The following is a 55,935-nucleotide window of genomic DNA, read 5'->3' on the forward strand; positions in this document are numbered from 1 at the left end:
GGCCCATACGGACCGGCGTTCAAGATGGCGGCGACAGAGAGGTGGGAGTGGCTCGGGGTCGGTTCTCGGGCTTCAGATTGTGGCGGTCTGGTGCCCAAGACGGCAGCGACAGAGAGGAAGAAGGAACTAAGGCCCGGGACTGCGGCCGCCTGGCCCGCCTGTCCCGGCGTTAGAGCGGGCGGCGACGATGGACTGCCCTGTTGGTCGGATCGTTCGCTCGGCGAGGCGCCGGAATGGGGAGTGAATCGGGTCCGGACATGCCAAGGGGCCCTTTCCCTTGCGGGATCAGGCTTCGCGAGGTGGTCTACCTGCGCTCCCTCGGCAGTCGCCCGCCGAGGGCCTCCTAAGAAGGGCGGTCCTCCGGGGTCTTCCCGAGACGCCCCGCCTGGATCGCTTGCCGCCCTGGAACTCGCACCGACCAGCGCCGGTTCGGATGAGGCTTCCTCGGTCTTTCGGAAACGCTTCCTGGCTCGTTCGATAGAGCTCTTCATGGTCTGCTGGGCGTACCAGCTCGCGAGGTCGGTGAGTTCCCGCCGGAACTTCGGCGACCACTCTGAGGTGTCGAGCCCATTCGGCAGGTCCTTCTCGGCCTCCCACTCGGCGTCGCTCAACCCGTTGCCGGTGTGCACGATCGTCGCCCGCCCGGGGCCGGTCTTCTCGATCGACCAGGCGTCGGTGTGTATGCGCCCGTGGTGAAAGCGGCACAGCAGGATCAGGTTCTCGGCGACCGTGGGCCCCCCGTTCGCCCAGTGCTCCACGTGGTGCGCCTCGGTCCACGACACCGGCGCCCGGCAGCCGGACCAAGCGCAGCCGGTGGGCTGTTCGAGTTCGAGCTTGTGGCGGAGGGCGGTGTTGGGGAGTCGCTTGGCTCGGCCGAGTTCGAGGGCTTCGCCGGTGGTGTAGTCGAAGATCGAGGGGATGATCCCGGCCTCGCAGGCGAGGTGGCGGGCCTTGGCGAGGGAGATGGGGCGGCCGTCGAGCATGGGGGTCCGGCCGGTCTCCTCGCCGCGAAGGGTGGCGAGGTCGCAGGTGAGGTTCAGGGTCGCGGTGTGGCCGTGGCGCTTGGGCGCGTCAGGGTCGGTGCCGTAGGCGGCGACCATCTGGTGAAGGGCCTCGGCGTTCCGGTTCCCGGCGGGAGGGAGCACCCCGTCGGCGTCGGCGTCCTCCTGGCGGGGAGGGGCCACCGCGGTCCGCAGGGCGTTGCTGAGGAGCTTCCCGGTGTCGGCGGTGAGCCTGCCGTCGAGGTCCCACATGCCGTCGGGGCGCTCGTTCACTTCGAGCCAGGCGAGCGACTGCCTGCTCATCTCGTCGAGGAGGGCCTGCTGGTCGAAGAGTTCGGCGCAGATCCGGTCGAAGTGTTCGGTGAGTTCCGAACGGGCCGAGTGGATGCAGAACTCCCGGATCAGCTCTTCGGGAGTGGCGCAGAGGATGTCGGGATCGAAGGGGGACTCGACCGGGCCTTCGGGGTAGGGGACCCGGGAGTAGACCGAGAGGCCTTCGCGCTCAAGGCGACGCACCGCGTAGGCGATGGCGTCGATGCGGGCGCCGCCGGAGAGGGCCGCCTCGGTGAGGTGTGCGAAGCGGGGGGCGAGCCGGGCGATGGAGGCCATCTGGCCCGCGCACGCGGCGTTGAAATCGAAGCACTCCATGATCCAGTCGCGAATGCCGGAGAAGCCGTCGCAGGCTTTGTGAAGACCGGCCGAAGTGTAGGCGATGACCGCCTTGAGAGTGTCGGCTTCGCGGCTGCGGGATTGCGCTGCAAGGGATTCGATCTGGGAGCGGAGGGCTGCCGCCTGGGTGTTCCGGTTCGATTCGGAGTCGGTCTGCATCCTGCTCACCCCCTTGGGAGTTATACGCTTTTGCGTCCTGTTGTGTTTACTGGTGCGATAAGTCAATGTTGACACGGATATGGGGGAGTGTCATCACCTAAACGGGTGAATGTGTGTCTGTATAGGACTAAAGGGAATTCGATATGCAGAGGTGGACATGAGGATCATTCGCAGGGCGAGCCGAGCGAACCCGGCGGCCCGAGTCCGAGCCCGATTCCCTTCCGCCTCTTCGTCGCTGCCGCTTTGACATTGATCGAATGCGGCCCCGAAGGGCATAGTTCCGTTCTCAGTGGACTCAAGAGAACTCGGGATGACGGGTGTTCGATCCGGCCGTCCTGACATCCCTTTTGGAGCCGGGAAAGTGTCGGGATGCCGACACTTGAATGTCAGAAGAGCTGGTGGGGCCCTTGGTGGAAACTCGGGGGGACCATCGGGGCCGTCGAACCGCTAGCGTGGCAGCATACGGGCCCGAGTGGTGGAATCTGGTAGACACAGTCGGCTTAAAACCGGCCGTCGTGAGACTTGCGGGTTCAAATCCCGTCTCGGGCACGGGTACGGGAAGGTCTTGCCGGCCAACGGGATCGGACGGAGTGGGGCCGTCCGGTCCTCGCGAATCGAACGAGTGATGATTTTTCCGCTTTGCGAAGGCCGTCCCGTGACCTCCCGTACCGGCCTCGACCTGCGATCATGTTGCCCCGCCGGGCTTTCGAGGGCCTCCGGGGCGCGCTTCGCGCCGGTTGACTGCGTCCGGCGGCCATGCTATCCAGTAGCAGAACGCTGATACCATGCTGGCGAACAGAGCGGGGGGAAGACTGCTTTCTGTTCTGCTGCAACGTGTTTGGACCTACCAGGTATCGCGGAAGCCGTTAGACCCGTGTCGTGAGGATGGCGATGCCCGAAACACCTCGGTCAACAACTCAAACCTTTCAGTTCGCAAGACTCGCGCCCCGGGGATCCGCATCGGCAGAGGAGGGCCCCGCGGTCGAGCTCAAATCGCGGCTCGTGCGGCTGGCATTGCTGCCGCTCGGATTGGCGACCCTCGTCGGCGCGGGCGCCTCGGTCTACCTGAGCCGGGTCGACGCCGCCGGTCCGGCTTGGACCACGCCGGTCGTGTTCGGTTCGGCCGCAGCACTACTGGTGCTCGTGGGCATCCTCGCCGTCAGCTCCGCCACGAAGACCGAGGCGGACTTCAGGCGGCGGATCAACTCGGTGCGCCGATCCACTGTGGAGACCCATTACAAGGTGTGGCAGGTCCTCGACGACCTCCAGCGCGCCACCCCGCCCGACCAGCGCTGGTCGGTGCCGCTCCCCAACCCCGGCTCCAGCGCGCGCAACGTGGACGAGACCATCGCGCTCCTCGCCGCCGAGGCCCGCCACCTGCGGGCCGCCGCCGAGGCCATCGCGGCGCGCGGCATCGCCGCCCCTGCCGCGCCGCCGAAGCCCATGGCCCCCGTCCCGCTCGAAGCCCCGGCCCCGGCACCCATCGCGGCCGCCGCGCAGTCGGCCCGCACCGACGACGGCGAGCCGGGCGTGGGCATCTTCGTCAACCGCGCCCGGCGCCTCCAGGTGTTGGCGCACAGGGAGATCGTGGAGCTGGACTTCCTCGAGCGACAGGTCGAGGACCCGGACCTCCTCAAGGGACTGTTCTCGGTCGACCACCTGGCGACACGGGTGCGCCGGCACGCCGAGAACCTCGCGGTCCTCGGCGGCGGGCCCTCGCACCGGCAGTGGTCGCGCCCCGTCAACGTCTACGAGGCGCTGCGCTCCTCGGTGGCCGAGGTCGAGCACTACGCCCGCGTCAAGCTCGTGCGCCCGGTCGACGGCACCCTCAAGGGCCACGCGGTCGCCGACTTCATCCACCTCGTCGCCGAGCTCATCGAGAACGCGACGCTGTTCTCCCCGCCGAGCACCCAGGTGCTCATCCGGGTCGCCCAGGTGCGCACCGGCATGGCCGTCGAGGTCGAGGACCGCGGCCTGGGCATGGCCCAGGAGGACCGCGAGTTCTACAACGGGGTCCTCTCGACTCCCGCCGAGGTCGACCTCGAAGCGCTGCTGGCGGACGGGCGCATCGGCCTCTATGTGGTCTCGCAGCTCGCCCGCCGCCACAAGTTCGTCGTCCAGTTGCAGTCGAACATCTTCGGCGGCACCCAGGCGGTCGTCGTGGTGCCCGAGGAGGTGCTCGGCGGCGGCCGGAGCGTCAACGAGCCCAAGGAGTCCGCACCCAAGCCCCGCAAGCCCGCGGCCGAGACCGGGCCGCAGCTGCCCTCCGTGCAGCTGACCTCGACCGGCCAGCACGCCCGCCCGCAGCCGGTCGCCGGACGCGGCGCCCACCCGCCGCGCCAGGCCGTGGCCGCGATCGAACCGGTGCGCACGGTCGAGCCTCCCCGATCCGAGTCCGACGACCGACCCGCGCTCCCCAAGCGCGCCCGGCAGACCCACCTCGCCCCGCAACTGCGCGACGCCTCCCAGCAGGGCGGCACCGGCTCCGAAGCCGGCCACGACCCGGGCCTCATGAAGGCCTTCCAGCAGGGCCAGCACCGCGCCCAGGACGATCCGATCCCCAATCCGGACAGTTCCACTCCGTACCAAGACGAGGAGGCCTAATGTCGGGCGACGAGGCCAGACCACAGGCATCGGATCTCAACTGGCTCCTGGCGGGCCTGGTCAAGAAGGTCCCGCACGCGCGCAGCGCCCTGCTGCTCTCGGCTGACGGGATCAAGAAGGCCTACTCGGGGCTCGACCCCGACCAGGCCGACCAGCTCTCGGCCATCGCCTCGGGCATGTTCTCCCTCGCGCGCAGCGCCGGCGTCCAGTTCGGCTCCAGCGCGGGCGTGCGCCAGGTCGTGGCCGAACTCGACGACACCATGCTGTTCGTCTCGACCGCCGGCTCCGGCGCGGTGCTCGCGGTCGCGACCGACCGCGACGCCGACGCGGGCCTGGTCGGCTACGAGATGTCGATCCTCGTCCGGAGCGTCCGCCCCGCCCTGGAGACGCCCGTGCGCCGCACCGCCGAGCCCGTCCCCAGCGGTGACCTGGCGGGCTGATGGCCGACTCCGCGGAGCGCCCGCTGCTCGACGACGACGCGGGCCCGCTCGTGCGCCCGTACATGGCCAGCGGCGGGCGCACCGCGCCGACCGCGTCGCTCGACCTGCTCACGCTCGTGTGGGCGACCGGGCGCCTCGGCCCCACCCAGCTCGAAGCGGAGCTGGGCGAGGTGCTGCTGCTGTGCAGGGAGCCGATCTCGGTGGCCGAGGTCGCCGCGCACCTGCGCCTGCCCGCGATGGTCGTCAAGGTCCTCCTCTCCGACCTCCTCGACCTCGGCGCGGTGGGGCTCCTCTCGCCCGACCCCGCCGTGGACACCACCGACCGAACCGTATTGGAGGCACTCCTCAATGGCCTACAACGGCGACTCTGACCCCCGGGGCGACCCGGTGCCCACCGCCGTCAAACTCCTCGTCGCCGGCGGCTTCGGGGCCGGGAAGACGACGTTCGTCGCCTCGGTGTCGGAGATCGAGCCGCTGACGACCGAGGAGACGATCACCACCGCCTCGATCGGCACCGACGACCTGACCGGCGTGGGGGACAAGCAGACGACGACGGTGGCCCTGGACTTCGGGCGCATCACCCTCGACGCGCAGTACATCCTCTACCTGTTCGGCACCCCCGGGCAGGACCGGTTCTGGTTCATGTGGAACGAGCTCTCCGAGGGCGCGTTCGGCGCGGTGGTCCTGGCCGACACGCGGCGACTGGAGGACTGCTTCCCGTCCCTGGACTTCTTCGAGCGGCGCGGCACGCCGTTCATCGTGGCGGTCAACGAGTTCGACGGCGGCCACCGCTACGGGCCCGAGGAGGTCCGGGCCGCGCTCGACCTCGACCCGGGCGTCCCGATCGTCCTGTGCGACGCCCGCGACACCCGCTCGGCGACCTCGGCGCTGGTCACGCTGACGAAGCATCTGATCTCGGTCGCACCGACGACCGTCTAGTTAGGAGACAACCATGACCGATCTGGAGAACGAGTTCCGCCTCACCGTCACCCCCGAGGACCCCGACGGCTCCAAGCGCGCCGCGCGCCAGGCGAGAATCGGCGCGCTGCCCGAGGCCGACCCCGAGTACGACGACGTGGCCGAGCAGATCCTCAAGCTCACCGGCGCCACCTGGGCCGGGGTGAACTTCGTGGGCGAGAACCAGCACCAGTTCTTCCCCGGGATCGCCGGGCCCGGCACGCGGTCGGTCGACGGGGCCGACCCCGAGATCGGCCGCGAGATGCCCGGCGACCACGGCTACTGCGTGTACGTGGTGGCCCGCGAGAAGGCCATGGCGCTCAACAACGTCATGGACTACGCGCGCTTCGCGGGCAACCCGGTGGTCGACGCCCTCGGCATCCGCTCCTACATCGGGGCGCCGCTCCTGGACGACGAGGGCGCCACCATCGGCACCGTCTGGGCCATCGACAACAAGACCCACCAGTGGGGCACCGCCGACGTGGACGCCATGAAGACCGTGGCCGCCGGCGTCGTCGAGCGCATCCGCGCCAAGCACGCGGCCGCCCAGGCCTGACGCTCCGGGGCGTCCCCTCACGCCCTGCGGAAGTCCCCCCGGGGGAGGCGCGACGCGCCTCCCCCGGACTGTTGCCCGTCCTTGGCGAAGCCGTTATGCTGCGTTGATTCGCGCGCAATCGTCCTATGATCTGATCTCATCGACCCCTCGGCGGACCGGCTCCGCACCCCACCCATCCACGCCCAACGGAGAACCATGCTGAACTTCAGGCTCAAGCGCCGCGCGGTCGCCGCCGTCGGCGCGGCCGCGCTCGCGGCGACCACGCTCGCCGTCGGCGCCTGGTCGTCCCACGGCGGCGACCACGGCCACGGCCACGGCCGCCAGGTCGACCTGCAACTGCTGGCCATCAACGACTTCCACGGCAACATCGAGGCCGCCTCCAGCCTCACCTACCCCGGTTTCGACGAGCCCGTGGGCGGCGCCGAGTACCTCGCCACGCACCTCGAACAGGCCCGCGAAGGCGAGAAGTACTCGACCACCGTCGCCGCCGGCGACCTCATCGGCGCCAGCCCCTTCCTGTCGGCCGTCTTCGACGACGAGCCCACCATCGAGTCGCTCAACGCCATGGGCGTCGAGGTCTCCTCGGTCGGCAACCACGAGTTCGACGCCGGCTACGACGAACTCCAGCGCATCATCGAAGGCGACGAGGACTTCGAAGGCGCCGACTTCCCCTACCTCGGCGCGAACGTCGTCGACGAGGCCACCGGCGAGCCCGTCCTCGACCCGTACTGGGTCAAGAAGTTCAAGGGCGGCGTCAAGGTCGGCTTCATCGGCATGACCCTCGAAGGCACCGGCAGCATCGTCTCCCAGGCCGGCATCGAGGGCCTGGAGTTCCAGGACGAGGTCGCGACCGCGAACAAGTACGCCCGCGAGCTCAAGCGCCAGGGCGTCAACGCCATCGTCGTGCTCCTCCACGAAGGCGGCGTGCCCGTCGCCGAGGACACCGGCCACGACTGCGAGTCCCTCGACGGCACCGGCACCGGCATGTCCGGGCCCATCGTGGACATCGCCGAGACCATGACCCCGCTCGTGGACATCCTCGTCACCGGCCACACCCACAACGAGTACGTCTGCTCGGTCCCCGACCCGGCCGGCAACCCGCGCATGGTCACCTCCGCGTCCTCCTACGGCAAGGTCTTCACCGAGATCGACGCGACCTACGACAAGCGCACCAAGGACATCGTGCGCTCCTCGGTCTCCGGCTCCAACACCGTCGTCACCCGCGACGTCGAGGCCGACGGGGACCAGACCGACATCCTCGCCGAGTACGGGCCGCTCGCGGCCGAGGCCGGCAACCGCGTCGTCGGCTACATCGGCGAGGACGTCAAGCGCGGCGCCACCCGCGCCGAGGAGTTCCCGCTCGGCAGCCTCATCGCCGACGCGCAACTGTGGAACACCGCGGCCGAGGACGCCGGCGGCGCCGAGATCGCCTTCATGAACCCCGGCGGCGTCAGAGCCGACCTCCTCTACGACCAGGGCACCCCCGGCGAGGCGACCTACGCCGAAGTGTTCACCGTGCAGCCCTTCGCGAACTACGTCGTCACCGTCGACCTGACCGGCGCGCAGATCCTCGAAGCGCTGCGCCAGCAGCTGCCGAGCGCCGAGCGTTCGACCACACTGGTCCTCCAGGTCTCCGAGGGCTTCACGTACACGTGGGACACCTCCAAGACCGGCACCGACCAGATCGTGGCCGACTCCCTGGCGCTCAACGGGGAGCCGATCGTCGCCGACCAGACCTACCGGGTCACCGTCAACTCGTTCCTCGCCGACGGCGGCGACTCCTTCGCCGCGTTCGCCGAAGGCGAGAACCGTCTCTTCGGTGCGCTCGACGTCGACGCGTTCGAGGCCTACATCGCCGAGTTCGGCACCGCGGACGCGCCGCTCCAGGCCCCCGAACTGGGCCGGATCAACCGCATCTGACCGTTCCTGAACGGATTCACAGCAGCGGAGCAGCGATTGCTCCGCTGCTGTGTCGTCGTCCGGGTACCGACCGGATAGGGTGGAGACACCCTTGAACCTTCAACGGAGGACCGCAGGTCATGGCAATGCAGAGCAGGAACTCATCCCTTCGGAACATGGTGAAGACCCAGTACAACCAGCAGCACATGGGTGCCGCGTACGGGCCTTACGGACAGATGACCCAGGCCCCGCAGGTCCAGACCATGCGGATCGACGACGTCATCGTCCGCACCGTGGCCCTCGTCGGCGCGACCTTCGTCGCGGCGATCCTCACCTACGGCATGGTCGGCAGCGGCGACTCCGCCTCGGTGGGCACCGCCGGCATGCTGATGACCCTCGGCGCCGTCGTCGGCCTCGGCGTCATCATCTTCTCGATGTTCAAGCCGATCACGAACCCCTTCATCTGCTTCGCCTACGCGATCGGGCAGGGGCTTCTCCTCGGCGGCGTCTCCGCGGTGTTCGAGGCCCAGTTCCCCGGCATCGTCGTCAACGCCCTCCTCGGCACCATCCTCGTGTTCGCCGGGATGCTCGCGCTCTACCGCTTCCGCATCCTCAAGAACTCCCCGGTCTTCACCAAGGTCATCATCGGCGCCGGCTTTGGCATCTTCGCCCTGACCATGGTCAACCTCGTCGCGAGCATGTTCGGCGCGAACCTCGGCCTCTTCGCCTCCCCCGGCGGCGACCCGACCACCCTCCAGTGGATCATCGCCATCGGCATCACCCTCTGGGCCGCCTTCTCCTTCATCCTCGACTTCGACATGATCGAGCAGTCCGCGCAGATGGGCGCCCCCAAGAAGTACGCCTGGGCCGGGGCCTTCGGCCTCACCGCCGGGCTCATCTTCCTGTACTGGAACCTGCTCCGCCTCCTCAGCTACTTCCAGAGCAACTAGCGGCTTGAGCACCGAGCTACAGCGGGCGATCGGGCGCGTCGTCGAAGGCACGCGCCACTGGTCGCCCGCTCGCTGGTCTCCGAAGGCCGAAGCGATGCACGACCTCGTCCAGGCCCTCGCCGACCTCACCGCCGACGCCGAGCACCACCCCCGCCGGGCCGTCCCGCGCCTGCCCAACGACATGCACCTGCCCGACCAGCTCCAGGTCGTCGGCCTCGACCTCCTCGACGCCGAACCCCGCCTCACCCCCGGCCAGCGCGACAGCGCCTTCGCCGCGATCGACCGGGCCCGCGCCGCCCTCTTCTAGGCCTCGTTCCAGTCGGCCATGAGCAGCGCCGTGTCCTCCAGCGCCTCCACCAGGTTGTCGGCCTCCCAGCGCAGCACGTTGCGGCGTGTGCGCGTCGCCCGGTCCTCGACGGCCGCGAGCCGCAGGTCCAGCCGGTGCGCCGCCTGCTCCAGGTCCGCGCCCCGCGGCGCCGCCGCGCCGCGGGCCCGCGCCGCCAGCCGCATGTAGGCCGCGTCGACCGAGTCGGCGAACGCGTCGACGCCCGCCAAACCGATGCCCTCCTCGTCGCGCCCGAGGGTCGCGTTGACCGCCACGAGTGCCCGCCCGGCCCGCGACAGCGCCGCCTCGACGCCGAGGACGTCGGCCGACAGGGGTCCGGGACCGGAGACCGGTTCGGCCTTCGCCTGATCCGCCGAGCTGTTCAGGGCCGCCCGCCGCGCCCGGATGCGGTCGATGGCGGCGTGCATGACCTTGCGGTCGTAGTCGGCCGGATGCGCCTGCCGGTCCAGTGACAGCCGCGCGTAGTCGCGGTAGGCGTCGACGAGGTCGCCGAGGAGGTCGCCGAGCCTGCGGGTCTGCCAGGTCGGGACGAGGACGTAGAACCCGATCGCGAGCCCCGCGCCGACCAGGGTGCACACGCCCCGGTCGACGGCTGCGAGGACCGGTGCCTCGCCGGCGAGGTCGATCTGGAACACCGTGAACCCGGAGACGGCGGCGGCGAACACGAGCATCGACACCGGCCGCGCCAGGTAGGCCACGAGCGCGTACGCGAGCACGACGAGGCTGAGCCACAGCTGGTCGGCGGGCAGGAGGAGCCCGAGGAGCGAGGCGAGCACGACGCCGCCGGTGGTGCCGACGGCCCTGGTGGTGCCGCGTGTGAGCGTCCCCGCGAAGTCCGCTTGGAGGACCAGCCAGGCCGTGAGCGGGATCCAGTACCCGTGCCCGGTGGGCCACAGGAGGCCGATGGTCATCGCCAGGGCGATGACGCCTGCGCGCCGCAGCGCGTGGTGGACGACCGGGTCGCGGCGGTGCAGGCGGGCCCGGAGCTGTTCGAAGGTCTGGCGGGCGGTGCTGGTGACGTGGGCGAGCGCGGGGTCGCCGATGACTTCGCCGCCGCCGTCGGTGATCCGCTCGGCGTAGGCGCCGGTCTCGTGGAGGGTGCGCAGGAGGCCGCCGATCTCGGTGGGCATGGTGCCGGTGGCGGTGGCCATGGGGTTCTGGGAGAGCCCGTCGAGGAGCGCGTCCCAGTCGAGGGGCGCGGGGCGGCGGGCGGTGATGCGGTCGGCGAAGTGGGTGAGGAGGCGGGCGGCGAGTTCGAGGGCTTCGGAGTAGAACGCGACGGTGTCGCGGTCCTGGGCGTCGGCGCGGGCCCGGGCGCTGGCGGTGCGGCCGATGGCGCCGGAGACGGCGTAGATCTGGCGGCGGGCTTCGAGGACGGCGGTGGGGAGGACGCGGCGGCGGTCGAGTTCGCGGGCGGCTTCGAGGAGGGTCTCGGTGCGGAAGGGGGCGCTGGGGTCGGCGGCGAGGGCGTCGGCTTCGGCGGCGAGGGCGAGCCAGGCGTCGGCGAGGGTGCGGCGGTCTTCGGCCCAGCGGTAGTACGGGGGGAGGAGGGCCATGAGGGCTTGGACGGCGCCGCCGGCGAGGACGGCGGCGGCGGCGATGAGGGCGGTGGTGCCGACGGTGACGTGTTCGGCGAGGAAGAACATGACGCCGGAGACGGTGAAGGTGACGCCGGCGACGTGGGTGACGGAGCCGACGAAGGTGAGGATGAAGGCGTAGGCGGCCGCGGCGGCGACGAGCACGATCGGGTTGCCGATGGCGCCGAGGAGGACGCCGAGTGCGCCCGCGGCGCCGACGAGGACGGGGAGTGCGGGGCCGGTGCGGGTGCCGGGGGTGAGGAGGGCGACGCCGCCGAGCCAGGCGCCCATGGCGGCGGCGGGTCCCCAGGCGGGGTGGTCGAGGAGGGCGACGGCGCTCATGGCGACGGCGATGCCGAAGGCGGCGCGCACGGCGAGGACCGGGGTGGCCTCGCCCGGGGTCCACGCCCGCAGGTCCTGGCCGACCCGGCGGAAGGATTCGGCGACGCCCGGGTTGAGCACGTTGCGATCTTATGGCGCCGGCGGCGCCGCGGTACGGGCCCGCCCACACCGGCCGCCGCGCCTGCGGGTGTGAGGCCGGCTACCGGTTACGCTGTTGCCATGCGACAAACGGTGCTGGTGGTCGACTTCGGGGCCCAATACGCGCAGCTCATCGCGCGTCGAGTGCGCGAGGCCAACGTCTATTCGGAGATCGTGCCCTCTTCGATGCCCGCCGCGGAGATGCTCGCGAAGGAGCCGGCGGCGATCATCCTGTCGGGCGGTCCTTCGAGCGTGTACGCCGAGGGCGCGCCGCAGGTGGACGCGGCCCTGTTCGAGGCCGGGGTGCCGGTGCTCGGGATCTGCTACGGCTTCCAGGCGATGGCGAAGGCCCTGGGCGGGACGGTGGCCCGGACGGGCCTGTCGGAGTACGGCGGGACGGAGCTGGACGTGCTGTGCGCGTCGAAGCTCCTGGACGGCCTGCCCGAGCACCAGTCGGTGTGGATGAGCCACGGCGACTCGGTCTCGGAGGCCCCGGCGGGGTTCGACGTGGTCGCCCGTACGGCGGGGGCGCCGGTGGCGGCGTTCGAGAACCTGGAGGCGCGCCTGGCGGGCGTCCAGTACCACCCGGAGGTGGCGCACACGCCGCACGGCCAGGCGGTCATCCGCCACTTCCTGCACGACATCGCGGGGATCAGGCCGAACTGGACGAACTCGGCGATCATCGACGAGCAGGTCGCGGCGATCCGCGAGCAGGTGGGCGACAGGCGGGTCCTGTGCGCGCTGTCGGGCGGCGTGGACTCGTCGGTGGCGGCGGCGCTGGTGCACCGGGCGATCGGCGACCAGCTCACGTGCGTGTTCGTCGACCACGGGCTGCTGCGCGCGGGCGAGGCCGAGCAGGTCGAGAAGGACTACGCGCAGTTGACGGGCATCGACGTTCGCTGCGTGGACGTCTCGGAGCAGTTCCTGTCGGCGCTCAAGGGCGTGACGGACCCCGAGGAGAAGCGCAAGATCATCGGCCGGGAGTTCATCCGGACGTTCGAGGCGGCGGCGCGCGAGATCGCCGAGGAGCAGGGCATCGACTTCCTCGTCCAGGGCACGCTGTACCCGGACGTGGTCGAGTCCGGCGGCGGCACGGGCACCGCGAACATCAAGAGCCACCACAACGTGGGCGGCCTGCCCGACGACCTCCAGTTCGCGCTCATCGAGCCGCTGCGCACCCTGTTCAAGGACGAGGTCCGCGCGATCGGCCTCGAACTGGGCCTGCCGGAGTCGATGGTGTGGCGCCACCCGTTCCCGGGCCCGGGCCTGGGCATCCGGATCGTCGGCGAGGTCACGCGCGAGCGCCTGGACCTGTTGAAGGCGGCGGACGCGATCGCCCGCGCGGAGCTGACGGCGGCGGGCCTGGACCGCTCGGTGTGGCAGTTCCCGGTGGTGCTGCTGGCCGACGTGCGTTCGGTGGGCGTGCAGGGCGACGGGCGCACCTACGGGCATCCGATCGTGCTGCGGCCGGTCTCCTCGGAGGACGCGATGACCGCGGACTGGTCGCGCCTGCCGTACGAGCTGCTGGCGCGGATCTCCACGCGCATCACCAACGAGGTCGCCGACGTCAACCGGGTGGTGCTCGACGTCACGAGCAAGCCGCCGGGCACGATCGAGTGGGAATAGGGCGGCGGCGCCGCTCGGGCGCAAGCTTCATCGGGTAGTCATGATCACGCCGTACAGTTGAGGGATGCAATTCCGGATAGCTGCGTACGGGGAGGTACGTGACGAGAGCGGCCGGGTCCTGCTGACCCGCAGGAAGCGCGCGGGGCGCGAGGCCGGGCCCTGGCACCTGCCGGGCGGGGTCATCGACCACGGCGAGCCGCCGAAGCGGGCCGCGGAGCGGCTCGTCAGCGAGCACACCGGCTACGAGGTCGTCGTGGGCGCGCCGCTGGAGGCGGTGGCCGTCGCCCGCCGCGGCGTCCACACGAACGCGATCGTCTACGCCGCCGACGTCAAAGAGGGCACCGGCCACGGCTCGGGGGAGTCGGTGGAGTGGGTCGAGCCCGAGCGGGCGGCCGCGGAGTCCCATTCGCCGTTCGTCTCGGCCTGCCTGGGCCTGGAGGACGAGCGCCTGGCGGGCGCGGTGGTCAAGGCCCCGCAGGAGACCCGCCCGGTCCCGCCCGCGAAGGCGAAGAAGGGCCGCCGTCGCCGCGGCCAGCGCTTCGGCGCGTACGGCGTCGTGGCCGACGGCGCGGGCCGCATCCTGCTGGCCCGGATCGCCGAGGGCTATCCCGGCGGCGGCACCTGGCACCTGCCCGGCGGCGGTGTCGACTTCGGCGAGTCGCCGCGCGCGGCGGTCTCCCGCGAGATCTACGAGGAGACCGGCCAGGAGGCCCTGGTCGGGGACCTGCTCAACGTCACGTCGTTCCGGCACCGGCGGGCGATCGGCCCGGAGGGCTACCCGCTCGACTGGCACGGGGTGCGCGCGATCTACTCCGCCACGGTCCCGGACCCGTCGGCGGCCCAGGTGGTCGAGGCCGCGGGCGGCTCCACGAGCGAGTCGCGCTGGTGGGACGCGGCGGCCCTCGACGACCTGCCGCTCTCGGCGGCCGTCGAGGACGCACTCCAAGTGGTCGACCTGAAGAACCTCGCCGCCCAGGCTTAGGGGGTGCCGGAGCATCCCGGGCGGCCGTTCTCCGGCCCATTCGCCCGCTCGCTGCGTTGTCGGCGAATCGGATACAACACCGGTATCCGATTCGCCTTCCGCGGCCTCGGCGATGCTTGCGAGCCGTAACTGTGCACAGCGAGCGAACGAATGGACTCGGATACCGACTCGCCGGGGATGCTCCGGCACCCCCTAACGCCATCTGGCGATGATGGTCTCCCCGGCGCGGACGGTCTCGCCGGGCACGACCGAGGCTTCGGCGGCGCCGGCGGGCAGGTACACGTCGGTGCGGGAGCCGAAGCGGATGAGCCCGTAGCGTTCGCCCTTGGCGAGTGCGGCGCCGGGCTTGGTGCGGTTGACGATGCGGCGCAGGACCGCGCCGGTGCGCTGGGCGACGACGACGCGTCCGCGGGGGGTCGAGACGACCGTGTAGCAGGCGGCGTTGTGCTCGGCCTCGGGCGCGCTGACCTTCGCGTAGCCGCCCTTCTCGGTGAACACGTCGACGACCTCGCCGGCGACGGGGGCGCGGTTGACGTGCACGTCGGTGACCGACAGGTAGGCGGCGATGCGGAGCCATTCGGCGCCGGCGGTGCCGGTGGCGGCGCCGAAGCGCTCGTCCACGACGGTCTCGACGGCCATGATGCGCCCGTCGGAGGCGGCGAGCACCGCTTCGGGCTCGTCGTCCTCGCCGCGCAGGTCCGCTTCGCGCTGCGGGTCGCGGAAGAACGCGGCGACGGGGACGGCGGCGAGGGCCGGGACGATCCACGCCTTCGAGGCGGGCCGGATCTTCTTGGCGGCCCAGGCGGTCCCGAGGAGGAGCCCGGCGGCGATGATCCCGTTCGAGTCGAGGTGCAGGTTCGGGGTGACGGCGACCGAGGAGGCGCGCCAGGCGGGGGCGAGGCCCTCGGCGGCGGCGATGGCGCGCGGCTCGCCCTCGTGCTTGGAGGCCGAGCCGATGCGGAGCTTGTGGATGCGCACGGGCGGGAGCGAGCGCACGATGAGGTCGGTGCCGATGCCGTACTCGGCGACGAGTTCGGCGATCTCCTCGCGGGCGGGCGCGGTGAGGGTGGCGGCGAAGGAGAGCACGCCGCCGGGCTCGACCTTCTCCTGGAGCAGCGCGATGTCGTCGATGAAGGCCTCGGCCTCGACGGTGACCGGCGCGGCGAGCATGACCTCCTCGGCGGGTTCGGCGTCGGCGAGGGCGGCGACGACGGTGACGTTCCCGGCCGTCCAGGAGCCCTCGGCGGCGAGTGAGGCCTTGAGGTCCTCTGTGGAGGAGGGGTCGGCGACGACGGTGAGCCGGTCGGCGGGCATGAGCGCTTCGAGCGCGGCGGTGAGCACCGGGTGGCCCCAGGCCGCGCCCACGACCAGGCCGGTCTTGGGGCCCCTCCGGCGAGCGAATTCGTCGGTGATGCCGCGAGCGGCGGCTTTCGAGATCGGCATATCCCCGACTATAGAGCGCCCTCCGGGACGGCCCGGGCCGCGCTCGCGTGTTGCGGCGCCGGTCCAAAGCCGGTCTTGTCCGGTTTCGTCCTCGTACTTTCGGAGGGTTCTCCACATCGTTCGGTCGAGTGGCCGCGCCGTCACGCGGGGTCTTCTCGTTTCCTCTCTTGTCAGGCGGCTCACGCTGACCCCACACACCTCACGTCCGCTCCCAGGAGGACCGAACCACGATGAGACTCAAGACGTTCCGCACCCCGCGCTCCACTGTCATCGGTCTGGGCGCCGCGACGGCCCTCGCGGCCGTCCTCGCCGGCGGCCCGGCCTCGGCGCAGGAGGAGGACGCGGTCGAGCCGGTCACCGGCGACATCGTCACCGCCCCCGGCCTCGAACTGCGCGGCGGCTTCGACGGGGACCGGTACGACGTGTGGGCCAACGTCCTCGGCCTCACGCCGCACGGCTCCGAGGAGACCCTCGTCGTCTACTGCATCGACATCATGACCCCGCTCGACACCGAGAGCCCCTACGCCGAGGGCCACTGGGAGGAGTCGGGCGTCGCCAACCTCGAACAGGTCCGCTGGGTCCTGTTCAACGGCTACCCGAACGTCGGCGCCGCCGACCTCATCGAGTCGGCCGGCGGCGAGGTGAACCCCGACTGGAGCGACCAGGAGACCGCCGAGGTCGCCTACGCGGGCACGCAGGCCGCCGTCTGGCACTTCACCGACGACTGGGACCTGCTGGAGGACAACCCGGTCAAGGGCGGCAACGACGGCGAGGACGAGGCCGTCCTCAAGGTCTACGAGCACCTCACCGAGGAGCCGGGCCGCGTGCCCGACCCCTCCGAGTTCACCGTGGACCTCGAAGGCGCCGACACCGCCGCCTACGAGGACGGGCGCTTCGGCCCGTACACGATCCGCTCGAACGCCGGCGCGGTCGCGCTGGAGGCCGAGGGCGCCCGCCTGGAGGACGCCGACGGCGACCCGATCGAGTCCCTTGAGGACGGCGAGGAGTTCTGGATCGTCCTCGACGAGGGCAGCGAAGAGGTCTCGATCTCCGGGACCGCCGCCTACGACCTCCCCGTCGGCCGCGTCTTCCTCGCCACGAACGACGAGTCGCTCTCGGGCGACGCGGTCAACCCGCTCACCGCCGGGGAGTCCCAGAAGCTCATCCTCGCCCAGCCGCGCGAGGGCGAACTGCCCGCCGAATGGCGCTTCGCGCTCGACGCGCCCACCGACCGGCCCACCGAGTCCGGTCCCGCCCCGCAGCTGCCGACCACCGGTTCGAGCCTGAGCGTCGCCTTCGCCGGCGGCCTCGCGCTCCTCATCGCCGGCCTGACCGCGATGGCGTTCGCCAAGCGCCGCAAGGGCTCGGTCCACTAGACGCGACGGACGCGGGCGGGGCGCAGCGCCCCCGCCCGCTGCCGCGGGGCGGTCCGGACCACTTCCAACGGTCCGGAACCGGGCGCGCCCCGGCGGTTCACCGAAACGCCCGGCGCATGGTGCGGCCGGGACCTGGGCGAGCGATCCGCCCCGGTCCCGGCCACTTCCGTCCCACCGCTCTCTGAAAGCCGCCGCCCTTGAGGCGAAAGGCGGCCGATACCGAATCGTTATAGTGGCGCGGCTCATTCGAGCTGCGCCTTTCCCTTTGCGTCCCTGCGAAAACCCAGCTCACAGCCGGATACGGGTCATTTGCAACCGGCAGACGGCCGCTAACGTGTCGGAAGAAGAACAAACGCGTCAATCCCTCGGATCAGCAAAGGGAAATCACAGCATGATGACCAAAGCCCTGAAAGGGACGCTGGCCGCTGCCGCAGGCCTCGCGCTCGCACTCGGCGGAGCGGCCGCAGGCCACGCGCAGGACGGCGACAACGGCGCCTCCGGCTCCGTCGGCTACGAGAGCGGCATCCTCCTCAACGGCCAACTGAACGGCAGCGCGTACGACGTCGAGGCGAAGATGCGCTACATCGACCTCGGCGACGGGGAGCAGCGCACCGTCTACTGCATCCAGATCGAGGTCGGCTTCGAAGAGGAGCTCACCCACGAGGAGCGCCCCTGGGACCAAGCCGCCGTCGACGACCCCGCCGCCCTCCCGGAGGTGCTCGGCGTCCTCGTCAACGGTTACAACGGCACCAACGCCGGCGCGATCATCGACGCCGCCGGTGCCGGCAGCGACGCCGAGGACCCCTTCGACGGCTACACCGCCGACCAGGTCGCCTACGCGGGCACCCAGGCCGCCATCTGGACCCTCACCGACGGCTGGGCCTCCCGGACCGGCGACCCGACCGGCGGCGGATCCGGCGCCGACACGGCCGTCGCCCTCGTCATGAACTACCTCCTCGACAACTCCCCGCCCGTCGACGAGCCCGACTTCGAGCCCTACTTCGAGATCGACGAGACCGCCGCGGCCGCCGAAGGCACCACCGTCGGCCCCTACACCGTCGACACCAACCTCGACGGCCTCACCTTCGCCCAGCCCGAAGGCGCCAAAGTCGTGGACGAGAACGGCGAGGAGGTCACCGAGTTCACCGACGACCTGACCTTCTACGTCGAGCTCTCCGAAGCCGCCAGCACCACCGTCACCCTCGTGACCGACACGTTCACCTGGACGATCCCCGCCGGGCGCACCTTCGTCCCGGTCGAGGGCGGCGAAGACGTCCCCGGCCAGCGCCTCATCCTCGCCGAGCAGCACACCGAGGAGTACACCGCGGACTTCGACCTCGAGATCACCGTCGAAGCGGTGCCCTCCGAGTCGCCCAAGCCGCAGCTCCCCGTCACCGGCTCCAGCCTGACCACCGTCGCCTCCGTCGGCGGCGCGGTCCTGCTCGCCGGCATCGTCGCGATGGTGCTCATGCGCCGCCGCCGCGCCGCCAACTGGGGCTCCGAGGCTTAACACCGCGAGAACACTGCGAGAACCGCCACACGCCCGCTGGTCAGACCGGCGGGCGTGTGGCATACTTGCGGCGTGACTCAGAGCGCGCGATTTTACCTTTACTACGGCCGGAACCGTCCGAGCCGTAGGTCGTCGCGCTGAACACCGACCTACTGCCCCGGGCGAACCGCCCGGGGTTTTTTGTCGCCTGGGCACATTGACGGCTCGCAAGCTTCGCCGAGAGCTGGCCGCCCGGAGTTCGATCCGCATCGCACTTAGGAGAAGCCCTGATGACCGCCACCACGTCGCCTGAAGTCGTCACCGACGACCTCAACGAGCTGCGCACCGAGATCGACGGCCTCGACGCCGAGATCCTCCGCCTCTGGCAGCGCCGCGCCGAGGTCTCCAAGACCATCGGCGAGATCCGCATGGCCAACGGCGGCACCCGCCTCGTCCTCGACCGCGAACGCGCCATCCTGGAGAAGTACCGCGCCGCTCTCGGCGACGACGGCATCCAGATCGCCATGCTCATCCTGAGAGCCGGCAGAGGCCCCCTCTAAGACGTTTCAGCCCTGCCGCGCCGGAGGATGTCGTACCCGGCGCGGCATAATTGAGGGCCTATGAATGACGCAGCGCAGGCACTACTGACCGGTCTCAACGAACCGCAACGCCAAGCCGTCGAGCACGCCGGATCACCGCTGCTCATCGTCGCCGGAGCGGGCTCGGGCAAGACCCGGGTCCTCACCCACCGCATCGCCTACCTCCTGGCCGAACGCGGCGCCCACCCCGGCGAGATCCTCGCGATCACCTTCACGAACAAGGCCGCCGCCGAGATGCGCGAACGCGTCGAAGGCCTCATCGGCCCCCGCTCGCGCGCCATGTGGGTCCTCACCTTCCACTCCGCGTGCCTGCGCATCCTGCGCCGCGAGGCCCACCGACTCGGCTGGAAGCCCAGCTTCACCATCTACGACACCGACGACGCCCGGCGGCTGCTCACCCAGATCGTCAAGGACCTCGGCCTCGACTCCAAGAAGCACTCCCCGCGCTGGCTCGCCGCCGAGATCTCCCGGCTCAAGAACGAGCTCATCGGCCCCGACCGGGCCGCCGCCGCGGCCGACGACGCCCGGGCCGCCCTCGTCGCCGACGTGTACGCCCAGTACGACGAGCGCCTGCGCCTCGCCCAGGCCGTCGACTTCGACGACATCATCGGCGCCACCGTCAAGCTCTTCCGCGAGTTCCCCGAGGTCGCCCGCTCCTACCGGCTCCGGTTCCGCCACGTCATGGTCGACGAGTACCAGGACACCAACCACGCCCAGTACACGCTCGTGCGCGAACTCGTGGGCACCGGCGACGACAAGTCCGAACTGTGCGTCGTCGGCGACGCCGACCAGTCGATCTACGCCTTCCGCGGCGCCACGATCCGCAACATCATCGAGTTCGAACGCGACTTCCCCGACGCCAAGACGATCCTCCTGGAGCAGAACTACCGCTCCACGCAGACGATCCTCGACGCCGCCAACGGGGTCATCCGCAACAACACCGAGCGCGGGCGCGAGAAGCGGCTGTGGAGCGACGAGGGCACCGGCTCGGCCATCCTCGGCCACACCGGCGACAACGAGCACGACGAGGCCGCGTGGGTCGCCGGCCGCATCGACGAACTCGTGGACGACAAGGAGACGAGCTTCGGCGACACCGCGATCTTCTACCGAACCAACGCCCAGTCCCGCGCGTTCGAAGAGGTGTTCGTGCGCCGCGGCATCCCCTACAAGGTCGTCGGCGGCGTGCGCTTCTACGAGCGCAAAGAGGTCCGCGACATGCTCGCCTACCTCAAGCTCACGGCGAACCCCGACGACACGGTCTCGGCGATGCGGGTCGTCAACGTGCCCAAACGCGGCGTCGGCGACCGCGCGGTCGCCGAGGTCGAAGCGCTCGCGGCGCGGCTGCGCATCAGCTTCCCGGCCGCGCTCCACCGCGTGGACGAGGCCCCCGGGGTCTCCGGACGCGCCCGCACCGGCATCAAGCGGTTCTGCGAGATCGTGGACGAGGCCACCGCGCTGGCGGGCACCGCGCCGCCGGAGGAGGTGCTCGACAAGCTCATCGCCGACACCGGGTACCTCGAAGGGCTGGAGCAGTCCACCGACCCGAGGGACGAGGGCCGGGTGGAGAACCTCCAGGAGCTCGTCGCCGTCGCCCACGAGTTCACCGAACAGGTGGTGCGCGGCACCGTCGAGGACGACGAGGCCGAACTGAACGCGGACGTGCCGTCCTTCCTGGAGCACGTCGCGCTCGTCTCGGACGCCGACTCGATCCCCGACCCCGAGGCCGAGGAGGGCGGGGTCGTCACCCTCATGACCCTGCACACCGCCAAGGGCCTGGAGTTCGACACGGTGTTCCTCACGGGTCTCGACGACGGCCTGTTCCCGCACGAGCGGTCGATGAACAAGCCCGGGGACCTGGAGGAGGAGCGGCGCCTGGCGTACGTGGGCCTCACCCGGGCGCGCAAGCACCTGCACCTGACGCGGGCGGGCACGCGGAACATCTTCGGGCAGCCGGAGTACTACGCGGCGAGCCGGTTCCTCGCCGAGATCCCCGGCGACCTCGTCAAGTGGTCGGAGTCGGCGCCGCCGCCGCGCGTGGTCAAGTCGAAGTCGCCCTCGTTCGGGCAGCCGATCGTGGTGCGCAACGCCGCCGACGTGCCCGCGCTCGACGTCGGCGACCGGGTCAGCCACGACAAGTGGGGGCTCGGGCGCGTCGTGGAGCTCAAGGGGGCCGGGCCGCGGGCCCAGGCCCGCATCGACTTCGGCGACGGCGAACCCAAATGGGTGATCCTGCGGCTGGCGCCGATCAGCAAGCTGTGAGCGCTCAGCGCAGGTCGAGCCCGGCCTCGGCGAGGTAGCCGAGGGGCTCGACCGGCCTGCCGTCCACATGCACCTCGAAGTGGACGTGGGAGCCGAAGGAGAAGCCGGTGTTCCCGGCGTGGGAGATGAGGTCGCCCGCGTCCACCCACTGTCCGACCTGGACGTCGACCGCGGAGTTGTGCGCGTAGTACGTCTCCAGTCCGTCCCCGTGGTCGATGATGACGAGGTTCCCGAACCCGGACTCCCAGCCGGCGTGCTTGACCGTCCCGGGATAGGCCGCGTAGACCGGGTCGCCGGTCTCGGCGTCGAAGTCGACGCCGTTGTGGTTGCGGCCCCAGCGCTCCCCGAACAGGGAGGTGATGGTGATCTGGTCGAGCATCGGCGTCCACTCGATCTGCGGGCCCTGCGCGGTGACCGGCGAGGTCCGTCCGGTCTGGACGACCTCGCCCGGCGCGCCGGTCCCCAGCGGCGCGGCGGACTCGTCCCCGCGGGACTCGGGGACGCTCGCCTCGGCGGCGAGCGCGGCGATGTCGGCGACCGCCTGCGAGGAGCCGTGCCGCTCCTCGGCGGGCAGCCCGGCGGTCGTGGCCATGGCGACGATGGAGGCGCCGGCGACCGCGGACCCGACGACCGCGGTGTAGCGGCGCTGGGACCCGGCCAGGAGCGGCGCGAGCTCTGCCGCGAACGTGGCCCGGTGCTGGCCCCTCGTTCGGTGCGGCCGGTCGGCGTGGCGCCTGATGGTTCGGGCGACCGCCGGTCCGTGGTCGGACACTCTTTCCTCCCGCTCGACGGAGCGCTCAGAGGACGGGGTCGCGGGGCCGGGCCGCGGGGCGGCGGGGCTCCGGGGGGCCGTCCGTGAGCGTGGCAACCGGGACACACTAACGCCGCGTCCGCCGGGCGGGCGAGATTCGTCACCGCCCGGCGTGTCTCGACATTCGCGACATACCGAACGACTATGGGCGGGCGTCGAGGAGGGCCTTGGACTCGGTGAAGATCCGCACGATCTCGGGGCGGACCTCGGCGCGCTCGGTCAGCGGCGCGGCCCACGGCACGCGCAGCGGCGACTCGGCGCCGTCCACGGCGGCGGCGAAGTCGGCGCCCTCGCCGTCGAAGCCGGTCATGCGCGCCGACTCCGCTGCGGGCAGACCGCCCGCGCCGCGGCAGATGACGAGCGTGTCGGCCGCGTGGTCGGTGTTCATGTGGTGGCAGATCTGCGCGATCACCTTCGGGTCGAACGGGTTCGCGCCCAGGTTCGCGCCGAGCTCGGCGAGCATCGCCCCGTTGTGGTCGTAGGCGAGGAGGACCTCTTCGATGACGCGCTCGCGCTCGTCCTCGGGCAGGTCGACCGCGTCGAGCCGGGAGCGGTACTCCTCCTTGAACGCCTTGGGGCTCGCGATCCCCTCGAAGACGTAGAAGCCCGCGCCCAGGCCCTCGAAGCCGTAGTTGCGCCGCGCGGCCTTCCCGAAGGCCTGGCCGCCGGAGAGGTCGCCGAGGTAGCGGGTGTAGGCGTGGGCGATGTACCCGCCGGGGGTCGCGGCGGCCTCCTCGACGCGGGCGGCGTAGGCCGCGGTCGCGGGGAGCGGCTCGACGCCCGAGCGCCACTTCGGTCCCATGAGGAACGCCAGGTCGGCCTCGATCGCGTCCAGGCGCGCGAGCTCGGCGAACACGAACGGGCCCGCCACCGGGTCGCCCTCGTGGCGCTCGGCCGCGGCCTCGATGGCCGCGTAGACGAAGTACTGCTGCGCGTGCCAGCGGGTGTAGTCGCCGAGGCTGAGGGAGCCGTCGAAGAGCCGGTCGAACAGGCCGGGCACCCCGTCGGCCTCGTCGGCGGAAGGGTCGAGACCCTGATGGCGCGACCAGGAGGCCTCGCGTATCCGGGTCGAGAAGGGGAGCGGCCCGGCGGGCGCGGCGGTGTCGGCAGGCATGGGCGGTTTCCTTATCGAACGGCGAACGGGGGAGGAGTAAGGTAAGGCTAACCTACATGACTGCTCGATGTGACGCGAGCGAACTCCCGACCCGTCAGCGACCGCCTGCGACCCATCGGCGAGAATGTTGTGAACCGCACCCGGTGGTGCGGCCAACCAGAAAGAGCGCGAGAATCACGGTCGCAAGCCTTCCCTACCGCGATCCGACTGTGGCAACATTGGCTCAACTGGTCCCCTTGACAGCACGTACTCACACCTCACGGGAGGCCTCGTGAAACCGGTCAGACTCTTCAAGCGACTCGGCGCCATCGCGGCGACGGGCCTCATTGCGCTCGGCATCATCGCCGGAACCGCGTCCGCGGCCGCCGCCGGAGGGGTGTCCGGGGAGATCAACTCCGCGTCCGCCCCCAGCGAACCGGTCGTCTACTCGACGTCCGTCTCGGGCGAGATCAACTAACGACCGAGAGCCCGGACATGGTCGACGTGCGATGCCGGTGACAAGGGAGCGGTACCCGACACTCTTCCGGGTGCTGCCCTGGGTGATCACCGGCACCATGGTCGTAGCCGGGGCGGCGGGCCTCCTCTGGTACTCGCCGCCCCCGGCCTTTCCCGTCGTCCAGGGGATCCTCTTCGCCGCCGCGTTCATCGTCGGGCAGCGGGTGCTCATCCAGTACCACGCCCGCGGGATGGGCATCGCGTTCAACCTGACCGACATCCCGCTGGTCATCGCCCTGTTCTACCTGCCTCCCTTCTGGGTGGTGGCGACCAAGTGCTTCGCGGCGCTCCTGTTCTACGCGTGGCGGTACATCCGCGAGGACATCGGCGTGCTCAAGCCGCTGTTCAACACCGGCCTCGTGACCGCCGGGACCACGGTGACGGTCCTCTACGTCGACTACCTCGGCCTCGGCGCCGCCTCCGATCCCCGCACCTGGTTCGTCCTCATCTCCGCGATCGTCATCACCGGCATCGTGACGACCGTGTTCATCTCGGCGATGCTGTACGCCCTCTCAGGATGGAAGAGCGTCGTCAAGGCCTGGATCGGCTTCGTCCTCACGCTCATCGGCCCCGTCCTCGGCGCCTGCGTCGGCGTCATGTTCCTCGTCCTGCTCGACGCGAGCATCTGGACCGGCGTGCTCATCGCCGCCGTCGTCGCCGCCTTCATCTACCTCGCCCGCAGCTACGCGGTCCTGCGCCGGCAGCGCCAAGTGCTCCGCGAGCTCAACGAGTTCACGCAGCTCGTGGTCGACTCCGTCCACACCAAACGGCTCATCGACGCCATGCTCGGGCGCCTGCGGGACATCCTGTCGGCCGAGACCGCCACCGTGTGGGTCCCCGCCGCGGGCCGCTACCCGCAGATCCGGCTCACCTCCTCGCTCGACGACCAGGGGCTCACCGACCTCGACCCGGTCCCCGACGGCCTCCAGCAGGAGGTCATGGACTCCGGCAGGGGCGTGCTCCTCAACCCCCGCAACGGCACGCGGGCCCAGCGCGAGGCCCTCGAGGCCGCGGGACTGCGCGGGGCCATGCTCGTGCCCCTGCGCTCGGGCGACGAGGTCTACGGCTGCCTCTCCGTGGCCGACCGCATCGGCGGCGAGATCTCCCACTTCGTGCCCGTCGACCTCCAGCTCCTGGAGACCATCGCCGCCAACGTCGGCATCGCCGTCCAGAACGAGCGCCTGCTCGACCAGCTGCGCTACGACGCCTACCACGACCCGCTCACGCGCCTCCCGAGCCGCCGCCGGTCCCTTGAGGCGCTCCAGGAGGCCCTGTCGATCACCGTGCCCGGCGAGGTCGTCGCCGTGCTCATGTTCGATGTGGACGCCCTCCACGAGATCAACGACGCGCTCGGCCACGAGGCCGGGGACACCGCCCTCGCCGAGTTCGCCCGCCGCCTCAAGGCCCACGCGCCCGCCGCGTCCTTCATCGGCCGCATCGACTCCGACGAGTTCATCCTCCAGACCCGCCTCGCCTCCACCGACGCCGCCGTCGAGACCGCCCGGCGCCTGCGCACCGAACTCCAGGGGCCCTTCGAGGTCGGCGGCGTCGCCGTGAGCCTCTCGGCCGCCGTCGGCGTCGTCACCCACCCCGACTTCGCCGCCGACGCCGACGAGCTCCTCAAACGCGCCGACGGCGCCACCAGGCAGGCCAAGCACGCCGCCGACGGCGTCCAGCTCTACCACTCGGGCCTGGAGTCGGAGAGCCTGCGCCGCATCGGCCTCGCCGCCGACCTTCGCCGCGCCCTCGACCGCCGCAAGCTCGAAGTGCACTTCCAGCCGAAGGTCCGCCTCGACCGGGACCTCGGCGAGCCCGGCGCCGTCATCGGCGCCGAAGCGCTCGTGCGCTGGCCCCACCCGACCTTCGGGCTCGTCGCCCCCGAGGAGTTCATCCCGATCGCGGCCTCCACCGGGCAGCTCGGCCAGCTCACCGAGATCGTCCTGGACGAGGCCCTGCGCCGCTCGGCCGAGTGGGCCAGGGCCGACGGGCCGCTGCCGATGGCCGTCAACCTGTCGCCGCGCACGCTCGCCGACGCGGGCTTCCCCGACGCCGTCGCGGCCCTCCTGGAGCGCCACGGCGTGCCCCCCGAGCGGCTGACGTTCGAGATCACCGAGGACGACGTGGTCTCCGCCGAGCCGCGCCTGACGCCCGCGCTCGACCGGCTCCACGCGATGGGCGTGCGCCTGTCGGTGGACGACTTCGGCACCGGGTACTCCTCGCTGGCGTACCTGCGGCGCCTGCCGGTCCAGGAGATCAAGATCGACCTGCGGTTCGTGCAGGGCATGGCGACCGACGCCGACGACCGGGCGATCGTGGAGGCCGTGCTCGGCCTCGCCCGCCACTTCGCCATCGAGGTCGTCGCCGAGGGCATCGAGGCGCACCGGACCGTCGAGGAGCTGCGCGAGCTGGAGTGCGAGGCCGGCCAGGGCTACTACTTCTCGCGCCCTCTGCCGCCCGACCGCTTCGCCGCCTGGCTGGAGAACCTGGGCTGATCCGCGGGCCCCGGAGGCGCCTGTGGCACGCGCCGCAGGGCGGGCCCCGCTTCGGCGGAGCCGCCGCCGTCATGTACTCTTGTCAAGGCCGCGAGGGAAGCTTCGCGAACGCCCCCTTAGCTCAGTCGGCAGAGCGTCTCCATGGTAAGGAGAAGGTCTACGGTTCGATTCCGTAAGGGGGCTCGGTAGCACTCCGATTCCTTCGGAACGGAGTGCGGTACTGCTCACACGGTCCCTCCGTTCCAGGCGGGACGTCGAGGTGGCAGTGAGCGCACGGCGGTGTAGCTCAGTGGTAGAGCAAACGACTCATAATCGTTGTGTCGGCAGTTCGATCCTGCCCATCGCTACTTTTGTAAAGCGTCGACCACCGAGGTATGCTGGTCGACGCTTTGTTTCGTTCGTAGAACCGGCCCACCGGCCGGTTCGGTCAAGAGGAAGGCACTCATCGTGGCCAAGGCTACTGACGTCCGCCCCAAGATCACCATGGCGTGCGTGGAGTGCAAGGAGCGCAACTACATCACGAAGAAGAACCGTCGGAACAACCCCGACCGGCTCGAGCTCAAGAAGTACTGCCGCCGCTGCAAGACCTCGCAGGTCCACAAAGAGACCCGCTAGTCCTCCAGCCCGGCACATGCTCAATCCTTCGTATGTGGGCCGGTCCTTGCCGACCACCGCACCGGTGACGATCACCGCCGAGTCGGTGACCCGTTTCGCCCGGTCCCTCGGACTGGCCGACGACGGATCGGTACCCCCCACCTACTTGATATCGCTCACGCTGCCCGCGGCGGACCCGCTCGTCGACGACCCCGAATTCGGTCTCGACTTCAGCAGGGTGCTCCACCGCGAGCAGCGTTTCGCGTACCACCGCGAGCTGCGGGCGGGCGACGCCGTCGCGTGCACCGTCACCGTCGAGTCGGTCAAGACCGTGGCCGGGAACGACCTCCTCGCCCTCCACACCGGTGTCACCGACGCCGAAGGCCTCGCCGCCGAGGTGTGGACCACCTTGTTCGTGGCGGGAGACCCCTCATGAGTCTCGCGGACCTCACCGCGGGCGAGACCGCGTTCACGACCCCCTTCACCGTGGTGCGCTCGGACCTCGTCGCCTACGCCGACGCCTCCGGCGACCACAACCCCATCCACCTCGACGAGGCCGCGGCCGAGGCCGCCGGGCTCCCCGACGTCATCGCCCACGGCATGTACACGATGGGCCTGGTCTCCCGGGCGGTCCTCGAATGGGCCGCGTCCACCGGTGAGACCCTGCGCCTCACCGAGTTCTCCGCGCGCTTCGCGCGTCCCGTGGTCGTGCCCGCCGACGGCGGCGCCGACCTCGTGGTCGAGGCGAAGGTCCGCAGGGCCGACGCGGACTCGGTCGAACTGACCGTGACCGTCACCAGCGGCGGCGAACGCGTCCTGGCCCCGGCCCGGGCGACCCTCACCGCGAACTAGACGCAAAGAACGGCGCGGACCGCGAGGTCCGCGCCGTTCTTTGCGTCGTCCACAGCCTGTGGATAACCCCGAGTAGTCGAAGAAGCCCTTGCCGCTCTTGCGGCCGATGGACCCCGAGGCGACCATCCGGCGCAGTAGCGCGGGAGGGAAGAACTTCGGGTCGGCGGTGTCCTCGTAGATGTTCTCGGTGGCGTGCGAGATGACGTCGATGCCGGTGAGGTCGGCGGTGGCGAGCGGGCCCATCGGGTGGCCGAAGCCGAGGCGGCAGGCGGTGTCGAGGTCCTCGGCGGAGATGACGCCGTCCTCCACGAGCCGGGCCGCCTCGTTGATGAACGCGCAGATGAGGCGGGTGGTCGCGAACCCGGCGACGTCCCGGTTGACGACCACACAGGTCTTCCCGGCCGCTTCGGCGAACTCGCGGGCCGTCCGCAGGGCCTCGTCGGAGGTGTGCAGGCCGCGGATGAGTTCGCACAGCGCCATCATCGGCACGGGGGAGAAGAAGTGGGTGCCGACCACGCGCTCGGGGTGCGAGGCGGCGGCGGCGATCTCGGTGATGGGGATCGCGGAGGTGTTCGTCGCCAGGACGGTGTCGCTCGCGCAGACCGCCGAGAGCTTCCGGAAGACCTCCTGCTTGACGTCGACGCGTTCGAAGACGGCCTCGACGACGATCGCGGCGCCGGCCGCGTCGGCGATGTCGGTGGAGCGGGTGACGCGCGAACGTGCGGCCGCGGCCTCCTCGGCGCCGATCCTGCCCTTCTTGACGAAGCGGTCCAGGGAGTCCCGTATGGCCGCCTCGGCGCGGTCGAGCGCGCCCGCGTCCGTGTCGATGAGCGTGACGTTCCGGCCGCCGAGGCTTGTGACCTGTGCGATGCCCGAACCCATGAGTCCCGAACCGATTACCGCGACTTGTGTCATGCACGGAGGCTATATGGTCGTGGGCATGGCGGTCAATCTCACCAGGATCTACACCAAGACGGGCGACGACGGCACGACCGGTCTCGCCGACTTCTCGCGGGTCGCCAAGACCCATGTCAGGCTCGCCGCGTACGGCGACGTGGACGAGGTGAACGCGGTGATCGGTGCGGCCCTTGCGCTGCACGCGGGCTCGGTCGGAGAGCGCGAGGGGGCGATCCTCCTGGCGGTCCAGAACGACCTGTTCGACGTCGGCGCCGACCTCGCTACGCCGGTGGTGCCCGACCCGAAGTACCCGCCGCTGCGCATTGACGAGTCCTATGTGGTCCGCCTGGAGGGCTGGATCGACGAGTGCAACGCCGATCTGGAGAAGCTGCGCTCGTTCATCCTGCGCGGCGGGACGCCGGGCGCGGCGCTGCTGCACCAGGCGTGCACTGTGGCGCGGCGCGCGGAGCGGTCGGTGTGGGCGCTGCTCGAAGCCGAGCCCGAGACCACGCACGCGGTGCCCTCGACCTACCTCAACCGGCTCTCGGACCTGCTGTTCGTGCTGGCGCGGCGAGCCAACCGGCAGTCCGCGGGGGGCGCCGAGGGTGCGGACCCCGGCGGCGACGTGCTGTGGCGGCCGCGGGGCTCGCAGGAGTAGCGCGCCGGTTTCGGCGCGTTGTGAAATCGTTACGGCACCGAGTAGGCCCTTTCGCTTGACGAGATCGGTAACACGGGCAAGGATATGAACGGTAACATGCACTCCCTCAAATATCGAAACCCCTTATATTCCTCTCCGGATCTCGAAAGGCGACACCCCAGTGCTCAAGAAAGTTCTCGCCGGCATCGGCGCCGGTGCGCTCCTGTTCGGTCTGTCGGCGTGCGGCGGCGGTGACGACGACGCCGAGGGCGGCGCCGACGGCTCCCTCGTCATCGGCTTCGCGCAGGTCGGCGCCGAATCCGCCTGGCGCACCGCCAACTCCGCCTCCGTCCAGGCCGCTGCCGAGGCCGCGGGCCACGAGCTGAAGTTCGTGGACGCGCAGCAGGACCAGGAGAAGCAGATCTCCGCGGTCCGCGACTTCATCAATCAGCAGGTCGACGTCATCGTCCTCGCCCCGGTCGTGGAGACCGGCTGGACCGAGGTGCTCCAGGAGGCCGAGGACGCGGGCATCCCCGTGGTCCTGGCCGACCGCGGCGTCGAGGCCGCCGACGAGGACCTCTACGTCACGCGCCTGGGCTCGGACTTCGCCGAGGAAGGCCGCAAGGCCGGCACCTGGGCGGCCGAGACCTTCGCCGACGACGCCGACGGCACCCGCATCCTCGAACTCCAGGGCACCACCGGCTCGGCCCCCGCGAACGACCGCAAGGCCGGGTTCTTCGAGGTGCTCGACGCCGAGGGCCTGGACTACGAGATCGTCGACTCCCAGTCCGGCAACTTCACCGCCGAAGAGGGCAAGGCGGTCATGGAGACCTTCATCACCACGCACGGTCTCGACGGGATCGACCTGCTGTACGCCCACAACGACGAGATGGGCCTCGGCGCGATCCAGGCGATCGAGGAGTCCGGCAAGGTCCCCGGCACCGACATCCAGATCATCATCGTCGACGGCTCCAAGGCCGGTTTCCAGGCCGGCGTCGACGGCAAGCTCAACTACATCGTCGAGTGCAACCCGGTCTTCGGCGACCAGCTCATGGACGTCGTCGAGCAGGTCGCGAACGGCGACTCACTGGAGAAGTTCACCGCGGTCGAGGAGAGCGCCTTCGACGCCTCCCAGTTCGAGGCCGAGCTCCCGAACCGCCAGTTCTAGTTCGCTCCGCTTCTAGACGGCACTGCTTCTAGACGGCTCCGCCTCTGGAAGACTCCGCGCCCGGGCGGGCCCCGGGGGGTCTTGACCGGCCCCCGGCCCCCGCCCGGGCGCGGCCCGCCCCCCAACGCCCGCACCCCGATCCGGGTGCGCCACAGCGAAGGTCGTATCCCATGTCCGACGATCCGATCGTCCAGATGACCGGGATCAGGAAGGACTTCACCGGTGTCCGCGCCCTCGACGGCGTGGACTTCACCCTGCGGCCAGGAGAGATCCACGCCGTCATGGGGGAGAACGGCGCCGGGAAGTCCACTTTGATCAAGGTCTTGACGGGCGTCCACGCACCCGACGCCGGCGAGATCCTCCTCGAAGGCAGACCGGTCAGGTTCCACAGTCCCGGCGGCGCCCAGGCCGCCGGGATCTCGACGGTCTACCAGGAGGTCAACCTCACCGACAACCTGTCGGTGGCCGAGAACCTCTTCGCGGGGCGCGAGCCGCGCCGCGGCCCCTTCATCGACTTCAGGGCCATGCGCCGCAAGGCCAGGGCGCTCCTGGCCGAGATCGGCATCGACCTCAACGTCGCCGCGCCCCTGTCGGCGTACTCGATCGCCATGCAGCAGCTCGTCGCGATCGCCCGAGCGGTCGACATCGAGGCGAAGGTCCTCATCCTCGACGAGCCGACCTCCTCGCTCGACCGCGACGAGGTCGAGGTCCTCCTCGGCGTCATGCGCCGCCTCGCCGAGGGCGGCACCGCCCTGGTGTTCATCTCCCACTTCCTCGACCAGGTCTACGAGATCGCCGACCGCATGACCGTGCTGCGCAACGGCGCGCTCGTCGGCTCCTGGGCCACCGCGGACCTGCCGCAGGGCGAGCTCATCGGGCACATGCTCGGGCGCGAGGCCGCCACGCTGGAGCAGATCGAGCGGGACGCCTCGGCGCACCGCGTCGCGGACGAGGAGCCGCTGGTGCGGGCCGAGGGCCTGGGCCGCAAGGGCTCCATCGCCCCCTACGACCTCACGATCCGCCGCGGCGAGGTCGTCGGCCTGGCCGGGCTGCTCGGCTCGGGCCGCACCGAGACCGCCCGGCTCATCGCCGGGGCCGACCGGGCCGACGCCGGGTCGCTGGTCTTCGACGGCGCCCCCGCCGGGCGCCACAACCCGCGTACCGCCGCCGCCCGCGGCATCGCGTTCTGCCCCGAGAACCGCAAGACCGAAGGGCTCGTAGGGGATCTGAGCGTCGCCGAGAACATGATCCTGGCGATGCAGGCCTCGCGCGGCTGGGCCCGGTCCGTCCCGGCCGCCCGCCGCGACCGGCTCGTCGCCGAGTTCATCGAGAAGCTCGACATCCGCCCCGCCGACCCGGCGATGCCCGTCAAGAACCTCTCGGGCGGCAACCAGCAGAAGGTGCTTCTGGCCCGCTGGATGCTCGTCGAACCCAAACTGCTCATCCTCGACGAGCCCACGCGCGGCATCGACGTCGGCGCGAAGGCCGACATCCAGCGTCTCGTGGCCGAGCTCTCCGGCGGCGGCATGGCCGTCCTGTTCGTCTCGGCCGAGCTCGACGAGGTCACCCGCCTGTCCGACCGGATCGCGGTCCTGCGCGACCGCGCCCTGGTCGCCGTGCTCGAATCCGAGGCCGACATGACCACCGACCGCATCGTCGACGCCATCGTGTCGGGAGGGCACCGCGCGTGAACGCCTACACCAAGCGCCTCATGTGGCCGGTGATCATCCTGGTCGCCCTCGTCGCCGTCAACATCGCCGCCACCGGCATCGACTTCATCGTCCCCAGCGTCCACGACGGCCGCCTCGGCGGCGCGTTCGTGAACATCCTGCGCCGCTCCGCGCCGCTCCTGCTCATCTCGCTGGGCATGACGCTCGTCATCGCCACCAAGGGCATCGACCTGTCGGTGGGCGCCGTCTACGCCATCGGCGCGGCGATCGCCTGCCAGATGATCATCGACGCCCCCGACCAGACCTCCGCCGGGCTCGTCGCCGCCGCCGTGGCGCTCGCGCTCGCCGTCACCGCCGTCATCGGCGCGTGGAACGGGGTCATGGTGGCCCGCTTCGGCATCCAGCCGATCGTCGCCACGCTCATCCTCATGATCGCCGGGCGCGGCATCGCGCAGCTCGTCACCGGCGGCCAGATCCCGAAGGTCCAGGACGCGAGCCCGTTCACCGGCATCGGGCGCGGCTCGCTGTGGACGATCCCGATCCCGATCTGGATCGCGGTCCTCACCCTCGTCGCGCTCGCCCTGCTCACCCGCCGCACCGCACTGGGGATGCTCCTCGAATCGGTCGGCGGGAACCCCGAGGCCAGCCGCCTCGCGGGCATCCGCGCCAAGGGGATCACCGTCCTGGTGTACCTCGTGTGCGGGCTGTGCGCGGGCCTGGCCGGGCTCATCGGCGCGGCCAACCTCGGCAGCGCCGACGCCAACAACGGCGGCCTGTGGATCGAACTGGACGCGATCCTCGCCGTCGTCATCGGCGGGACCGCGCTGCTCGGCGGCCGGTTCTTCCTGCTGGGCACCACGATCGGCGTGGTGATCATCGGGACGCTGGAGGACACCATCATCAACGTCGGGCTCTCCAGCCAGTGGCAGTTCACCGCCAAGGCCATCGTCGTCTTCGCCGTCGCGCTGCTCCAGAGCCCCGAGTTCCGGGCCTGGGTCCTGAAGCCGTTCAAGCGGAGGCCGGCCGCCCCGGCGCCCGCGCCCGCCGAGGAGGTCCTGGCGAAATGACCGCGCACACCCTGACCGAGCGCCCGGCGCGCTCGACGCTCCTGGACGGGCTCGGCCGGTACGTCCCCATCGGCGCGACCCTCGCGCTCCTGCTGGTGCTGTACTTCACCGGCGTCGCGAACTACCCGAAGTTCGACCAGCCGCAGGTCGTCGCGAAGCTCTTCATCGACAACGCGCCCCTGCTCGTGATCGCCGTCGGCATGACCTTCGTGATCCTCTCGGGCGGCATCGACCTGTCCGTGGGGTCGGTCATGGCCTTCTCGACGATGGCGAGCGCGTGGCTCACCGTCGAGGCCGGGATCGCCGCGCCGCTGGCGCTCGTGCTCGTCCTCGCGTTCGGCACCGCCTGGGGCGTGCTCATCGGCGCGGTGATCCACCACTTCAACGTGCAGCCGTTCATCGCGACCCTCGTGGGGCTGTTCCTGTTCCGCGGCCTCACCCTCCAGATCTCCGAGACCGACGTGTCCATGCGCGACATCGAGTTCTTCGGCTGGGGCATGACGCACGTGGAGTTCTTCGGGAAGGTCCGCGACGGCGGCTTCTGGCTGCCGTACCTCTCCTTCGGGGCCTTCGCCGTCGTCATCGTCGCGTTCGTGGTCCTGCACTACACGCGGTTCGGCCGCTCGGTCTACGCCGTCGGCGGCTCCGAGCAGTCCGCGCTCCTCATGGGCCTGCCGGTGGCGCGCACCAAGATCGGCGTCTACGCCGTCTCCGGGTTCTGCGCCGCCCTCGCGGGGGTCTTCGCGGCCTTCGCGACCAAGAGCGCGAACCCGCTCGCGAACGTCGGCACCGAGCTCGACGCGATCGCCGCCGTCGTCATCGGCGGGACCCTCCTGACCGGCGGGGCAGGATTCGTCCTCGGCACCGTGGCCGGGGTCATGGTCTGGGGCGTGCTCAACACGCTCATCGCCTTCCAGGGGAACCTCTCCTCGTGGTGGGCGCGGATCGCCATGGGCGTGCTCCTGCTCGCGTTCATCCTGCTCCAGCGGGTCCTGGCCCGCTCGGGGGAGAAGCGGCGGGCCTGACACCGCGCTTCACCACCACGGCCGCCCGTCGACAGACGGGCGGCCGCATTCGTGTTGGCAGAGTCCTTCGACAAGATGTAGCATGAGTGCTATCAATGAACGGATTACTGCAACGGAGAACCAGATGGGACACCCCCCGGCATCGGACGGGCCCGTGATCGCCGTGTCCGACCTTCGGATGCGCTACGGCGACAAGGACGTGCTCACCGGCCTCGACCTCCGGATCGAACCCGGCGGCGTCACCGCCCTCCTCGGCCCCAACGGCGCCGGCAAGACCACCACCATCGAGATCCTCGAAGGCTTCCGCGCCCGCAGCGGCGGCACCGTCGAAGTCCTCGGCACCGACCCCGAACACGGCGACGAACGCTGGCGGGCCGGACTCGGCGTCGTCCTCCAGGAATGGCGCGACAACGGCAAGTGGCGCGTCCGCGAACTCCTCGACCACTTCGGCGAGTACTACAAGCCCTACGCCGAACCCTGGGACGCCGACGCCCTCCTCGGACTCGTCGGCCTCGAAGCACAGGCCGCGCAGCGCGTCCAGACCCTCTCCGGCGGCCAACGCCGCCGCCTCGACGTCGCCCTCGGCATCATCGGACGCCCGGCCCTGCTCTTCCTCGACGAGCCCACCACCGGCTTCGACCCCCACGCCCGCCGCGAGTTCCACGAACTCATCCACCGGCTCACCGATCTCGACGGCACCACGATCCTCCTCACCACCCACGACCTCGACGAGGCCGAGAAGCTCGCCGAGCGCATCGTGATCCTCGCCGGCGGCCGCATCATCGCCGACGGCTCGCCCGACGCGCTCGCCCGCGCCGCCGCCACCACCGCCGAGGTCAAATGGATCCAGGACGGCACCCTCCAGATCCACGCCACCGAGGACGCCACCGACTTCGTGCGCAAACTCCTCGCCACCGACGACGGCGCCGTCACCGACCTCGAAGTCCACCGCGCGAGCCTGGAGGACGCCTACCTCTCCCTCGTCGCCGACTTCGAAGCCGGACAGGCCGAATCCGCCGTCGACACCTTCAAGGAGGCCACCGCATGAGCACCGCGGCGAACACCGGCACGATGAACACCACCGTGCACGCCTACAAGACCGGCTGGAAGCGCGGCCTCATCGAGACCCGCATCTCCCTGACCACCATCGGCGACCTCATGGGCTTCATCATGCCCACCGCCATCGCCATCGTCGTCCTGTTCTTCATGCGCGGCGCCGACTTCGAAGGCTCCCCGGTCTCCCTGGGCGCGATGAACATGCCCAGCCTCATCGGCATGAACGTCGTCTTCGGCGGCATCATGGGCATCATGGGGACCCTCTCGATGGACCGCACCAACGGCACCCTCCTGCGGGCCAAGTCCATGCCCGGCGGCATGACCGGCTACCTGGTCGGGCACATGGTCTCCACCGCGCTGTTCGTCCTCGCCACCGTCGCGGTGATGCTCGCGGCCGGACTGGTCCTCTTCGACGGCCTCGAATTCGACTCGCCCGACCGCTGGCTCCTGTTCGTCGCCGTCGTCCTCATGGGCATCGTCACCACCCTCCCGCTGGGGGCCGTGCTCGGCGCGGCCATCAACAACCCCAAGAACATGGGCCTGGTCATGTTCCCGATCATGGGCTCGGTCGCGATCTCGGGCATCTTCTACCCGCTCACGGCCCTGCCGGGCTGGCTCCAGGGCATCGGGCAGGTCTTCCCGATCTACTGGATGGGCCTGGGGATGCGCCACTCGCTGCTGCCGGACTCGGCGGTGGCCGTCGAGGTCGACGGCTCCTGGCGCACGCTCCTGATGTTCGCCGTGCTCGCCGCCTGGGCGGTCCTCGCGCTGGCGCTGGCGCCGAAGCTCCTGCGGCGGATGGCGCGCCGCGAGTCCGGTTCGGCGGTGGCCGCGCGCCGCGCCGAGATGCAGCAGCAGTGGGGTTAGCCGTGGCCGGAGACGAGGTCTTCAACCGGATCGCGGTGCTGCGGGCCGAGCGCGGCGTCTCGCGCCGCCAGCTCGCCGACGCCCTGGGCGTGCACTACCAGACCGTGGGCTACCTCGAACGCGGCGAGTACAGCCCGAGCCTCCACCTCGCGCTCAAGCTCGCCGAGTACTTCGAAGTGCCCGTCGAGGTCCTGTTCTCCACCAAGCCCTTCCCGCGCATCGGCGCCTGAGAAGGGCAAGGCCCCGCGCCCCAGGGAACACCCCGGCCGAAAGGCCGCCCCGGGGAGCGGGGCCTCTTACCTGCACTGGGCCTCTGTCTAGGAGTCCGGCTTGCCGTAGTGAAAGCGACACCTGGCGATATGGACATGATCCTCGGAGACTTGATAGATGAGCCGGTGCTTGGCGTCGATACGGCGTGACCAGTAACCGCCGAGGTCGTGCTTCAACGGCTCGGGCTTGCCCAACCCGGTGTACCCGTTGCGTTTGATGTCCTCCAGCAGCAGGTTGATGCGCTTCAACAGCTTCTTGTCGTGCGTCTGCCAGTAGAGGTAGTCATCCCAGGCCTTCTCAGACCAGACGAGGTTCACTGAAGCAGGTCCCTCACCTGGCCACGGCCCGATTCGAGCTGTTTGATCGACTCCATGAGCTCCTGGGCGTACTGAGGATCACGCAGGAGGTACAGGGTCTCCTTCATCGACTCGTACTCACCGAGAGGGAGGATCACTACGGGATCCTTGTCATCGCGGGCGATGACGACTTCTTCGCAGTCGTCGATCACCTCGTTCAGCGTTTCCACCGGGGCAGCCGCGTACTGCGAGAGTGTTTTTACTTTCACGTTCACCTCCCCATGGTCCCGAAGCAATCGTACGGGCAGGGGTAGCGACACGCCAGGCCTTCGGCGTCAGTCTCGTTCGGAGTAAAAAGCCGCTCCCGGGGGAGCGGCTTCGAGCCAGGAGAGGAAACCGGTGACGGCGGAGGTCGTCATGGCGAGTTCGACTTCGCCGCCTGCGCTCTTGCAGCGCAGGATCGCCACTTCGGGCGGGAAGATCTGGGCCTCGGGGCCGACGGGGACGCGGCGGTCGGAGATCTGGAGGTCTTCGCGGGAGAGGGCGTAGCGGGGGCCGAAGGCGAGGGAGAACATCCGGAACCAGCGGAGGGTGCCGCTCTCGTAGACGGCGAAGCCGGGGGCCCAGCCGCGTCCTTCCATGTGCCGGGAGAGCCTGGCGGCCATGGCCACCGAGCCGGCCCGGGAGTAGAAGGAGCGGCGGACGTACGTCAGCACCAGGAACACCGCGACGGCCGCCGCCAGTGCGGCGACGACGAGCAGTGCCTTGAGCATGGTCTACGCCGAAGCGGGGGCGACCGCTTCGGCGGTCTCGGCGAGGATGGTGACCCCGTCGGTGGTCACGGAGAGGAAGCCGCCTTCGATCCGCCAGGCGAGCTCGGGGCCGTCCGCGGGCTGCACGCGCACGACGCTGTCGACGCGGAGCTCGCCGAGGAGCGGCTGGTGGCCGGGGAGCACGCCCAGTTCGCCCTCGGTGGTGCGCGCGTAGACGGCCTTGGCCGTGCCGGTCCACACCTTCGACTCGACTGCGACGACTTCGACGTTCAGTTGCCCTGCCACGACGCTCCTTCAACGGACTGCGGGATGGTTACGGGAAGTCTAGACGGCCGGGGGCGCGAACGTCGAATCGCCCAAGGGTGCGGTCTCGCCGGTCACCGGGAATGCAGGAGGCCCCCGGCGGAGCCGGGGGCCTGTGCGTTCGGTCCGCGTCAGACGCGGGCGCGCCGAGCCAGCCGCTCGGGGTCCATGATGATGACGCTCTTGCCGTCCAGGCGCAGCCAGCCGCGCCCGGCGAAGTCGGCGAGGGCCTTGTTCACGGTCTCGCGGGAGGCGCCGACCAGCTGGGCGAGCTCCTCCTGCGTGAGGTCGTGGGTGACGCGGAGGACGCCGCCGTCACGGGTGCCGAAGCGGCTCGCCATGTGCAGCAGGGCCTTGGCGACGCGGCCGGGCACGTCGGTGAAGATGAGGTCCGCCATCGAGTCGTTGGTGCGACGCAGCCGGCGCGCTATCACCCGAAGGAGCTGCTCGGCGATCTCGGGCCGGTTGGCCAGCCAGGGTCGCAGGGCGGTCTTCGACAGGCGTGCGAGGCGGGTGTCGGTCAAAGCGGTGGCGGTGGCGGTGCGGGGGCCGGGATCGAACAGTGCGAGCTCGCCGACCATGTCGGAGGGGCCCATCACCGCGATGAGGTTCTGGCGGCCGTCGGCGGAACGGCGACCGAGCTTCACCTTGCCGGACATGACGATGTAGAGACTGTCTCCCGGCTCGTTCTCGGTGAAGACGGTCTGGCCCTTGTTGACGTCGATGTACTCCATCTCTTTGATGAGCGACTCGACAGCTTCCGGGTCGACGCCCTTGAACAGGGCGGCCCTGGCCAATACATCTTCCATGTCCGTTCGCACCTTTCTTCAACGCACCGCTAGTGCAAGTCCTGAGTCTATGCCTCTTGTCCGCATTGCGGGAGCGAGACCCCCGTAAATCCACATGCGCACCGCAGGCGCCGGAAACGGCATTCCATTCCCGAAGAATGCGCTCCGTCCGTTTCGAGCGTCGCTGCGTGAGACTCGCGGCGCCGCTGAGCGGGGTGTGGAACGGAACGCGTCGGCGGCGACCGGTACAGCCTACCCGCAATGTGACGTCACGCCCAGCGTCAGGCAATGGAGAAAACGGCGGGGAAGGCGCGCTCAGGTGCAGGAACCGGTGCCGACCGGTCCGGAGGCCGAGCGGCCCGCGTCCAGGACGGCCGCGGACTCGCCGATGGTGAGCGCGTAACCGGTCTCGGGGTCGTCCACCGCGGCCGCGAAGATGACGCCGATCACCTCGCCCTCGGGGTTGAGGAGCGGGCCGCCGGAGTTCCCGCCGATGATCGTGGCGTACAGCTGGTAGACCTCGCGGGTGACGGTGCCGTCGTCGTAGATGTCGGGGCCGGTGACGATCCGCGCCTCGCGCACCCGCGCGGCCGTCGCCGTGTAGGGCCCGCCGCCGGGGTAGCCGAGGACGATCGCGTCGTTGCCGGAGTCCGAGAGCGCGCCCTCGACGGGCAGGGCCGGGGCGCTCAGGCCCGGGACCGAGAGGATCGCGAGGTCCTTGTCCGGTTCGAAGACGATCACCTCGGCGTCGAGGAGGTCGCCGCCGGACTCGACGCGGACCGACTCGGTCCCGGCCACGACGTGCGCGTTGGTGGCGACCAGGCCGTCGGCGTACACGAAGCTCGAACCCTCGATCTGGCGGTCGCAGGAGGGGGCGGAGCCGTGGACCTTGAGGACCGACTCCTCGGCGTTGACGACGACGCTGGAGGCCGCCAGCTCCGGGTCGGGCGGGTCGACCTCGCGGGCGTCGGTCGGGTCGAGGCCGAAGAACACGTTCGGCATCCCCGAGGTGTTCAGCGAGTCCCGCATGGACTCGTAGACGCCCTTGACGGACTCGGGCATGTACTCGTCGATGCCGCCGACCAGGCTCGAATTGCGCACGGCCCCGGCCACGGCGGGCATCGAGGAGCCCGCGAGCGGCGCGGCCGTCACCCAGGTGACCAGGAGGACCGCGACGATGGACACGAGCGGGCCCAGCAGGTGGTCGAGGCGGCGGGAGCCGTTGGAGCGCAGGCGCTTGCGCAGGCGGTAGCCGATCGCGGTCGCGAGGGCCATGCCGCCGAGGGCGAGCGCGAAGACCACGACGAGCGACACGATGAGCTTGGTGAGCGCCGCGGTGTAGAAGTCGGCGGCGAACGGCGCGAGCTGCGCGCCGAGGAGGGCCCCGCCGAGGAAGCCGAGGAACGTGGTCGCCGAGGCGATGAAGCCCTCGCGGTAGCCGTTGATCGCGAACAGGAGCGCCAGGAGCACGATGACGACGTCGACGAGGAGGCCCGCGCCGGTCGCGCTCATCGCACCCTCCGCCTTCGGGCGTCAGCGCCCTTCGAGTTCCATCGTCCGGTCCGAGTCCCAGGGTACGGACCAGCCGCCCAGCTCCAGCAGCCAGGACAGGACCCCGGCGGTGAAGCCCCAAATGAGCGGCACGCCCGCGACGCGGAAGCCCGGACCGCCGCGGCCCGAGGGGTATCGGACGGTGCCGCGCGCGGCCGGGTCGGCCAGGAGCGCGAGCGGGACCTGGTGGGCCGCGGCCACCTCGGAGGCCGCCTGCGGCGCGACGGTGTGCGGGCGGCGCCACAGCGCCAGGACGGGCGTGACGGCGAAGCCCGACACCGGAATCCACAGCGGCGGCAGCGTCGCCCCGACCGCGACCGAGGCCGGATCGACCGCGAGCTCCTCGGCGGCCTCGCGCAGGGCGGTCGCGGCCGCGTCGGCGTCGCCGGGATCGGCGGCGCCGCCGGGGAACGCGACCTCGCCGGGATGGTGCCGCAGCGTCGCGGCCCGCTGCTGGAGCAGCACCGAAGGGCCCGCGTCGCCGGTGTCCTTGAGCAGCACCAGGACCGAGGCCGAGCGGGCGTGCTCCTCGGCGTGCGGGTGGAAGTGGTCGGCGATGACGCGCATCACCGTGGGCGGTTCGGCCCCGCCCGCGGCCGCGACGAGCGGCGGCCACCACGCGGGGCCGCTCACCCGAGCTCCAGGCCGAACGCGGCCTCGGCGGTCGCGGCGAGGCTCTCGGCGGTGACGCCGGGCTCGACGACGAGTTCGGCGACCGTGCCGTCGGGGGCGACGAACGCTACCCCCGGCAGGCCCGGGACGCCGAGCCCGGTGCGCACGGCCTCGTCGGGGTCGAACGCCGACGGGTAGGTCATGGCGAACTCCTCGGCGAACCAGCGGCCGCGCTCGCGCGTGTCGGCGGTGTCGACGCCGAGGACGTCGACCTGGTCGCCGTGGGCCTCGAAGAACGCCTGCACCTCGGGGGCCTCGTCCTGGCACGGGATGCACCAGCTCGCCCACAGGACCAGCACGAGCGGCTTCCCGCCGGTGCCCACCGACGTGGACGCCTCGTCGCCGAGGCAGTCGAGTTCGAGTTCGCCGAGGCCCTCGACCGGGGTCGATCCGGCGGAGCAGGCGACCGACCAGGTCGGCTCGGCGCCCGCCTCGGTGCCGGGGTCCTCGGTGCACGCCGCGAGCGCGGCCAACGCGATCGCCGCGAGGGCGGCCGGTGCCCGCCTCACGCGTCCACCGCGTCCTCGACGCCCGCCAGGCGCAGCAGGTCGGGGATGTTGTCGCCGCGCAGGAGCTTCGCGGCCTCGGCCGGGTCGGTGGGGCCCTCGCCGAAGGAGGGGCACAGGGCCGCGATCGAGCAGGCCCCGCACGCGGGCTTGCGGGCGATGCACACGCGCCGCCCGTGGAAGATGATCCGGTGGGAGAACATGGTCCACTCGCGCGGCTCGATGAGCTTCTGAATCGCGAATTCGAGCTTCACCGGGTCCTTGCCCGAGACGAGGCCGAGGCGGTTGGTGATGCGGATCATGTGGGTGTCGACGGTGATGCCCGGGACGCCGAAGGCGTTGCCGCGGATGACGTTCGCGGTCTTGCGGCCGATGCCCGGGAGCTTCACGAGCTCGTCCATGCCGCGCGGCAGCTCGCCGCCGTGGTGCTCGACGAGGGCCTTGCCGAGGCCGATGATCGAGCGGGTCTTGTTGCGGTAGAAGCCGGTCGGGCGGATGATCGCCTCGACGTCCTCGGGGTTCGCCTCGGCGTAGTCGGCGGCCGAGCGGTAGCGGGCGAACAGCGCGGGGGTCGTGAGGTTGACGCGGACGTCGGTGCACTGGGCCGAGAGGATCGTGGCGACGGCCAGTTCGAGCGGGTTCGCGTAGTCGAGCTCGCAGTGGGCGTCGGGGTGGGCCTCGGCGAGGAGGCGGTCGATCTTGCGGGCCCGGCGCTTCCTGGCCAGTTCGCTCTCGGTCCGCTCACGGAGCGGCTTGCGGGCCTCGGGTCGGCTCGAACGGGCGTCGGCGGTCACCCCGCCCATGGTACGTGGCGGGCCGGGTCTCACGCCCCGGGCGCGGGCGTGGCCTCGCGGGCGGCGAGCCGCCGGGCCGTCCAGTACCGGGTGCGCGGGACGCGCCCGCCGCGCAGCAGCAGCGCCGCCAGGCCCAGCAGCGCGCCGCCCGCGGTGGTGGCCGCGAGGCCGACCGCGGGCGAGGCCTCGGCGGGCACCTCGACCGGCGGCAGGGACGCGAGGTCGGCGGCGACGGCGGCGGCCGCGTCGACCATGCCCGCGCCGAGGCCCTCGCCGCCTGCGCGGGCGGTGGCGATCATGGCCCGGCGCACTTCGGCGGCGGTCCAGTCCGGGTGGGCCGAGCGCACGAGCGCGGCGGCGCCGGAGACGAGCGCGGAGGCGAAGGAGGTGCCGGTGACGGTGCGGTGGCCGCCGCCGGGCTCGGGCGCGAGGAGGTCGGCGCCGGGCGCGGCCAGGTCGGTCTCCTCGCCGGTGACGGCGGTCCGCCAGCGCGATCCGCGGTCGTCGGTGCCGGTGACGGCGAGGACGTCGGGGACGCGGGCGGGGAACCAGACCTCTTCGGCGGGCTCGTCGAGGCGCTGGTTCCCGGTGCAGGCCACCACGAGCACGTCGTTGGCCTCGGCGTAGGCGATGGCCTCGGCGAAGGGCGCGGAGTCGTAGTGCCCGCCCAGGGACAGGTTGACGATGTCGGCGCCGTTGTCGACGGCCCATTCGACGGCCGCGCCGACCATCGCCGAGTCGTGGTAGCGGTTCTCGTCGTCGAGGACGCGCACGGGGAGGATCTCGGCGTCGGGGGCGACGCCGGGATGGCCGGAGTCGGCGCCGGCGGCGATGAGGCCCGCGACGGCGGTGCCGTGGCCGACCGGGTCGGCCTGGCCGAAGGCGCGCTCGTAGACCGGGCCCGGTTCGGAGCCGAGCGCGAGGAGCCGGGGCTCGTCGCCGGGGTCGAGGTCGACGTAGCTGCGGCCGGGGAGGACGGCGCCGGCGAGGTCGGGGTGGTCGGCGTCCACGCCGGAGTCGACGACGGCGACCACGACGCCCTCGCCGGTGGACTCGGCCCAGGAGGCGGGGGCGTCGATCGCGGCCAGGTGCCAGGGGACGGACGCGGAGGCCCCGCCCGCCGCCGGGGACAGCAGCGCCGCGGCCAGCGTCGCGGTGACGCAGGCCAGTGCGCGGGAAGCGGAACGGTACCTCATGAGAACCGGATCGTTACACAGCGACAGGTCCACTGCGTGGGAACGACACGCGTCCTCCTTTATGAATTCGTTATTCTCGCCCTACTGACGGAAACTTGACAACGCGGTCGCGTTACGGTGACGATCGCGAGGGGACACCGCGTTCGCTCGACACGCCTCGGCTCGCCGACGGCGTGCGGCCTCGGCGAAGCCCGCGAGCCGTGCATTTTCACTGCCCCATCCAAGACCGGTAGGGGGGAAGGGCTGAGTGGGATCGATGTGGGAACCGAGTAACGAGATCGAGCACCGTCTCCGAGAGGCGCTCCGAGCCGAGGACCAGGACGGATACTTCAGAATCCTGGCGCAGATCGAACTCGTGCTTCCACTGTCCTATGAGGACTCGAACGGCACGGGCGCGGACACGTGGGCCACGTGGACCACCGACGACCGCACCCACATCCTCGCGTTCACCTCCGAGAGCGCGCTCCAGGTGTGCCTGAGGGACAACGCGGGGGCCTCCCGCCGCGTCGGCTTCGGCGCGCTCGCGTCGGCCTGGCCCGACGAGGAGTGGTGGCTGGCGGTCAACCCCGGCCTGCCGATCGAGGGCTACCTCCCGGCCTGGTTCGTCTCGCAGGTCGCGCAGGGGATGACGACCGTCCCGGCCGACCCGGCGCCGCCCTCGCCGACCCCGCCCGCCGAGCAGTACCCCCCGCAGGACCGCTTCTCCGGCGCCCTGCACTCCGACCCGTTCGCGAACCCGATGGCGCCCGCCCCGGCCCCGCGCCAGGGCAGCCTCATGCCGCCCGCGCCGGCCGTCCGCGAGGGGAGCTTCATGCCCCCGCCGCCGCCGATCCCCGACGTCCCGCCCGCGCCGCGACGGTCCTCGGACCTCAACGGCGCCACCGGCCAGCAGTCCACGGTCGGCGGCACCACCTCGGCGGGCCTGCCGCAGCGCCAGCCTCCGCGCGAGGAGGCCCCCGAGCCCGAGGGCTTCGGCGGACCGGCCTTCGGCGACGCCGCGCAGCAGGGCTTCGCCCCGCAGCCGTCCTCGCCGCGCCACTCCCAGCCGCCGGCCCAGCCCTCGCAGCCGCCGCAGGGCTACACCTCGCAGCCGCAGGGCTTCGGGTCCCAGCCCGGCGCCTTCCCGGTCGAGCCGCAGTGGCCGACCGAGCAGGACCAGTGGCCCGACGCCCCGGACTGGCTGCGCGACCAGCAGCCCGACCCGCTGACGCTGCCCACCCGCGAGCCGGCCCCGCCCGCCGCGCACCCCGAGCCGTTCCCGGCCCAGGACGCCTTCGGCGGCGCCGCGGCCGCGCGGGCCCCGCAGCGCGACCCGTACCCGCCCGCCGACTCCTTCGGCCCGCCCGCCGACGCGTTCGGCCCCTCCAACGGGAGCTTCGGCCCCGCCACCGGCGCCTTCGCCGCGGCCGGGGACGACTCCCAGCGCAGCGCCGAGTCCTTCTCGTCGATGTCGAGCGCCTTCGGGCGCCGCCCGCAGGCCGAGCCGGCCCCCGACGTGCCCGAGCCCGTCGAGCTGTCGGGCGAGGACGCCGAGCCGCTGCTCGCCGAGGCCGCGTCCTCGGGCGACACCGCCACGTTCCTCCAGACCCTGCTGTGCGCCAGCGTGGTCCTGCCCGTCGGCGACCCCGCCGCCGCGCACATCCGCGTCGGCGACCCCGCGTTCCGGTGGTCGAGCGACATCGTGGACGGGATCATCGGGATCACCGTCTACACCACGGTCGAGCGGATGGCCGAGCGCGCCGGGGAGGACACCCCGCACACCACGGTGCCCTTCGGCTGGCTCATCCAGCACTGGCCCGGTCAGGACTACGCCCTGTACGTCAACCCCGGCACCGAGGTCGGCGCGAACATGTCCGGCCCCGAGGTCGAGCCGCTCCTGAAGTGGGCCGAGGCCAAGGACCTCCTCGTCTTCGCGACCGAGATGGAGCGCCGCCAGGCCGCCGCGGCGCGCCTGTCGCCCGCGCACCGCGTCCAGCCGGTCCTGTGGCAGAAGACCCTCCCGCACCACCAGGTGCCGTTCTACCTCGAACGGGGCTACGACCGCGTCGGCGGCTTCGTGCACCCCGCCGACGCCGTCGACCACCTGCGGACCCCCGCGCAGCTGTACCTCGCGCTCGGGCTCATCCGCTCCAGCGAGGACTTCAGCCCCACCGACGACTCGGTGCACGTGCTCCGCTGGATCGGCTACCGCACCGACCTGTACCCGCAGGCCCTGGGCGGCAACGACTTCGCCACGGCCGAGTCGCGCGGCGGCACGATCGTGGAGGCCGGCCCGTTCCGCGGCGACGGCTTCGCGCCCTCCGAGTCGCCCGAGGACCGCATCCCCGAGCACAAGGTCGACTCGGTGCGCCTGCCGCACGCGGCCAAGATCATGCGGATCGACTCCCGCGGCGAGGTCACCGACATCGCCCTCTACGACGCCGACACCCGCGAGTGGACCCCCGTCGACGGCGCCTACTCGAGCAGATTTACGGCTCCGCAAGCGTTCGCCGAGGGGGGCCCCGCCGCGATCGAGGCGCCCTCGATCCCGGCGCTCCCGGCGGCCCCGGCCGCCGACGCGCCCGCCCCGGCGGGCCCGATGGGCGAGTCCTACGGGTACGGCGCCGCGCCCGGCTACGACGCGGCCGCCGGTTACGACGGCGCCGCAGGCTACGACAGCGCGCTGGGCGAGGCCTGGGGCGACGCCCAGGGCCACTACGACCTGGTGCGCCCCAAGCCCGAGGAGCGCGCCGCGTCCGTCTTGGACCACCGCGACCGCGACTGGAAGGACGCCTAGTCATGAGGGACGGCTACATCGCCCGCTGGAAGGGCGCCGAGTACGACTCCAGCCCCGACGGCGCCCACGTGCGCCTCTACTCGCCCACCGGCGGCGACGGCTTCGTGGAGGTCGCCGACGGGCGCTTCCGCCGCGGCGTGCCGATCGGCGAGCTCGACGACTTCTTCTACGTGCGCACCGTCTGCACCTGGAGGGGCGAGCCGTTCTTCGTGCTCGGCGCCTCCGGCGACTGGCTGCGCCTGGAGTACCGCGGCGGCCGCGCCGACGTGGCCCGCTCGCTGGGCCTGGAGCCCTACGACAACGGCGTGTACCAGATCTGGGCCCCCGCCGACGAGGTCGGCGAGATCGCCGAGCAGTACCTCTAGCACCGCCGTCGAACGCCCCGGTCCGGTCGGACCGGGGCGTTTCGCGTCCTCGGGAGCCGTTGCGGCGCAGCTCGAACGCGCAGTCCGTCGCCGTGACCGTATTCGTATCTATAAATCTGTCTAGCGACCGCTTTCACACCGGCGGGGTTTTGCTGTATGCTTCAGAAAATACAAGAAAGCGTTTGCCTCTCGGTGGTGAGCGCTTTCGCAGTCGTAACGCGCCCTCCCCGGCGACCGCTTGCGCCGCCGCAGACCGGCGCCCGCGGCGGACGCCCGCGGAGCCGTGCACCGGCCTAGCGAAATTCTGGAGCAGATCCCTATGGCAGAACGAATCACCGTCGGCATCGCCCTGAACGGGGTGACCGGGCGCATGGGCTACCGCCAGCACCTCGTGCGCTCGCTCCTGGCCATCAGGGAGCAGGGCGGCGTCGAGCGCGCCGACGGCAGCGTGATCTGGCCCGAGCTCACCCTCGTCGGCCGCAGCGCCGACAAGCTCGCCGAGATCGCCGGGCGCCACGGTCTCGACAAGTACACGACGAACCTCGACGAAGCCCTCGCCGACGACGCGATCGACGTCTACTTCGACGCCCTCACCACCCGCCACCGCCTCGCGGCCGTGAACGCCGCCATCAAGGCAGGCAAGCACGTCTACACCGAGAAGCCCATCGCCACGAGCCTCGACGACGCCCTCAGCCTCGCCCGCGCCGCCCGCGACGCCGGCGTCAAGAACGGCGCGGTCGCCGACAAGCTCTACCTCCCGGGCCTGCGCAAGCTCAAGCGCCTGGTCGACTCCGGCTTCTTCGGCCGCGTCCTGTCGGTGCGCGGCGAGTTCGGGTACTGGGTCTTCGAAGGCGACTGGCAGGAGGCCCAGCGGCCCTCCTGGAACTACCGCGCCGAAGACGGCGGCGGCATGGTCCTCGACATGTTCCCGCACTGGTCCTATCTGCTCGAAGGCACCTTCGGCTCCCCGATCAAGTCGGTGACCGCCCACGTCACCACCCACATCCCCGAGCGCTTCGACGAGCAGGGCGCGGCCTACGCCGCCACCGCCGACGACGCCGCGTACGCGATCTTCGAGCTTCAGGACGGCACCGTCGTCCAGATGAACTCCTCCTGGTCCACCCGCGTCGACCGCGAGGAGCTCGTCGAGTTCCACGTGGACGGCATCGAGGGCTCGGCGATCGCCGGGCTCCGCAAGGCCCGCGCCCAGCACCGCGCCCACACCCCCAAGCCCGTGTGGAACCCCGACATCGACCAGCCGATCCCCTTCCGGCAGCAGTGGCACGAGGTGCCCGACAACGAGGTCTTCGACAACGGCTTCAAACTCCAGTGGGAGGAGTTCCTGCGCCACGTCGTCGACGACGCCCCCTGGCACCACGACTTCCTCGCCGCCGCCCGCGGCGTCCAGCTCGCCGAGGCCGGCTACCGCTCGGCCCGCGAAGGGCGCCGCATCGACATGGAGGACCTGGTCCTGTGACCCGCACCTTCACCTCGCGCGTCATCTACTCGGCGGCCCACGTGGTCGCCGACCCGCTCGCGGACAACGGCCCCGGCCGCCCCGCCAGCGTCGACTGGGACGCGACCCTCGCGTTCCGGCGCCACCTGTGGGACCTCGGCCTCGGCGTCGCCGACGCCATGGACACCGCCCAGCGCGGCATGGGCCTGGACTGGGAGGCCACGAGGCAGCTCATCCGCCGCTCGGCCGAGGCCGCCGGACCGGACGACCTGCTCGCCTGCGGGGTCGGCACCGACCAGATCGGCGCCGCCCCGACCGACCTCGACGCCGTCCGCGCCGCCTACCTCGAACAGCTCGCCGTCGTCGAGGACGCCGGGGCCGGCACCATCCTCATGTGCTCGCGCGCCCTCGCCGCGAGCGCGAAGCACCCCGACGACTACAAGCGCCTCTACGCCGAACTGCTCGGCGAGGTCAGCGGCAAGGCGATCCTGCACTGGCTCGGCCCCATGTTCGACCCGGCCCTGGAGGGCTACTGGGGCTCGTCCGACCTCGGCGAGGCCGCCGACACGTTCGTGGAGATCATCACCGAGAACGCCGGCAAGATCGACGGCATCAAGATGAGCCTGCTCGACGCCGAGTCCGAGATCGCCCTGCGCCGCCGCCTCCCCGCGGGCGTCCGCTGCTACACCGGCGACGACTTCAACTACCCGCGGCTCATCGCCGGGGACGAGTTCGGGCACTCCGACGCGCTCCTGGGGATCTTCGACCCGCTCGCGCCGCTCGCCTCGCGGGCCGCCCAGCGCCTCGACGCGGGCGACGTCGCCGGGTTCCACGCGATCCTGGACCCGACGGTGCCGCTGGCGCGCAAGGTCTTCGAGGCCCCGACGTTCAACTACAAGACCGGCGTGGTGTTCCTCGCGTGGCTCTCGGGCTTCCAGGACCACTTCAAGATGGTCGGCGGGCTCGAGTCGGCCCGCTCGGTCGCCCACTTCGGCCAGATCGTGGACCTCGCCCTCGAAGCGGGGCTCTTCCCGAACGAGGACCTCGCGATCGACCGGTTCAACGCCCTGCTCAAGGTCGCCGGGCAGCCCCCGAGGAGCCTCGCATGAGCGTCTTGGAGCGGTTCTCGTTCAACCACGCCACCGCGAAGTTCTGGGACCAGCGCGAGGCCGTCGAGGCCTGCGCGCGGACCGGCTCGGGCATCGGCCTGTGGCGCGAACCGGTGCAGGAGATGGGCGTCGAGGCGAGCGCCAAGCTCGTCCAGGACGCCGGCGTCCAGGTCACCAGCCTGTGCCGGGCCGGGTTCTTCACCGACCCGACCCCCGCCGCGATCGACGACAACCGCCGCGCGATCGACGAGGCCGCCGCGCTCGGCGCCCCGTCCCTCGTACTCGTCTCGGGCCCGATCCCCGAAGGCGGCACGATCGACTCCGCTCGCGAAGGCGTCAAGGAGGCCCTCGCGGTGCTCGCGCCGTACGCGCTGGAGCGGGGCGTGACGCTCGCGATCGAGCCGCTGCACCCGATGTTCGCCTCCGACCGGTGCGTGGTCACCACCCTGAACGAGGCGCTCGACCTCGCGGCGCCCTTCACGGCCGAAGCGGTCGGCGTCGTGGTCGACACCTACCACATCTGGTGGGACCCGGAGGTCTGGCGCGGCATCGCCCGCGCCGCGACCGAGGGCCGCATCGCCTCCTTCCAGCTCGCCGACTGGATCACCCCGCTCCCGGCGGGCGTGCTCACCGGCCGCGGCCAGCTCGGCGACGGCTGCATCGACCTCAAGCGCTACCAGGAGACCGTCGACGCCACCGGCTTCGGCGGCCCCATCGAGGTCGAGCTGTTCAACGACGCCCTCTGGGCCCGCCCCGGCGCGGAGGTCTTCGCCGAGACCCGCGCCGCCTTCGCGAACGCCCTGGCCTGAACCTCCGCGGGCCCGGAGCCGCAGGGGTCAAGACCCGGCCCCGGGCCCGCGGACCTCACGCCATGAGCCCGAGATACCGGACGACGGCGTACTCGACCTGCTCCATGTCCTCCCGGTTGAGGAAGTCGACCAGGTCGCCCACGAAGTACTGCGTGTCGATGGTCCGGATCTGGTCGACCAGGATGCGCGTCGGCCGACCGGCCACGACGACCTCGGGCCGGAACGCCGAGGCCTGCGCGCTCGTGGAAGTCGGGATGACCGTGCAGGTGCTCCACCGCTCCTGGTGCGTGCTGAGCGCGAGCCCCAGGCGCTTGCCGCGCTGCTCGTGGCCGCGCTTGGCGTCGCCGAGGTCGATCGGGTAGACCGCTCCCCGGATCACCGGCCGCGGTCCTTGCGAGCGAGGACCACGGTGCCCGTGGCGACGATGCGGATGTCGCCGTTCTCGTCGTACTCCCAGTCGTCGGGCTCGCCCGAGAGGTCTTCGAGGGCGAGCCGCGCCATGTCGGCCCGCGCCTCCTCCTCCCATGCGAGCCGTTCGAGACTGCGCAGGCCCCGCCGGAGCACGTCGGACGTGCTCTCGCCTTCTCGTTTGAAGCTGTGGATGATCCGTTCGTCGTCGTCCGTGGGACGGAATCCTATGGCCATGCGCCAAGTGTACAACTTTTGTCGAACAGAGGTGTCCGGCAAGTCGGTCAGTGGGCCTGGGACACGCAGAACTCGTTGCCGTCGGGGTCGGCGAGGACCGTCCAGGTGAAGGCGCCGCCGGGGGCCTCGTGGTCGGCGACTCGGGCGGCTCCGGCTTCGACGAGGCGGGCGACCTCGGCTTCGGGGTCGGCGGCGGCGAGGTCGACGTGGAGGCGGCCGGGGGCGGTGCCGACCACGTACTGGAAGGCCATGCCCGTCCCGTCGGCGCCGCCGACCATGACGTACTCGCCCCAGTCGGCGGTGATCTCGCCGCCGAGGGCCGCCGCCCACCACTGGGCGAGCGACTTGGGGTCGTCGGTGTTCACGGTGACGTTCACGATCTTCAAAGTCATGGCGCGAACCTACCGGCCGCCACCGACATCAGCGCCCGAAGTCGTCGCGGCCCTTCAAGGGCCGGTCGCGGTCCTTCGCCGTGGCCTTCCGGCTGCCCTCGTAGTCGGCGAAGACCACCACGTTCTCGGCGTAGTCGCCCTCCTCGCGGTCGAACTCGCCGCCGCAGGTGATGAGCCGCAGGGCCGGCCCGGGCTCGACGCCGAAGACCTCCTCGTACGGCAGGCGCCGCTTCGGGTACGACTCGACGCCGGTGACCTCGTAGGTCACGATGAGGCCGTCCTCGCGGGTCACCTCGATCGCGTCGCCCTCCTCGAGGTCGCGGATCGCGTAGAACACGGCCGGGCCGCTCCGGTCGGTGTCCACGTGCCCGAGCAGGACCGTCGGCCCGAACTCGCCGGGCGTGGGCCCCGCCTCGAACCAGCCCGCCTCGTGCGGGCGCCACATCGGAGGGACCTCGAAGTTCCCCTCGTAGTCCAGGCCGAGCGCGCTCAGCGGGGCGTGGACGTCGACCGCGTCGATGTCGACGCGGGTCGGCTCGGAGCGGTCGAGCCAGTCGCCGCCCGCCGGGTCGGCCACCGCGAACGGGTCGTCGTGGAAGGGGCTGGAGAAGTGCGGCCAGCGCAGGGAGGGCACCGGGACGACGCCGCCGACCACGAGACCGAGGCCGCCGGCGAGGACGATCGCCAGCACGAAAGCGGCCACCGGCCGGAACGCGGGTTCCGGCCGGTGGATCGGTCGCTCGGTCTCGGGGGCCGGGCCCCCGGGCTCGTCCACGCGGGTCAGGCCGCGGCGGTGCCGCTGCGGCGCTTGAGCAGCCACAGGCCCGCGGCCGCGGCCGCCACGACGGCCGCGCCCGACCACAGGACCGCGGTCGCCGTGTTCGAGGCCGTCGAGCCGCCGCCGGTGGAGGCGCCCGAACCGGAGGTCACGGTGAACTTCGCGGAGGCCGTCTCGCTGCCGCAGGTCACCAGCACGCTGTACGTCCCGGTCTTCATCCCGTCGGGGACCGTGAAGTTCCCCTGGGCGTTGTTGTTGTTGCGCGGCAGCGCGATGCTCACGTTGGTGTTCTCGATGACCGCCGTCGCGTTCTGGTTGCAGTTGGAGGCGAGCACGTCCACGCGTGTGCCCACGGTCCCCGCGGTCGGGGAGAGCGTGACGGTGATGGCCGCGCTCGCCGGAGCGGCGGTGGTCAGCACGATCGCGGCGCTGAGCGCGATCGCTGCGAGCATCCCTCGGACGGGCTGCGTCATTCGCATGGGCACGGTTCCTCCCCGGTCGTCGCCGGGACCGACCCGGATCGACGTGACGTGTCAATGGCTCACGGTAACGGCTTCTTCGAGGGCGCCACCGGGTTTCATCGGAAAACCGGGACCGCCCCGAGGCCCGCGGCGAGTCGGAAATGCGACACCGCCGCGGCCCCCGAACCGCGAAGCGGGGCGCCGGGTCTGGAAAAGCGGCGCCCGTTCTGCCACGATGAGGGGATGAGGGTTCCCGGGAGCGGACTTGTCAGCGGCCTCGCCGCGACCGCGCGCACCGCCGCGCGCCGCGCGGTCACGAGCCAGTACCCCGAACGCGAGCCCGAACTGCCCGACCGCGCCCGCGGCGTCATCGCCCTGCACGAGTCGAACTGCACCTCCTGCATGCTGTGCGCGCGCGAGTGCCCCGACTGGTGCATCTACATCGACTCCCACAAGGAGACCGTCGAGGTCGAGGGCGCGGCCCGCCCGCGCCAGGTCAACGTCCTCGACCGCTTCGACATCGACTTCTCGCTGTGCATGTACTGCGGGATCTGCGTCGACGTGTGCCCCTTCGACGCCCTGTTCTGGGCCCCCGACTTCGCCTACGCCGAAGGCGACATCCGCGACCTCCTCCACGGCAAGGGCCGCCTGGGGGAGTGGATGGGGAACGTGCCGCCCGCCGCGCTGCCGGAGGCGGACGCGTGACGCTCGCCGACGTGCTGCTCCTGGCGTTCGGCCTCCTCGCGCTCGGCGCCGCGCTCGCCGTGGTGACCACGAGGCGGATCGTGCGGGCCGGGCTGTGGCTCGCGGTCGCGTTCGCCGGGATCGCCGGGGCCGCGCTGGTGCTCACCGCCGAGTTCCTCGCGTGGGTGCTCGTGCTCGTCTACGTCGGCGCGATCGTGGTGCTGATGCTGTTCGCGACCATGCTCACGAAGGCCCCGACGGACCCGTCGGACGACCTCGACCGCGCGCGGGCGCCCGGGGCCGTCGTCGCCGCCGGCGTAGGCCTGGGCCTGGGCGCCGCGCTCACCGGCGCGTTCGGCTGGACGCGGGTCGAGCTCGACGGGGACGGCGGCGCGGCGGCGATCGGCGAGGCCGTGTTCGCGCGGTGGGTGCTGCCGTTCGAGGTCCTCTCGCTGCTCCTGCTGGCCGCGCTCGTCGGCGCGGTGCTCGTCTCCACGCGCAACGGTCGTGTAACGAAGGACTACTAGCCGCGCGGTAAGCTGGCGGCCATGAGCACACCCATCTTCGCACTGGCGGACGAGTACATCACCTCGTACGCCCGCCTCCACCCCATGTTCGCCGGCATGGCGGGCATCAAGGGCGACTTCGGGGTCGCCTCCGACCTGGGGCCGGACGCCGTCGCCGAGCGCGCCCGCCTGGACCGCGACACCCTCGCGCGGCTGAACGCCCTGGAGTCGACCGGCGCGGCCGACGACCTCGCCCGCCTGCACATGGCCGAGCGGCTCGAATCCGGGCTCGCCCTCCACGACGCGGGCGAGTGGCGCCGGGCGCTGCGGGTGCCCTACGGGTTCATCCAGACCCTGTGCTCGTACGTCGACCTGGCGCCGCGGCGCACCGAGGACGAGTGGCGGACCGTCGCCGCCCGGATGCGGGCGATCCCGGAGATGTTCGCGACCTGGCGCCGGACCATGAACGCCGGGGTCGAGGAGGGCCAGACCGTGGCGCTCCTCCAAGTGACCGAGGGCGTCAAGCAGGCCCGCCGCAACGCCGAGTCGCGCGTGTTCGACAAGCACGTCGACGCGTACGGCGACGGCGCCCAGGCCCGGGACCTGCGCGAGGCGGCCGACGCCGCCTACGCCGCCTTCGAGTCCGCGGCCTCCTACCTGGAGCGCGACTACGCGCCGCACGCCGCCGAGCGCGACGGCGTCGGCGAGGAGCGGTACCTGCTGCACGCGCGGGCCACGCTCGGCGCCGAGCTCGACGCCCGCGACGCGTACGCGTGGGCCTGGGACGAGCTGCACCGCATCGAGGACGAGATGGCCGCGGAGGCCGACAAGATCCTGCCGGGGGCGGGCCTGGGCGAGGTGATCGCACACCTGGACGCGACCCAGACGCTCGGCGACCACGACGAGTACCTGGCGTGGCTGCGCGAGAAGCACCGCGGCGCGCTGGAAGCGCTCGACGGCGTCCACTTCGACATCGACCCGCGCCTGCTCGACCTCGACGTCGAACTCGTCCACGGCTCTTCGGCCGGGTCGGCGTACTACACGGGCCCCAGCGAGGACCTCTCACGCCCGGGCCGCACCTGGTGGCCGGTGGCCGAACGCGAGCGCTTCGCCGTGTGGGGCGAGCTGACCACGGTCTTCCACGAGGGCGTGCCGGGCCACCACCTCCAGATCGGGCAGGCGAAGGTCACCGGCGAGGGCCTCTCGCGCTTCGCGAAGGTCTTCGGGTCGGTCTCGGGCCACGCCGAGGGCTGGGCCCTGTACGCCGAGCGGCTCTCCGACGAGCTCGGCTGGTTCACCGAGCCGGGCACCCGGTTGGGGATGCTCAAGGGCTCGGCGCTGCGCGCGGCCCGCGTCGCCATCGACATCGGCTGGCACCTCGACCTGCCGCTGCCGGAGGCCGAGGCGAAGCGCCACGGCGAGCGGTGGAACTTCGACGTGGCACTTGAAGTGCTGCGCGACAGGGGCCGCATCGCCGGTCACCGGGCCTACCCGGAGATCGTCCGCTACGCGGGCTGGCCGGGCCAGGCGATCTGCTACAAGCTCGGCGAGCGGGCCTGGCTCGCGGCCCGCGAGGAGGCCAGGGCCGCCGCCGGGGCCGAGTTCGACCTCAAGGCCTGGCACACCCGGGCGCTCAACCTCGGCCCGGTCGGGCTCGACAACCTCGCGGCCGTCCTGCGCGGCTAGCGAACGCGAAGGCGGGGCCGCACCGGCGGCCCCGCCTTTCCCGTGCCTACTTCCAGCGGTCCATCATGCCGGTGGTGGCGGTGTCGATCTCCTCGCCGAGCTGGTGCAGGTGCTGCTTCTCCAGGTCCGCGAGGCTCGCGGTGAGCCGGTCGGCCCTGTCGGCGCCGGGCAGGCGCAGGAGCCAGTTGCGGGCGATCACCGCCTGGCGGTACTGGGTGAGCAGGTGCTCCAGGTCGGCGACGGGGACGATGACGTCCTCGGCGGCGCGCCCGAGCGCCGGTTCGGCGGCCTCGGCGAGGAAGTGCGCCTCGCGGGCCGCGATGCGGGCCTCGTCGCGCGCCAGGACCAGGTCGGTGGCGTAGCTCAGGCGCCCGTACGTGTCGAGCAGGTGCGTCTTCGCCTGCGACAGGACGCCCATGAGCGAGGACGCGGGCTTGTCGCCCTCCCGTGAGAAGCGCGCGTGCTCGGCGAACATCCGCACCTGTCCGAGGAGGGCCGCGACCCAGGTCTGGGAGTGGACCCGCTCGATCTGGCGGTACGAGGCTCGCATCTCCTCTTCAAGGGCCGCATACCATTTCGGGTACTCGGGCACGGTGAGGTCGAGCTGGTCGAAGCGGTCGGCGAAGTGGACGCGGAGGTTCTCGAGGTCCTCGGTGTGCTTGAGGGCCGCCAGGAGCTGGTCGAGTTCCTGCCCGCCGTGCGGGGTCTGCGTGAACAGGTGCTCGTAGCCGCGGACGGCGGTGCGGAGCCGGTGGATCGCGGCGCGGACCGAACCGGCCGATCCGGGGGCGTAGCGCTCGGTGGCGGCGATGGCGCGGTTGAGCGCGTCGACCTGGTTCGAGATGTAGGTCTGGACGACGGTCCCGGCGGGCGTGGACGCGGACATCGCCTCCGACTGCTCCCGTTCGGCCGCGGCTGCGGATGCTGACATGGCTCCTCCCCTCGGATGACCTGCTGCATCG

General features: G+C 71.3%; 55 protein-coding genes, 3 tRNA genes and 3 pseudogenes (1 of these 61 cut by a window edge). 38 read left to right on the top strand and 23 right to left on the bottom strand.

Annotation, left to right across the window (positions count from 1 at the left end):
- Positions 1-1,829: the 5' portion of an HNH endonuclease signature motif containing protein gene (locus tag E9998_RS14640; RefSeq protein ID WP_136530438.1), read on the bottom strand. 82 nt of this gene lie to the left of the window's left edge; only the first 1,829 of its 1,911 coding nucleotides appear in the window; its start codon is at positions 1,827-1,829; its stop codon lies beyond the left edge, outside the window.
- A 466-nt stretch (positions 1,830-2,295) separates the two neighbouring features.
- Here E9998_RS14640 and E9998_RS14645 point away from each other — a divergent pair.
- From E9998_RS14645 to E9998_RS14685, 9 genes are all read left to right on the top strand, one after another.
- Positions 2,296-2,378 (top strand) — tRNA-Leu (locus tag E9998_RS14645).
- Between the two features lie 453 nt (positions 2,379-2,831).
- On the top strand, positions 2,832-4,433 hold the full coding sequence (locus E9998_RS14650) for a sensor histidine kinase (RefSeq protein WP_204745449.1): 1,602 nt from the start codon (positions 2,832-2,834) through the stop codon (positions 4,431-4,433).
- Positions 4,433-4,873: a roadblock/LC7 domain-containing protein gene (locus tag E9998_RS14655; RefSeq protein ID WP_136530439.1), complete on the top strand. Its 441-nt coding sequence runs from the start codon at positions 4,433-4,435 to the stop codon at positions 4,871-4,873. Before E9998_RS14650 ends, E9998_RS14655 begins: the two co-directional genes overlap by 1 nt.
- Positions 4,873-5,244 carry a DUF742 domain-containing protein gene (locus tag E9998_RS14660; protein WP_136530440.1) on the top strand — a complete coding sequence of 124 codons (372 nt, stop codon included), beginning with the start codon at positions 4,873-4,875 and terminating at the stop codon, positions 5,242-5,244. Before E9998_RS14655 ends, E9998_RS14660 begins: the two co-directional genes overlap by 1 nt.
- Positions 5,222-5,812, top strand: a complete 591-nt coding sequence (locus E9998_RS14665; RefSeq protein ID WP_136530441.1) for a GTP-binding protein — start codon at positions 5,222-5,224, stop codon at positions 5,810-5,812. The genes E9998_RS14660 and E9998_RS14665 overlap by 23 nt, the downstream gene beginning before the upstream one ends.
- A 13-nt stretch (positions 5,813-5,825) precedes the next feature.
- The gene (locus E9998_RS14670; RefSeq protein ID WP_136530442.1) at positions 5,826-6,386 is read left to right on the top strand and encodes a GAF domain-containing protein; all 561 of its coding nucleotides are present in this window, start codon (positions 5,826-5,828) and stop codon (positions 6,384-6,386) included.
- Positions 6,387-6,581: 195 nt separating this feature from the next.
- A complete protein-coding gene (locus E9998_RS14675) occupies positions 6,582-8,306 on the top strand; it encodes a bifunctional metallophosphatase/5'-nucleotidase (protein ID WP_136530443.1) in 1,725 nt (574 codons plus the stop codon).
- 155 nt (positions 8,307-8,461) lie between these two features.
- Positions 8,462-9,235 carry a Bax inhibitor-1/YccA family protein gene (locus tag E9998_RS14680; RefSeq protein ID WP_158299812.1) on the top strand — a complete coding sequence of 258 codons (774 nt, stop codon included), beginning with the start codon at positions 8,462-8,464 and terminating at the stop codon, positions 9,233-9,235.
- Between the two features lie 4 nt (positions 9,236-9,239).
- Positions 9,240-9,542, top strand: coding sequence for a hypothetical protein (locus tag E9998_RS14685; protein WP_192907097.1), 303 nt, complete (start codon positions 9,240-9,242; stop codon positions 9,540-9,542).
- On the opposite strand, the gene E9998_RS14690 is transcribed toward E9998_RS14685, so the two are convergent.
- Positions 9,539-11,620 carry an FUSC family protein gene (locus E9998_RS14690; RefSeq protein WP_136530445.1) on the bottom strand — a complete coding sequence of 694 codons (2,082 nt, stop codon included), beginning with the start codon at positions 11,618-11,620 and terminating at the stop codon, positions 9,539-9,541. The genes E9998_RS14685 and E9998_RS14690 overlap by 4 nt on opposite strands.
- A 99-nt stretch (positions 11,621-11,719) precedes the next feature.
- Here E9998_RS14690 and guaA point away from each other — a divergent pair, with 99 nt between their 5' ends.
- Both guaA and E9998_RS14700 read left to right on the top strand, forming a co-directional pair.
- A complete protein-coding gene (gene guaA / locus E9998_RS14695) occupies positions 11,720-13,264 on the top strand; it encodes a glutamine-hydrolyzing GMP synthase (protein ID WP_136530446.1) in 1,545 nt (514 codons plus the stop codon).
- Positions 13,265-13,328: 64 nt separating this feature from the next.
- A complete protein-coding gene (locus E9998_RS14700) occupies positions 13,329-14,246 on the top strand; it encodes an NUDIX hydrolase (protein WP_136530447.1) in 918 nt (305 codons plus the stop codon).
- A gap of 192 nt (positions 14,247-14,438) precedes the next feature.
- Here the strand turns inward: E9998_RS14700 and E9998_RS14705 are convergent, their stop codons facing one another.
- Positions 14,439-15,689 carry a phosphatidylserine decarboxylase gene (locus E9998_RS14705; protein ID WP_204745450.1) on the bottom strand — a complete coding sequence of 417 codons (1,251 nt, stop codon included), beginning with the start codon at positions 15,687-15,689 and terminating at the stop codon, positions 14,439-14,441.
- A 230-nt stretch (positions 15,690-15,919) separates the two neighbouring features.
- Between E9998_RS14705 and E9998_RS14710 the strand changes: the two genes are divergently transcribed.
- The 4 genes from E9998_RS14710 (at position 15,920) to pcrA (ending at position 21,412) form a co-directional block, all read left to right on the top strand.
- Positions 15,920-17,065, top strand: coding sequence for a Cys-Gln thioester bond-forming surface protein (locus E9998_RS14710; RefSeq protein ID WP_136530449.1), 1,146 nt, complete (start codon positions 15,920-15,922; stop codon positions 17,063-17,065).
- Positions 17,066-17,456: 391 nt separating this feature from the next.
- Positions 17,457-18,575, top strand: a complete 1,119-nt coding sequence (locus tag E9998_RS14715; RefSeq protein ID WP_136530450.1) for a Cys-Gln thioester bond-forming surface protein — start codon at positions 17,457-17,459, stop codon at positions 18,573-18,575.
- Between the two features lie 269 nt (positions 18,576-18,844).
- Positions 18,845-19,114, top strand: coding sequence for a chorismate mutase (locus E9998_RS14720; RefSeq protein ID WP_136530451.1), 270 nt, complete (start codon positions 18,845-18,847; stop codon positions 19,112-19,114).
- A 60-nt stretch (positions 19,115-19,174) separates the two neighbouring features.
- A complete protein-coding gene (gene pcrA, locus E9998_RS14725) occupies positions 19,175-21,412 on the top strand; it encodes a DNA helicase PcrA (protein WP_136530452.1) in 2,238 nt (745 codons plus the stop codon).
- Positions 21,413-21,416: 4 nt separating this feature from the next.
- Here the strand turns inward: pcrA and E9998_RS14730 are convergent, their stop codons facing one another.
- The 3 genes and pseudogenes from E9998_RS14730 to E9998_RS14735 all read right to left on the bottom strand — a co-directional run.
- Positions 21,417-22,184 carry a M23 family metallopeptidase gene (locus tag E9998_RS14730; RefSeq protein ID WP_136530453.1) on the bottom strand — a complete coding sequence of 256 codons (768 nt, stop codon included), beginning with the start codon at positions 22,182-22,184 and terminating at the stop codon, positions 21,417-21,419.
- 181 nt (positions 22,185-22,365) lie between these two features.
- On the bottom strand, positions 22,366-22,686 hold the full coding sequence (locus E9998_RS27095; protein WP_204745457.1) for a DUF2470 domain-containing protein: 321 nt from the start codon (positions 22,684-22,686) through the stop codon (positions 22,366-22,368).
- Positions 22,669-23,337, bottom strand: a pseudogene (locus E9998_RS14735) (biliverdin-producing heme oxygenase); the annotation flags it as partial. The gene E9998_RS27095 and the pseudogene E9998_RS14735, both read right to left, overlap by 18 nt.
- Before the next feature lie 271 nt (positions 23,338-23,608).
- Here E9998_RS14735 and E9998_RS14740 point away from each other — a divergent pair.
- The 7 genes from E9998_RS14740 (at position 23,609) to E9998_RS14770 (ending at position 27,770) form a co-directional block, all read left to right on the top strand.
- A complete protein-coding gene (locus tag E9998_RS14740) occupies positions 23,609-23,794 on the top strand; it encodes a hypothetical protein (RefSeq protein ID WP_136530455.1) in 186 nt (61 codons plus the stop codon).
- Between the two features lie 70 nt (positions 23,795-23,864).
- On the top strand, positions 23,865-26,324 hold the full coding sequence (locus E9998_RS14745; protein WP_158299813.1) for a putative bifunctional diguanylate cyclase/phosphodiesterase: 2,460 nt from the start codon (positions 23,865-23,867) through the stop codon (positions 26,322-26,324).
- A 110-nt stretch (positions 26,325-26,434) separates the two neighbouring features.
- Positions 26,435-26,507, top strand: a tRNA-Thr gene (locus E9998_RS14750).
- A gap of 92 nt (positions 26,508-26,599) precedes the next feature.
- Positions 26,600-26,671 (top strand) — tRNA-Met (locus tag E9998_RS14755).
- A 97-nt stretch (positions 26,672-26,768) separates the two neighbouring features.
- Positions 26,769-26,939 carry a 50S ribosomal protein L33 gene (gene rpmG, locus E9998_RS14760; protein ID WP_030144643.1) on the top strand — a complete coding sequence of 57 codons (171 nt, stop codon included), beginning with the start codon at positions 26,769-26,771 and terminating at the stop codon, positions 26,937-26,939.
- Between the two features lie 34 nt (positions 26,940-26,973).
- The gene (locus tag E9998_RS14765; RefSeq protein ID WP_158299814.1) at positions 26,974-27,354 is read left to right on the top strand and encodes an FAS1-like dehydratase domain-containing protein; all 381 of its coding nucleotides are present in this window, start codon (positions 26,974-26,976) and stop codon (positions 27,352-27,354) included.
- Positions 27,351-27,770: a MaoC/PaaZ C-terminal domain-containing protein gene (locus tag E9998_RS14770; RefSeq protein WP_136530458.1), complete on the top strand. Its 420-nt coding sequence runs from the start codon at positions 27,351-27,353 to the stop codon at positions 27,768-27,770. The genes E9998_RS14765 and E9998_RS14770 overlap by 4 nt, the downstream gene beginning before the upstream one ends.
- Before the next feature lie 72 nt (positions 27,771-27,842).
- Here the strand turns inward: E9998_RS14770 and E9998_RS14775 are convergent.
- Positions 27,843-28,685: pseudogene (locus tag E9998_RS14775) on the bottom strand (3-hydroxyacyl-CoA dehydrogenase family protein); the annotation flags it as partial.
- 25 nt (positions 28,686-28,710) lie between these two features.
- Between E9998_RS14775 and E9998_RS14780 the strand changes: the two are divergent.
- The 8 genes from E9998_RS14780 to E9998_RS14815 all read left to right on the top strand — a co-directional run bounded on the left by E9998_RS14780 (position 28,711) and on the right by E9998_RS14815 (position 36,387).
- Entirely contained in the window at positions 28,711-29,325 is a 615-nt protein-coding gene (locus E9998_RS14780) for a cob(I)yrinic acid a,c-diamide adenosyltransferase (protein WP_136530459.1), read from the top strand.
- 160 nt (positions 29,326-29,485) lie between these two features.
- Positions 29,486-30,472 carry an ABC transporter substrate-binding protein gene (locus E9998_RS14785; protein WP_136530460.1) on the top strand — a complete coding sequence of 329 codons (987 nt, stop codon included), beginning with the start codon at positions 29,486-29,488 and terminating at the stop codon, positions 30,470-30,472.
- A gap of 170 nt (positions 30,473-30,642) precedes the next feature.
- Entirely contained in the window at positions 30,643-32,163 is a 1,521-nt protein-coding gene (locus E9998_RS14790) for a sugar ABC transporter ATP-binding protein (RefSeq protein WP_136530461.1), read from the top strand.
- On the top strand, positions 32,160-33,209 hold the full coding sequence (locus E9998_RS14795; RefSeq protein ID WP_204745451.1) for an ABC transporter permease: 1,050 nt from the start codon (positions 32,160-32,162) through the stop codon (positions 33,207-33,209). Before E9998_RS14790 ends, E9998_RS14795 begins: the two co-directional genes overlap by 4 nt.
- Positions 33,206-34,234 (top strand): ABC transporter permease subunit, encoded by a 1,029-nt coding sequence (locus E9998_RS14800; protein WP_136530462.1) that lies wholly within the window; start codon positions 33,206-33,208, stop codon positions 34,232-34,234. The genes E9998_RS14795 and E9998_RS14800 overlap by 4 nt, the downstream gene beginning before the upstream one ends.
- Before the next feature lie 124 nt (positions 34,235-34,358).
- The gene (locus tag E9998_RS14805) at positions 34,359-35,282 is read left to right on the top strand and encodes an ABC transporter ATP-binding protein (RefSeq protein ID WP_204745452.1); all 924 of its coding nucleotides are present in this window, start codon (positions 34,359-34,361) and stop codon (positions 35,280-35,282) included.
- Between the two features lie 23 nt (positions 35,283-35,305).
- Positions 35,306-36,157, top strand: coding sequence for an ABC transporter permease (locus tag E9998_RS14810; protein ID WP_136530532.1), 852 nt, complete (start codon positions 35,306-35,308; stop codon positions 36,155-36,157).
- A gap of 2 nt (positions 36,158-36,159) precedes the next feature.
- The gene (locus E9998_RS14815; protein WP_136530463.1) at positions 36,160-36,387 is read left to right on the top strand and encodes a helix-turn-helix transcriptional regulator; all 228 of its coding nucleotides are present in this window, start codon (positions 36,160-36,162) and stop codon (positions 36,385-36,387) included.
- An 87-nt stretch (positions 36,388-36,474) separates the two neighbouring features.
- Here E9998_RS14815 and E9998_RS14820 read toward each other — a convergent pair whose 3' ends face one another.
- From E9998_RS14820 to E9998_RS14865, 10 genes are all read right to left on the bottom strand, one after another.
- Positions 36,475-36,744, bottom strand: a complete 270-nt coding sequence (locus tag E9998_RS14820) for a Txe/YoeB family addiction module toxin (RefSeq protein WP_136530464.1) — start codon at positions 36,742-36,744, stop codon at positions 36,475-36,477.
- Entirely contained in the window at positions 36,741-36,998 is a 258-nt protein-coding gene (locus E9998_RS14825; protein ID WP_204745453.1) for a type II toxin-antitoxin system Phd/YefM family antitoxin, read from the bottom strand. Before E9998_RS14825 ends, E9998_RS14820 begins: the two co-directional genes overlap by 4 nt.
- Before the next feature lie 60 nt (positions 36,999-37,058).
- Positions 37,059-37,496, bottom strand: a complete 438-nt coding sequence (locus tag E9998_RS14830; protein ID WP_136530465.1) for a DUF2550 domain-containing protein — start codon at positions 37,494-37,496, stop codon at positions 37,059-37,061.
- Positions 37,497-37,499: 3 nt separating this feature from the next.
- Positions 37,500-37,781 carry a F0F1 ATP synthase subunit epsilon gene (locus tag E9998_RS14835; RefSeq protein ID WP_136530466.1) on the bottom strand — a complete coding sequence of 94 codons (282 nt, stop codon included), beginning with the start codon at positions 37,779-37,781 and terminating at the stop codon, positions 37,500-37,502.
- Positions 37,782-37,930: 149 nt separating this feature from the next.
- Positions 37,931-38,608, bottom strand: coding sequence for a Crp/Fnr family transcriptional regulator (locus E9998_RS14840; protein ID WP_030144656.1), 678 nt, complete (start codon positions 38,606-38,608; stop codon positions 37,931-37,933).
- A 294-nt stretch (positions 38,609-38,902) separates the two neighbouring features.
- A complete protein-coding gene (locus E9998_RS14845) occupies positions 38,903-40,099 on the bottom strand; it encodes a MarP family serine protease (protein WP_136530467.1) in 1,197 nt (398 codons plus the stop codon).
- A 21-nt stretch (positions 40,100-40,120) separates the two neighbouring features.
- Positions 40,121-40,771, bottom strand: coding sequence for an NUDIX hydrolase (locus E9998_RS14850; RefSeq protein ID WP_204745454.1), 651 nt, complete (start codon positions 40,769-40,771; stop codon positions 40,121-40,123).
- Positions 40,768-41,319, bottom strand: a complete 552-nt coding sequence (locus E9998_RS14855) for a TlpA family protein disulfide reductase (protein WP_158299815.1) — start codon at positions 41,317-41,319, stop codon at positions 40,768-40,770. The genes E9998_RS14850 and E9998_RS14855 overlap by 4 nt, the downstream gene beginning before the upstream one ends.
- Positions 41,316-42,143: an endonuclease III gene (nth, locus tag E9998_RS14860; protein WP_420842438.1), complete on the bottom strand. Its 828-nt coding sequence runs from the start codon at positions 42,141-42,143 to the stop codon at positions 41,316-41,318. Before nth ends, E9998_RS14855 begins: the two co-directional genes overlap by 4 nt.
- On the bottom strand, positions 42,140-43,306 hold the full coding sequence (locus tag E9998_RS14865) for a S8 family serine peptidase (RefSeq protein WP_136530470.1): 1,167 nt from the start codon (positions 43,304-43,306) through the stop codon (positions 42,140-42,142). Before E9998_RS14865 ends, nth begins: the two co-directional genes overlap by 4 nt.
- A gap of 256 nt (positions 43,307-43,562) precedes the next feature.
- Between E9998_RS14865 and E9998_RS14870 the strand changes: the two genes are divergently transcribed.
- The 5 genes from E9998_RS14870 (at position 43,563) to E9998_RS14890 (ending at position 49,821) form a co-directional block, all read left to right on the top strand.
- A complete protein-coding gene (locus E9998_RS14870) occupies positions 43,563-46,082 on the top strand; it encodes an SseB family protein (protein ID WP_136530471.1) in 2,520 nt (839 codons plus the stop codon).
- 2 nt (positions 46,083-46,084) lie between these two features.
- The gene (locus E9998_RS14875) at positions 46,085-46,447 is read left to right on the top strand and encodes a hypothetical protein (RefSeq protein ID WP_136530472.1); all 363 of its coding nucleotides are present in this window, start codon (positions 46,085-46,087) and stop codon (positions 46,445-46,447) included.
- A gap of 319 nt (positions 46,448-46,766) precedes the next feature.
- Complete coding sequence (locus E9998_RS14880) at positions 46,767-47,924, top strand: Gfo/Idh/MocA family protein (protein WP_136530473.1); 1,158 nt, start codon at positions 46,767-46,769, stop codon at positions 47,922-47,924.
- Entirely contained in the window at positions 47,921-49,012 is a 1,092-nt protein-coding gene (locus E9998_RS14885) for a dihydrodipicolinate synthase family protein (RefSeq protein ID WP_136530474.1), read from the top strand. The genes E9998_RS14880 and E9998_RS14885 overlap by 4 nt, the downstream gene beginning before the upstream one ends.
- Positions 49,009-49,821: a sugar phosphate isomerase/epimerase family protein gene (locus E9998_RS14890; RefSeq protein WP_136530475.1), complete on the top strand. Its 813-nt coding sequence runs from the start codon at positions 49,009-49,011 to the stop codon at positions 49,819-49,821. The genes E9998_RS14885 and E9998_RS14890 overlap by 4 nt, the downstream gene beginning before the upstream one ends.
- A gap of 55 nt (positions 49,822-49,876) precedes the next feature.
- Here the strand turns inward: E9998_RS14890 and E9998_RS14895 are convergent, their stop codons facing one another.
- Genes E9998_RS14895 through E9998_RS25390 form a run of 5 tightly spaced genes read right to left on the bottom strand, consistent with a single transcriptional unit; the run spans position 49,877 to position 52,115 of the window.
- The gene (locus tag E9998_RS14895; RefSeq protein WP_136530476.1) at positions 49,877-50,200 is read right to left on the bottom strand and encodes a type II toxin-antitoxin system PemK/MazF family toxin; all 324 of its coding nucleotides are present in this window, start codon (positions 50,198-50,200) and stop codon (positions 49,877-49,879) included.
- Positions 50,197-50,466 (bottom strand): hypothetical protein, encoded by a 270-nt coding sequence (locus E9998_RS26345; protein ID WP_136530477.1) that lies wholly within the window; start codon positions 50,464-50,466, stop codon positions 50,197-50,199. The genes E9998_RS14895 and E9998_RS26345 overlap by 4 nt, the downstream gene beginning before the upstream one ends.
- Before the next feature lie 47 nt (positions 50,467-50,513).
- The gene (locus E9998_RS14905; RefSeq protein WP_136530478.1) at positions 50,514-50,858 is read right to left on the bottom strand and encodes a VOC family protein; all 345 of its coding nucleotides are present in this window, start codon (positions 50,856-50,858) and stop codon (positions 50,514-50,516) included.
- Positions 50,859-50,886: 28 nt separating this feature from the next.
- Positions 50,887-51,633, bottom strand: coding sequence for a class F sortase (locus E9998_RS25385; RefSeq protein WP_158299816.1), 747 nt, complete (start codon positions 51,631-51,633; stop codon positions 50,887-50,889).
- Positions 51,634-51,638: 5 nt separating this feature from the next.
- Positions 51,639-52,115, bottom strand: a complete 477-nt coding sequence (locus E9998_RS25390) for a hypothetical protein (protein ID WP_158299817.1) — start codon at positions 52,113-52,115, stop codon at positions 51,639-51,641.
- A 225-nt stretch (positions 52,116-52,340) separates the two neighbouring features.
- On the opposite strand from E9998_RS25390, the pseudogene E9998_RS14915 reads away from it, so the two are divergent.
- From E9998_RS14915 to E9998_RS14925, 3 genes and pseudogenes are all read left to right on the top strand, one after another.
- Positions 52,341-52,775, top strand: a pseudogene (locus tag E9998_RS14915) (4Fe-4S binding protein); the annotation flags it as partial.
- A 23-nt stretch (positions 52,776-52,798) separates the two neighbouring features.
- Positions 52,799-53,308, top strand: coding sequence for an NADH-quinone oxidoreductase subunit J (locus E9998_RS14920; RefSeq protein ID WP_136530481.1), 510 nt, complete (start codon positions 52,799-52,801; stop codon positions 53,306-53,308).
- A gap of 21 nt (positions 53,309-53,329) precedes the next feature.
- On the top strand, positions 53,330-54,973 hold the full coding sequence (locus E9998_RS14925) for a DUF885 domain-containing protein (protein WP_136530482.1): 1,644 nt from the start codon (positions 53,330-53,332) through the stop codon (positions 54,971-54,973).
- Between the two features lie 46 nt (positions 54,974-55,019).
- On the opposite strand, the gene E9998_RS14930 is transcribed toward E9998_RS14925, so the two are convergent.
- Positions 55,020-55,904 (bottom strand): CHAD domain-containing protein, encoded by an 885-nt coding sequence (locus E9998_RS14930; RefSeq protein ID WP_136530483.1) that lies wholly within the window; start codon positions 55,902-55,904, stop codon positions 55,020-55,022.
- Between the last annotated feature and the right edge of the window lie 31 nt (positions 55,905-55,935).

This window comes from Glycomyces paridis (assembly GCF_004912155.1).
Lineage (GTDB): Bacteria > Actinomycetota > Actinomycetes > Mycobacteriales > Micromonosporaceae > Glycomyces > Glycomyces paridis.

What these genes read in the sequence shown, in the direction of transcription:
- E9998_RS14655 (WP_136530439.1), top strand. Translation starts at nt 4,433, where the DNA reads ATGTCGGGCGACGAGGCCAGACCACAGGCATCGGATCTCAACTGGCTC.
- E9998_RS14660 (WP_136530440.1), top strand. Translation starts at nt 4,873, where the DNA reads ATGGCCGACTCCGCGGAGCGCCCGCTGCTCGACGACGACGCGGGCCCG.
- E9998_RS14665 (WP_136530441.1), top strand. Translation starts at nt 5,222, where the DNA reads ATGGCCTACAACGGCGACTCTGACCCCCGGGGCGACCCGGTGCCCACC.
- E9998_RS14670 (WP_136530442.1), top strand. Translation starts at nt 5,826, where the DNA reads ATGACCGATCTGGAGAACGAGTTCCGCCTCACCGTCACCCCCGAGGAC.
- E9998_RS14675 (WP_136530443.1), top strand. Translation starts at nt 6,582, where the DNA reads ATGCTGAACTTCAGGCTCAAGCGCCGCGCGGTCGCCGCCGTCGGCGCG.
- E9998_RS14680 (WP_158299812.1), top strand. Translation starts at nt 8,462, where the DNA reads ATGGTGAAGACCCAGTACAACCAGCAGCACATGGGTGCCGCGTACGGG.
- guaA (WP_136530446.1), top strand. Translation starts at nt 11,720, where the DNA reads ATGCGACAAACGGTGCTGGTGGTCGACTTCGGGGCCCAATACGCGCAG.
- E9998_RS14700 (WP_136530447.1), top strand. Translation starts at nt 13,329, where the DNA reads ATGCAATTCCGGATAGCTGCGTACGGGGAGGTACGTGACGAGAGCGGC.
- E9998_RS14705 (WP_204745450.1), bottom strand. Translation starts at nt 15,689, where the DNA reads ATGCCGATCTCGAAAGCCGCCGCTCGCGGCATCACCGACGAATTCGCT.
- E9998_RS14710 (WP_136530449.1), top strand. Translation starts at nt 15,920, where the DNA reads ATGAGACTCAAGACGTTCCGCACCCCGCGCTCCACTGTCATCGGTCTG.
- E9998_RS14715 (WP_136530450.1), top strand. Translation starts at nt 17,457, where the DNA reads ATGATGACCAAAGCCCTGAAAGGGACGCTGGCCGCTGCCGCAGGCCTC.
- E9998_RS14720 (WP_136530451.1), top strand. Translation starts at nt 18,845, where the DNA reads ATGACCGCCACCACGTCGCCTGAAGTCGTCACCGACGACCTCAACGAG.
- pcrA (WP_136530452.1), top strand. Translation starts at nt 19,175, where the DNA reads ATGAATGACGCAGCGCAGGCACTACTGACCGGTCTCAACGAACCGCAA.
- E9998_RS27095 (WP_204745457.1), bottom strand. Translation starts at nt 22,686, where the DNA reads ATGCTCGCCGAGCTCGGCGCGAACCTGGGCGCGAACCCGTTCGACCCG.
- E9998_RS14770 (WP_136530458.1), top strand. Translation starts at nt 27,351, where the DNA reads ATGAGTCTCGCGGACCTCACCGCGGGCGAGACCGCGTTCACGACCCCC.
- E9998_RS14780 (WP_136530459.1), top strand. Translation starts at nt 28,711, where the DNA reads ATGGCGGTCAATCTCACCAGGATCTACACCAAGACGGGCGACGACGGC.
- E9998_RS14790 (WP_136530461.1), top strand. Translation starts at nt 30,643, where the DNA reads ATGTCCGACGATCCGATCGTCCAGATGACCGGGATCAGGAAGGACTTC.
- E9998_RS14800 (WP_136530462.1), top strand. Translation starts at nt 33,206, where the DNA reads ATGACCGCGCACACCCTGACCGAGCGCCCGGCGCGCTCGACGCTCCTG.
- E9998_RS14805 (WP_204745452.1), top strand. Translation starts at nt 34,359, where the DNA reads ATGGGACACCCCCCGGCATCGGACGGGCCCGTGATCGCCGTGTCCGAC.
- E9998_RS14810 (WP_136530532.1), top strand. Translation starts at nt 35,306, where the DNA reads ATGAACACCACCGTGCACGCCTACAAGACCGGCTGGAAGCGCGGCCTC.
- E9998_RS14830 (WP_136530465.1), bottom strand. Translation starts at nt 37,496, where the DNA reads ATGCTCAAGGCACTGCTCGTCGTCGCCGCACTGGCGGCGGCCGTCGCG.
- E9998_RS14840 (WP_030144656.1), bottom strand. Translation starts at nt 38,608, where the DNA reads ATGGAAGATGTATTGGCCAGGGCCGCCCTGTTCAAGGGCGTCGACCCG.
- E9998_RS14845 (WP_136530467.1), bottom strand. Translation starts at nt 40,099, where the DNA reads ATGAGCGCGACCGGCGCGGGCCTCCTCGTCGACGTCGTCATCGTGCTC.
- E9998_RS14865 (WP_136530470.1), bottom strand. Translation starts at nt 43,306, where the DNA reads ATGAGGTACCGTTCCGCTTCCCGCGCACTGGCCTGCGTCACCGCGACG.
- E9998_RS14870 (WP_136530471.1), top strand. Translation starts at nt 43,563, where the DNA reads ATGTGGGAACCGAGTAACGAGATCGAGCACCGTCTCCGAGAGGCGCTC.
- E9998_RS14875 (WP_136530472.1), top strand. Translation starts at nt 46,085, where the DNA reads ATGAGGGACGGCTACATCGCCCGCTGGAAGGGCGCCGAGTACGACTCC.
- E9998_RS14880 (WP_136530473.1), top strand. Translation starts at nt 46,767, where the DNA reads ATGGCAGAACGAATCACCGTCGGCATCGCCCTGAACGGGGTGACCGGG.
- E9998_RS14890 (WP_136530475.1), top strand. Translation starts at nt 49,009, where the DNA reads ATGAGCGTCTTGGAGCGGTTCTCGTTCAACCACGCCACCGCGAAGTTC.
- E9998_RS26345 (WP_136530477.1), bottom strand. Translation starts at nt 50,466, where the DNA reads ATGGCCATAGGATTCCGTCCCACGGACGACGACGAACGGATCATCCAC.
- E9998_RS14905 (WP_136530478.1), bottom strand. Translation starts at nt 50,858, where the DNA reads ATGACTTTGAAGATCGTGAACGTCACCGTGAACACCGACGACCCCAAG.
- E9998_RS25390 (WP_158299817.1), bottom strand. Translation starts at nt 52,115, where the DNA reads ATGCGAATGACGCAGCCCGTCCGAGGGATGCTCGCAGCGATCGCGCTC.
- E9998_RS14925 (WP_136530482.1), top strand. Translation starts at nt 53,330, where the DNA reads ATGAGCACACCCATCTTCGCACTGGCGGACGAGTACATCACCTCGTAC.
- E9998_RS14930 (WP_136530483.1), bottom strand. Translation starts at nt 55,904, where the DNA reads ATGTCAGCATCCGCAGCCGCGGCCGAACGGGAGCAGTCGGAGGCGATG.